At 38.7% G+C, this 57,671-nt stretch carries 57 protein-coding genes, 1 pseudogene and 1 riboswitch (2 of these 59 running past the window's edge); of the genes and pseudogenes, 25 read left to right on the top strand and 33 right to left on the bottom strand.

From position 1 onward, the window contains the following. From CEF18_RS19745 to CEF18_RS19720, 6 genes and pseudogenes are all read right to left on the bottom strand, one after another. On the bottom strand, window positions 1-265 hold the 5' end (the start) of the coding sequence (locus CEF18_RS19745) for a transglutaminase domain-containing protein (RefSeq protein WP_110938222.1). It extends 1,454 nt beyond the left edge of the window; 265 of the gene's 1,719 nt are visible here — the first part of the coding sequence; its start codon is at window positions 263-265; its stop codon lies beyond the left edge, outside the window. Window positions 266-396: 131 nt separating this feature from the next. Further along, window positions 397-915 carry a DoxX family protein gene (locus CEF18_RS19740; RefSeq protein ID WP_110938221.1) on the bottom strand — a complete coding sequence of 173 codons (519 nt, stop codon included), beginning with the start codon at window positions 913-915 and terminating at the stop codon, window positions 397-399. Window positions 916-1,228: 313 nt separating this feature from the next. After that, the gene (locus CEF18_RS19735) at window positions 1,229-2,605 is read right to left on the bottom strand and encodes a PAS domain-containing sensor histidine kinase (protein WP_110938220.1); all 1,377 of its coding nucleotides are present in this window, start codon (window positions 2,603-2,605) and stop codon (window positions 1,229-1,231) included. Between the two features lie 127 nt (window positions 2,606-2,732). Beyond that, window positions 2,733-3,158, bottom strand: a pseudogene (locus CEF18_RS19730) (peroxiredoxin-like family protein); the annotation flags it as partial. A 440-nt stretch (window positions 3,159-3,598) separates the two neighbouring features. Continuing rightward, window positions 3,599-3,970 (bottom strand): YisL family protein, encoded by a 372-nt coding sequence (locus CEF18_RS19725; protein WP_110938218.1) that lies wholly within the window; start codon window positions 3,968-3,970, stop codon window positions 3,599-3,601. 91 nt (window positions 3,971-4,061) lie between these two features. After that, window positions 4,062-4,952 carry a DMT family transporter gene (locus tag CEF18_RS19720; protein ID WP_110938217.1) on the bottom strand — a complete coding sequence of 297 codons (891 nt, stop codon included), beginning with the start codon at window positions 4,950-4,952 and terminating at the stop codon, window positions 4,062-4,064. A gap of 217 nt (window positions 4,953-5,169) precedes the next feature. Between CEF18_RS19720 and CEF18_RS19715 the strand changes: the two genes are divergently transcribed. Next, entirely contained in the window at window positions 5,170-5,652 is a 483-nt protein-coding gene (locus CEF18_RS19715; RefSeq protein WP_110938216.1) for a glutathione peroxidase, read from the top strand. On the opposite strand, the gene CEF18_RS19710 is transcribed toward CEF18_RS19715, so the two are convergent. The 3 genes from CEF18_RS19710 to CEF18_RS19700 form a co-directional block, all read right to left on the bottom strand. Next, window positions 5,647-5,928, bottom strand: coding sequence for a hypothetical protein (locus CEF18_RS19710; RefSeq protein ID WP_110938215.1), 282 nt, complete (start codon window positions 5,926-5,928; stop codon window positions 5,647-5,649). The two genes, CEF18_RS19715 and CEF18_RS19710, sit on opposite strands and share 6 nt — an antisense overlap. After that, the gene (locus CEF18_RS19705) at window positions 5,901-6,842 is read right to left on the bottom strand and encodes an NAD-dependent epimerase/dehydratase family protein (protein WP_110938214.1); all 942 of its coding nucleotides are present in this window, start codon (window positions 6,840-6,842) and stop codon (window positions 5,901-5,903) included. The genes CEF18_RS19710 and CEF18_RS19705 overlap by 28 nt, the downstream gene beginning before the upstream one ends. Window positions 6,843-7,111: 269 nt before the next feature. Next, a complete protein-coding gene (locus CEF18_RS19700) occupies window positions 7,112-7,690 on the bottom strand; it encodes a TetR/AcrR family transcriptional regulator (RefSeq protein WP_110938213.1) in 579 nt (192 codons plus the stop codon). Window positions 7,691-7,849: 159 nt separating this feature from the next. Between CEF18_RS19700 and CEF18_RS19695 the strand changes: the two genes are divergently transcribed. Continuing rightward, window positions 7,850-8,572, top strand: coding sequence for a DUF421 domain-containing protein (locus CEF18_RS19695; RefSeq protein ID WP_110938212.1), 723 nt, complete (start codon window positions 7,850-7,852; stop codon window positions 8,570-8,572). Window positions 8,573-8,714: 142 nt separating this feature from the next. On the opposite strand, the gene CEF18_RS19690 is transcribed toward CEF18_RS19695, so the two are convergent. Continuing rightward, a complete protein-coding gene (locus CEF18_RS19690) occupies window positions 8,715-9,632 on the bottom strand; it encodes an aldo/keto reductase (protein ID WP_110938211.1) in 918 nt (305 codons plus the stop codon). 177 nt (window positions 9,633-9,809) lie between these two features. On the opposite strand from CEF18_RS19690, the gene rnz reads away from it, so the two are divergent. Continuing rightward, window positions 9,810-10,733 (top strand): ribonuclease Z, encoded by a 924-nt coding sequence (gene rnz, locus CEF18_RS19685; protein WP_110938210.1) that lies wholly within the window; start codon window positions 9,810-9,812, stop codon window positions 10,731-10,733. A 42-nt stretch (window positions 10,734-10,775) separates the two neighbouring features. Here the strand turns inward: rnz and CEF18_RS26625 are convergent, their stop codons facing one another. The 3 genes from CEF18_RS26625 to CEF18_RS26105 form a co-directional block, all read right to left on the bottom strand. Then, the gene (locus CEF18_RS26625; RefSeq protein ID WP_223292408.1) at window positions 10,776-11,231 is read right to left on the bottom strand and encodes a hypothetical protein; all 456 of its coding nucleotides are present in this window, start codon (window positions 11,229-11,231) and stop codon (window positions 10,776-10,778) included. Between the two features lie 98 nt (window positions 11,232-11,329). Beyond that, entirely contained in the window at window positions 11,330-11,734 is a 405-nt protein-coding gene (locus CEF18_RS26620) for a PH domain-containing protein (protein WP_223292407.1), read from the bottom strand. Further along, a complete protein-coding gene (locus CEF18_RS26105) occupies window positions 11,700-13,949 on the bottom strand; it encodes a hypothetical protein (RefSeq protein ID WP_223292406.1) in 2,250 nt (749 codons plus the stop codon). Before CEF18_RS26105 ends, CEF18_RS26620 begins: the two co-directional genes overlap by 35 nt. Before the next feature lie 270 nt (window positions 13,950-14,219). Here CEF18_RS26105 and CEF18_RS19675 point away from each other — a divergent pair, with 270 nt between their 5' ends. Next, window positions 14,220-15,686, top strand: coding sequence for a methyl-accepting chemotaxis protein (locus CEF18_RS19675; protein WP_190238707.1), 1,467 nt, complete (start codon window positions 14,220-14,222; stop codon window positions 15,684-15,686). A 101-nt stretch (window positions 15,687-15,787) separates the two neighbouring features. Here the strand turns inward: CEF18_RS19675 and CEF18_RS19670 are convergent, their stop codons facing one another. Beyond that, window positions 15,788-16,213 (bottom strand): hypothetical protein, encoded by a 426-nt coding sequence (locus tag CEF18_RS19670; RefSeq protein WP_110938208.1) that lies wholly within the window; start codon window positions 16,211-16,213, stop codon window positions 15,788-15,790. 292 nt (window positions 16,214-16,505) lie between these two features. Between CEF18_RS19670 and CEF18_RS19665 the strand changes: the two genes are divergently transcribed. From CEF18_RS19665 to CEF18_RS19655, 3 genes are read left to right on the top strand one after another with little or no spacing between them, the layout of a single operon-like run. Next, window positions 16,506-18,134: a spore germination protein gene (locus tag CEF18_RS19665; RefSeq protein WP_183040943.1), complete on the top strand. Its 1,629-nt coding sequence runs from the start codon at window positions 16,506-16,508 to the stop codon at window positions 18,132-18,134. After that, a complete protein-coding gene (locus tag CEF18_RS19660; RefSeq protein ID WP_110938206.1) occupies window positions 18,134-19,336 on the top strand; it encodes a Ger(x)C family spore germination protein in 1,203 nt (400 codons plus the stop codon). Before CEF18_RS19665 ends, CEF18_RS19660 begins: the two co-directional genes overlap by 1 nt. Window positions 19,337-19,357: 21 nt before the next feature. Then, window positions 19,358-20,476 (top strand): GerAB/ArcD/ProY family transporter, encoded by a 1,119-nt coding sequence (locus CEF18_RS19655; RefSeq protein WP_110938205.1) that lies wholly within the window; start codon window positions 19,358-19,360, stop codon window positions 20,474-20,476. Between the two features lie 15 nt (window positions 20,477-20,491). On the opposite strand, the gene CEF18_RS19650 is transcribed toward CEF18_RS19655, so the two are convergent. The 3 genes from CEF18_RS19650 to CEF18_RS19640 all read right to left on the bottom strand — a co-directional run bounded on the left by CEF18_RS19650 (window position 20,492) and on the right by CEF18_RS19640 (window position 21,559). Continuing rightward, window positions 20,492-20,740: a hypothetical protein gene (locus CEF18_RS19650; protein ID WP_110938204.1), complete on the bottom strand. Its 249-nt coding sequence runs from the start codon at window positions 20,738-20,740 to the stop codon at window positions 20,492-20,494. A gap of 94 nt (window positions 20,741-20,834) precedes the next feature. Further along, window positions 20,835-21,380: a Crp/Fnr family transcriptional regulator gene (locus CEF18_RS19645; protein WP_110938203.1), complete on the bottom strand. Its 546-nt coding sequence runs from the start codon at window positions 21,378-21,380 to the stop codon at window positions 20,835-20,837. Further along, window positions 21,377-21,559: a hypothetical protein gene (locus tag CEF18_RS19640; RefSeq protein WP_110938202.1), complete on the bottom strand. Its 183-nt coding sequence runs from the start codon at window positions 21,557-21,559 to the stop codon at window positions 21,377-21,379. Before CEF18_RS19640 ends, CEF18_RS19645 begins: the two co-directional genes overlap by 4 nt. 196 nt (window positions 21,560-21,755) lie before the next feature. On the opposite strand from CEF18_RS19640, the gene CEF18_RS19635 reads away from it, so the two are divergent. The 9 genes from CEF18_RS19635 (at window position 21,756) to CEF18_RS19595 (ending at window position 31,189) form a co-directional block, all read left to right on the top strand. Then, complete coding sequence (locus CEF18_RS19635; RefSeq protein WP_110938201.1) at window positions 21,756-22,841, top strand: TIGR04053 family radical SAM/SPASM domain-containing protein; 1,086 nt, start codon at window positions 21,756-21,758, stop codon at window positions 22,839-22,841. Between the two features lie 174 nt (window positions 22,842-23,015). Continuing rightward, window positions 23,016-24,167 carry an MFS transporter gene (locus tag CEF18_RS19630; RefSeq protein WP_110938200.1) on the top strand — a complete coding sequence of 384 codons (1,152 nt, stop codon included), beginning with the start codon at window positions 23,016-23,018 and terminating at the stop codon, window positions 24,165-24,167. Next, a complete protein-coding gene (gene fdhF / locus CEF18_RS19625) occupies window positions 24,160-26,283 on the top strand; it encodes a formate dehydrogenase subunit alpha (RefSeq protein ID WP_110938199.1) in 2,124 nt (707 codons plus the stop codon). Before CEF18_RS19630 ends, fdhF begins: the two co-directional genes overlap by 8 nt. 180 nt (window positions 26,284-26,463) lie before the next feature. Further along, window positions 26,464-27,006 (top strand): 4Fe-4S dicluster domain-containing protein, encoded by a 543-nt coding sequence (locus tag CEF18_RS19620; RefSeq protein ID WP_110938198.1) that lies wholly within the window; start codon window positions 26,464-26,466, stop codon window positions 27,004-27,006. A gap of 17 nt (window positions 27,007-27,023) precedes the next feature. Further along, window positions 27,024-27,560, top strand: coding sequence for a Rieske 2Fe-2S domain-containing protein (locus CEF18_RS19615; RefSeq protein WP_110938197.1), 537 nt, complete (start codon window positions 27,024-27,026; stop codon window positions 27,558-27,560). Continuing rightward, a complete protein-coding gene (locus CEF18_RS19610) occupies window positions 27,553-27,747 on the top strand; it encodes a hypothetical protein (protein ID WP_110938196.1) in 195 nt (64 codons plus the stop codon). Before CEF18_RS19615 ends, CEF18_RS19610 begins: the two co-directional genes overlap by 8 nt. A gap of 28 nt (window positions 27,748-27,775) precedes the next feature. Beyond that, window positions 27,776-28,960 carry an MFS transporter gene (locus CEF18_RS19605; RefSeq protein WP_110938818.1) on the top strand — a complete coding sequence of 395 codons (1,185 nt, stop codon included), beginning with the start codon at window positions 27,776-27,778 and terminating at the stop codon, window positions 28,958-28,960. A gap of 235 nt (window positions 28,961-29,195) precedes the next feature. Further along, the gene (locus CEF18_RS19600) at window positions 29,196-30,329 is read left to right on the top strand and encodes an MFS transporter (protein ID WP_110938817.1); all 1,134 of its coding nucleotides are present in this window, start codon (window positions 29,196-29,198) and stop codon (window positions 30,327-30,329) included. 149 nt (window positions 30,330-30,478) lie between these two features. Continuing rightward, window positions 30,479-31,189: a Crp/Fnr family transcriptional regulator gene (locus CEF18_RS19595; RefSeq protein ID WP_110938195.1), complete on the top strand. Its 711-nt coding sequence runs from the start codon at window positions 30,479-30,481 to the stop codon at window positions 31,187-31,189. Window positions 31,190-31,322: 133 nt separating this feature from the next. Here the strand turns inward: CEF18_RS19595 and CEF18_RS19590 are convergent, their stop codons facing one another. Together CEF18_RS19590 and CEF18_RS19585 are read right to left on the bottom strand one after the other, a co-directional pair. After that, window positions 31,323-31,616 (bottom strand): putative quinol monooxygenase, encoded by a 294-nt coding sequence (locus CEF18_RS19590; RefSeq protein ID WP_223292405.1) that lies wholly within the window; start codon window positions 31,614-31,616, stop codon window positions 31,323-31,325. 78 nt (window positions 31,617-31,694) lie between these two features. After that, window positions 31,695-32,243, bottom strand: coding sequence for a hypothetical protein (locus CEF18_RS19585; RefSeq protein WP_110938193.1), 549 nt, complete (start codon window positions 32,241-32,243; stop codon window positions 31,695-31,697). Between the two features lie 185 nt (window positions 32,244-32,428). On the opposite strand from CEF18_RS19585, the gene CEF18_RS19580 reads away from it, so the two are divergent. Then, window positions 32,429-33,151: a YwiC-like family protein gene (locus CEF18_RS19580; protein ID WP_183040942.1), complete on the top strand. Its 723-nt coding sequence runs from the start codon at window positions 32,429-32,431 to the stop codon at window positions 33,149-33,151. Between the two features lie 121 nt (window positions 33,152-33,272). Here CEF18_RS19580 and CEF18_RS19575 read toward each other — a convergent pair whose 3' ends face one another. Both CEF18_RS19575 and CEF18_RS19570 read right to left on the bottom strand, forming a co-directional pair. Further along, window positions 33,273-34,397: an NAD(P)/FAD-dependent oxidoreductase gene (locus CEF18_RS19575; protein WP_110938816.1), complete on the bottom strand. Its 1,125-nt coding sequence runs from the start codon at window positions 34,395-34,397 to the stop codon at window positions 33,273-33,275. A 182-nt stretch (window positions 34,398-34,579) separates the two neighbouring features. Continuing rightward, window positions 34,580-35,449, bottom strand: a complete 870-nt coding sequence (locus tag CEF18_RS19570; RefSeq protein ID WP_110938191.1) for an amidase — start codon at window positions 35,447-35,449, stop codon at window positions 34,580-34,582. 48 nt (window positions 35,450-35,497) lie between these two features. After that, a riboswitch (cyclic di-GMP riboswitch) is annotated at window positions 35,498-35,587 on the bottom strand. Window positions 35,588-35,805: 218 nt separating this feature from the next. Here CEF18_RS19570 and CEF18_RS19565 point away from each other — a divergent pair. After that, a complete protein-coding gene (locus CEF18_RS19565) occupies window positions 35,806-35,991 on the top strand; it encodes an H-type small acid-soluble spore protein (protein WP_110938190.1) in 186 nt (61 codons plus the stop codon). On the opposite strand, the gene rhaD is transcribed toward CEF18_RS19565, so the two are convergent. Beyond that, window positions 35,943-36,818, bottom strand: a complete 876-nt coding sequence (gene rhaD, locus CEF18_RS19560) for a rhamnulose-1-phosphate aldolase (RefSeq protein ID WP_110938189.1) — start codon at window positions 36,816-36,818, stop codon at window positions 35,943-35,945. The two genes, CEF18_RS19565 and rhaD, sit on opposite strands and share 49 nt — an antisense overlap. Window positions 36,819-37,004: 186 nt before the next feature. Here rhaD and CEF18_RS19555 point away from each other — a divergent pair, with 186 nt between their 5' ends. The 6 genes from CEF18_RS19555 (at window position 37,005) to CEF18_RS19530 (ending at window position 43,986) form a co-directional block, all read left to right on the top strand. Then, window positions 37,005-37,754 (top strand): DeoR/GlpR family DNA-binding transcription regulator, encoded by a 750-nt coding sequence (locus tag CEF18_RS19555; protein ID WP_110938188.1) that lies wholly within the window; start codon window positions 37,005-37,007, stop codon window positions 37,752-37,754. Window positions 37,755-37,953: 199 nt separating this feature from the next. After that, complete coding sequence (locus CEF18_RS19550; protein WP_110938187.1) at window positions 37,954-38,973, top strand: ATP-binding protein; 1,020 nt, start codon at window positions 37,954-37,956, stop codon at window positions 38,971-38,973. A 171-nt stretch (window positions 38,974-39,144) separates the two neighbouring features. Continuing rightward, window positions 39,145-40,302 carry a serine hydrolase domain-containing protein gene (locus CEF18_RS19545; RefSeq protein ID WP_110938186.1) on the top strand — a complete coding sequence of 386 codons (1,158 nt, stop codon included), beginning with the start codon at window positions 39,145-39,147 and terminating at the stop codon, window positions 40,300-40,302. 180 nt (window positions 40,303-40,482) lie between these two features. Continuing rightward, window positions 40,483-41,370, top strand: a complete 888-nt coding sequence (locus CEF18_RS19540; RefSeq protein WP_110938185.1) for a vanadium-dependent haloperoxidase — start codon at window positions 40,483-40,485, stop codon at window positions 41,368-41,370. Between the two features lie 226 nt (window positions 41,371-41,596). Then, entirely contained in the window at window positions 41,597-42,565 is a 969-nt protein-coding gene (locus CEF18_RS19535) for an NAD(P)H-dependent flavin oxidoreductase (protein ID WP_110938184.1), read from the top strand. A gap of 194 nt (window positions 42,566-42,759) precedes the next feature. Continuing rightward, window positions 42,760-43,986 carry a dicarboxylate/amino acid:cation symporter gene (locus CEF18_RS19530; RefSeq protein ID WP_110938183.1) on the top strand — a complete coding sequence of 409 codons (1,227 nt, stop codon included), beginning with the start codon at window positions 42,760-42,762 and terminating at the stop codon, window positions 43,984-43,986. 96 nt (window positions 43,987-44,082) lie between these two features. Here CEF18_RS19530 and ltrA read toward each other — a convergent pair whose 3' ends face one another. The 8 genes from ltrA to gdhA form a co-directional block, all read right to left on the bottom strand. Beyond that, window positions 44,083-45,471: a group II intron reverse transcriptase/maturase gene (gene ltrA / locus CEF18_RS19525; RefSeq protein WP_190238706.1), complete on the bottom strand. Its 1,389-nt coding sequence runs from the start codon at window positions 45,469-45,471 to the stop codon at window positions 44,083-44,085. 498 nt (window positions 45,472-45,969) lie between these two features. After that, window positions 45,970-46,890, bottom strand: coding sequence for a protease HtpX (htpX, locus tag CEF18_RS19520; RefSeq protein ID WP_110938182.1), 921 nt, complete (start codon window positions 46,888-46,890; stop codon window positions 45,970-45,972). A 288-nt stretch (window positions 46,891-47,178) separates the two neighbouring features. Beyond that, the gene (locus tag CEF18_RS19515) at window positions 47,179-48,831 is read right to left on the bottom strand and encodes a sodium:solute symporter family protein (protein ID WP_110938181.1); all 1,653 of its coding nucleotides are present in this window, start codon (window positions 48,829-48,831) and stop codon (window positions 47,179-47,181) included. Window positions 48,832-48,934: 103 nt separating this feature from the next. Continuing rightward, on the bottom strand, window positions 48,935-49,240 hold the full coding sequence (locus tag CEF18_RS19510; protein WP_110938180.1) for a DUF4212 domain-containing protein: 306 nt from the start codon (window positions 49,238-49,240) through the stop codon (window positions 48,935-48,937). A 76-nt stretch (window positions 49,241-49,316) separates the two neighbouring features. Then, window positions 49,317-49,505: a hypothetical protein gene (locus CEF18_RS26615; RefSeq protein ID WP_110938179.1), complete on the bottom strand. Its 189-nt coding sequence runs from the start codon at window positions 49,503-49,505 to the stop codon at window positions 49,317-49,319. Window positions 49,506-49,929: 424 nt separating this feature from the next. Beyond that, a complete protein-coding gene (gene ald / locus CEF18_RS19500; protein WP_110938178.1) occupies window positions 49,930-51,060 on the bottom strand; it encodes an alanine dehydrogenase in 1,131 nt (376 codons plus the stop codon). A gap of 109 nt (window positions 51,061-51,169) precedes the next feature. Then, window positions 51,170-52,414 carry a PucR family transcriptional regulator gene (locus CEF18_RS19495; RefSeq protein ID WP_110938177.1) on the bottom strand — a complete coding sequence of 415 codons (1,245 nt, stop codon included), beginning with the start codon at window positions 52,412-52,414 and terminating at the stop codon, window positions 51,170-51,172. A 198-nt stretch (window positions 52,415-52,612) separates the two neighbouring features. Continuing rightward, window positions 52,613-53,968: an NADP-specific glutamate dehydrogenase gene (gene gdhA / locus CEF18_RS19490; RefSeq protein ID WP_407690435.1), complete on the bottom strand. Its 1,356-nt coding sequence runs from the start codon at window positions 53,966-53,968 to the stop codon at window positions 52,613-52,615. 189 nt (window positions 53,969-54,157) lie between these two features. Between gdhA and CEF18_RS19485 the strand changes: the two genes are divergently transcribed. Continuing rightward, window positions 54,158-55,063 carry a LysR family transcriptional regulator gene (locus CEF18_RS19485; protein ID WP_110938175.1) on the top strand — a complete coding sequence of 302 codons (906 nt, stop codon included), beginning with the start codon at window positions 54,158-54,160 and terminating at the stop codon, window positions 55,061-55,063. Between the two features lie 105 nt (window positions 55,064-55,168). On the opposite strand, the gene CEF18_RS19480 is transcribed toward CEF18_RS19485, so the two are convergent. The 3 genes from CEF18_RS19480 to CEF18_RS19470 form a co-directional block, all read right to left on the bottom strand. Continuing rightward, the gene (locus CEF18_RS19480) at window positions 55,169-56,119 is read right to left on the bottom strand and encodes a TRM11 family SAM-dependent methyltransferase (protein ID WP_110938174.1); all 951 of its coding nucleotides are present in this window, start codon (window positions 56,117-56,119) and stop codon (window positions 55,169-55,171) included. A 36-nt stretch (window positions 56,120-56,155) separates the two neighbouring features. Then, complete coding sequence (gene gmk, locus CEF18_RS19475) at window positions 56,156-56,722, bottom strand: guanylate kinase (protein WP_110938173.1); 567 nt, start codon at window positions 56,720-56,722, stop codon at window positions 56,156-56,158. A gap of 123 nt (window positions 56,723-56,845) precedes the next feature. Beyond that, window positions 56,846-57,671, bottom strand: the 3' portion of a protein-coding gene (locus CEF18_RS19470; RefSeq protein WP_110938172.1) for a DEAD/DEAH box helicase. 611 nt of this gene lie beyond the right edge of the window; the window shows 826 of its 1,437 coding nt (coding positions 612-1,437); its start codon lies beyond the right edge, outside the window; the stop codon is at window positions 56,846-56,848.

Below are 57,671 nucleotides of genomic sequence, written 5' to 3'. Positions count from 1 at the left end.
CAAACGTAGTATTGACTTCAAACTTTTCTTTTTTAGGTGAATCCAGCATAAAACCAATTTCATCTGCATAGTCACTAAGCTCCATACTTTCAGGAACTGGCTCTTCTATCACATCGTCCTCGAATTTTTTTGTTTCTTCTTGATTCTCGGTTTCTTCCCCGGTGTCCACAGTAACGGATGTTTCTTCTTCTGGTTCTGAACACCCTGCCATTAGAAGAAAAGTGAATGTACAAATAAAAACGACTAATTTCCGAGTCTGAGTCATCTAATCCCTCTCCCATCCATCGGTCCAATCTAGGTATCTATAATTTTAGCATAGATATCCATTTATGATGATGACAAAAAACACCCGGTTCCTCGTTTAAAGGATCCAGGTGTGGATGAGTAACTATCAGGTTAAGATGCTGTTACAGTATCATTTACAACTTTCCTTTTTTTGTTTCGCTTGTTTAAGAATTGTTGGCGAATGAAAGGAATAACCCAGTGGTCGCCTCCGAAACGTCCTGCGTTATAACCAGCCGCTAGAATAAAGATCGTGAAAAGAACCATCCAAGGGTTAGTAGAGAGCGTGCCAGCAAACATAAACGCAAAGTTCATCATAATTCCGAAAAACGCAGCTGTCGTAGTTAATACACCGAAAATCAATCCAAGTCCAACAAGAAGTTCGCCCCATGCTACCATGACGCTGAACATTTCAGCATTTGGAATAGCAAAGTTTTCTAAAAACGCATGAAACGTTGGATAATATTCTATCACGGTTTCATTATTTATAGCACCCATCAAAAATCCTGCTGCATTAAATTCTCCAGTTACTTTCCCCCACCCTGCAGTGAGCCAAGACCAGCCAATATACACTCTAATTAGTGTTAAAATCCCTACTGCATAACGGTTTTCTCTCAAAAAGTTCATAAACATTTTATATTCCTCCCTAGTATAATAATATATTGTGAATAAATTCACATGAAACGATAATTTTTTTTGTTGAACCCTTGTTCAATGATTCACATATGAAGATAAAATAAGAGCTAACTATTTAATTGTTAAGGAAGTGATCACTATTTCCTTTCACCAATAGTATCCCGCAGAATGGATTGTAATAAATGCCCTAAAAGTGAACAGTTTATGAACTTGTGAACAAAGTTTCAAACCGACCCCAACGCCTTACGAAGATACTGGAAACCCCCTTATAGATTACCTTTGCAGGTGAGCTATAAGGGGGGTATCATATTCACTGTTTTAGGAAAGACAATGTCAGAATCGTTCCTTTGCCCTCTTCACTCTCGATCTTATAGGATCCATCGTGGTTTTCTATAATCTTAAAGGTCATCATTAATCCTAAACCAGTTCCATTTTTTTTTAGAGAATAGAAAGGCTCTCCTAATCTCTTTATTTCCTCAGAGGACAAACCGACTCCTTGATCCGCGATAGTTATATAAACTCTTTCCTCTTTTATCGAAACAGATATACGAATAACTCCACCTTCAGGCATAGCTTCAATACCATTTTTAAAAATGTTCAAGAAAACTTGCTTCATTTGATTTTCTTCGCAATTAATAAAGATTTGTTTCTCTTCATTGGACATTTGAAAGTGCACATTTTTTAAATTTGATTCTGAATGTAAAAGATTTACTACGTATTGAAGTATAGCAATAACGTCATTCGATTGATATTTTACCTGATCAGGCTTTGCTAACATCATAAACTCATTTACGATTAAGTTTATCCGTTCAATTTCATCCAACATGATCTGTTTGTTAGACTCCGGAAGGGTACTTATCTGAGTAAAACCTTTAATACTAGTTAATGGGTTTCTAATCTCATGGGCAACCCCTGCCGCTAACTCCCCTAACACCGACAGTTTTTCAGATCGACGAAGCATCACTTCCGCCTCTTTCTTATAGGTGATGTCCTGCTGAATTGCAACGAATTGATAAGGTTTTCTTCCGCTCATAAATGGAACAATCGTTTTATCCACCCAATATACCGATCCATCTTTGGCCTTTTGGCAAAGTTCACCCCGCCAGCTCTCGCCCTTTTCAATTGTCTCATTAATCTCTTGATAAAAACTGTCCGAATAACCTTCCACATGTAAATACTTGAAATGTTTGCCGATTAAATCTTCTTTTTTATACTTAGAAAGCTCACAGAATTTATCGTTCACATAGGTAATTTCACCTTTATCATTTACATACGTCAAAATAGTCGATTGATCCAAGGCATCATTAATATCTGTTAGTCCCTTTTCGTAAACGGTGACATCTTTCCAGGTAAGTACGTATCCTTCTATTTGATCTCTAATAATAAATGGATTGATGACGATACTTGCGGTGTAACGATCAAACAAGATTATTTTTGATTCGTAAGGGAAAGAACCTTCTGTAAGAATTCTCCTTTGAGATTCTCCATTATTCTTATGAAACACACTCATATTTTTGCCAATGAGATCTTCTTTCGACTCTACTAGTATATACTCACTTAACTTTTCAATTAACTCATTCGCATAATCATTGATCCATACAATATCAAAATCGGTATTAGTAATAAAAATATTTTCACCAATCGAGTTTAATAGCGATACCGTCTCTTCATGCTTAAAATGCTTCATTAAATCTACCCTCCGGTTGGAAGTGACGTACTTCACTTTCACTCTTTAAATTTTACCATATAAACTAATAAATCCCTTATCTATTCTTTTGAATGATAAGGGATTTATGAATATTTCTAGACTAAAACTAGTTTAATTGCCTGAGTATATCATCAATCTTTGCGTGGTCATCAGGGGACTTATCAATATGTTTCCAAAGGAGATCTCCTTTTTCATTAAATATCCAAGTTCCACCTTGAATGTATACGTCCGCGTTTTTCATCGACTTCATAACCACATTTTTCTTTGATTTTTCTTTAGGAATAAAGTTTTTAACTTTTCCTGTGATAACACCTAGTCCCGCAGCTAACAATAATTTCGCTTTAGGCATTGTTTGATGACCTAATCCACTATAGGCTTTGCGCTTTGGATCACCTACTATTTCAAAAGGAAATGAACCGTAAGCATCTAAGAACTGCTTAATAAATCTTGCATTGGAAGGTGCAACTACAATAATTCTAAAACCGTATTCTTCCACTTTTTCATTGGACTCCCGCAACTGCGTGAGATATTCTCGACAATATGGTCAACCAAGGTGTCTTGCAAATACGAGCACACAATTTAGGGATTCTACGATTGACGAAAGAGTTCTCTCACCATCATTTTGGGTTTCCACAGGATAATTTAAGTGCATACAAACTTCCCCCTTTTCATGTCTCCTACCCCTTTTATAATGCACTTTAACATCTATATTTTATAGTCACATGACTTAAGTTATAAAACCTTCAAATACATTAAATCACATAACTTTCCGTCATTTGGTTTTCCTTTGCATTTAAAATGCCGGCTTGATAGAAAAAACTCATAGCCGGCATACAAGATTTGTGTCTATTCTAGTTACTTACTCCATTACTCCTCTAGTAATACTCTATCAATAAAGAATGACGATTAATTAAAGCTTGTCATCAATGCAAGAAGAGCTGTCAAATGAAGACAGCTCTTCCGTGGTACCGATTATCCAAAGAAATTAAAACCGATCGGCAATCTGAACCCTAAGTAAAGGGTAATTAATAAGGTAACTATTAAACCTATGACCACTCCAGTAATACTTTTGCTTTTTTTCATACGAACTAGTACCATCTCTGAAAATCCTATAACTAATAAACCAACTATGAATTTCACCCCATAGAGTGCTGCATTGTTTGCAGAGAATTCGATAAATAATATCGCACCTGTAATAATAATAAATACATAGAACAATCGTAATGACATATGAACTATTTTTGACGCTTTCGCGTTGCCCGCTTTAAAAAGATATACGGCGACGAGAAATAAAATTAACGCTACTACCCAAGTGAAAATGTGGGTGTGTGTTGTGTAAAACATTCATTTTCCTCCTCTAAGTTTTCTATTTTCATTCATTTTACTACCATACTCTATTGTAAAACGAAATTATCTCATTAGAAAGTATATTCCCTTAGTAATTTTCTTTTAGAGTCTTTCGAGTATGTTGTTTCCCCATTTGCGTCGTTATCGTAACACCCGCAATAACAATAATAGCACCAAGTATTTGCATCATACTAATATTTTCACCTAACCAGAAATAAGCCCCTATAATGGTCACAACTGGAAGGAAATTTAAAAACATAGACGCTTGAGATGCCCCCAACATAGCTACCGCCCTATTAAAAAGGACTAAAGCTATTAAAGACGGGAAAATCCCCAAATACAAGAGACCAAGTATCAGGTTCGGCTGGTCGAAGGACGGAATTCCAGTTATCAACCATTCCACCAAAACAATTGGTAACAAAACGATGACAGAAATCCCCGTCATCACAAGAAGAGCCGCAAATGCTGGGAAAAGATGCATATATTTTTTTACCATAATAGAATAAACGGACCAAGATATGATGGCACCGATCATAATTGCATCCCCAGGGTTCCAATCCATGGAGAGCAAAGAAAAGATTCTACCATCCATCACTACCCAAATGGCACCCAGAAGTGATAAACAGACTCCAAACCACTGGATTCGCATAAGTTTTTCTTTGAGGATAAGTGCACTCAATACCACTGTCAGAGCAGGAATCACTGTTTCCAGAATAGCTACATTAGATGAGGTAGTAAACTGCAATGCCCCATAGATAAACGTATTAAAAAAGGTTACACCTGCCAGTGTCATCAATAGGAAGGGCTTTTTATACTCAAGAAAGATAGCCCTGTTTTCCCACGCCCGGCGCCATCCCAATGGGAAGACGATTAAAAAAGCAATAAGTAACCGAAAAAAAGCAATGGTAAACGGTGGTAGGTCATTTATCGCCTTGCCTATAAGAATATTTCCGGCGAAAATAATAACGACAATAATCATTAGAATGTAAGAATAAAAAATATATCTCTCTCCTTTGCTGGTTCGATGTAATATGTCATGAGAAATCTCTTAGAAGATTCATGGAGTATGCCTCTTAAACCCTAATTCATCTTAGCACAAATTCTACTTAGATTTTGTTAGGAACTTGGAGTCATATTCTTTGCGGTAACCTTCTGTTTTTCCTAAACTTAACTTACTACTAAGAGGAGGAATGAATATGACCAAGATCCATGATCTATCTGTTCAAAAACCAAATGGAGATGAAATCTCTTTAGAGCCTTATAAAGGAAACGTTCTAGTCATCGTTAATACGGCAACAAAATGCGGGTTGGCTCCTCAGTTTAAAGAATTGGAGGCACTGCATCAAAAGTATAAAGATCAGGGGGTTTCTGTACTAGGATTTCCATCGAACCAATTTATGAATCAAGAGCCTGTGGAAGATGATAAGATGGAAGAAGCATGCGAGATAAATTTCGGGGTAACTTTTCCTTTGTTTAAGAAAATAAATGTAAACGGTAAAGATGCTCATCCTTTATACAAACATTTAAAGGCGGAGCAAAAAGGCATGTTAAGTTCAGAAATTAAGTGGAATTTCACTAAATTTCTTGTTGACCAGCAAGGGAATGTTGTTAAACGTTATTCTCCTCAAACTTCACCTATTAAAATTGAAACGGAGATCGATGAATTGCTAGGCTTATAAAAATTGGATAAGACTATTTTTAAGAGATGGTTTCTTTATTTGGGTCAGAGGTATTCGAATCCGCTCTCGGCTATTGTTTCCCGCGGTCAACATTAGCCGAGCCAACTCGAAGATTACTCGTGAAGTAATGCTCGTACCTGCTGGGTCTTCAGCCATTGATTTGGGCACTGAAAAAGTCAAATTCTCCTGTTTCAGGTGCCCTTTTGATTCTCCTACTGAGGTCTCCAATTTCGCTTTTTCGGCTACTTCTAGAGAATGTTCCTGTTTCTTTTCCATTCCAAAGTCTCTTTAAGTCCTTGTTCGTAAGAGGTTCGTGGAATATTACCGATATTATTTCTATATTTTTCGCCCGACAAAATTACTGGTTCTTGGTTCAAGTACATCATTTCAACCATTTCCTTCATTAATGGTTGAAATAGTCCTAGAAATTGAATCATTGGTTTTCCAACTGTTGAAACAGACTTTTTATAACCCGTTATTTCACGTAGTATTTGTATTAGTTTCTGTCCAGTGACAGGATGTGTGGCGGGAATATTCCACTGCTGATTATAACTGGATTCACGTAATGTCAATTCCACCATCGCTTTTGCACCATCTGGCGTATAAATAAATTCTCTCGGAAGCTTTTGATGCCCTATATATATTCCCGATTTATTATCTGCTACTTTGGAAATCGTTTGATCGAGTAATGTCCCCTCAGCGTGTGGACCATAAAAATCTGGAAAATGAACAATCATTGTTGGCACACTACTATTCATATATTCTGTTTCCATATCCAGGCGCAGTTTTCCTTTTTTTGTATGCGGCTTTTTATTCGTCTCTTCTGTCACTTTTATATTAGGTTGTCTCCCATATGCGTAAATGTTATCGACAACTGCTAGCTTCGCCGAACAGTTTTCCGCTGTTAAAATAACGTTTTTTGTAATCAGAGGCAATTTCTCTTTCCATTCCTGATACGGAATATTTACTGACTGAAAAATCACGTCAACACCCTTTGCGGCTTCAGCAAGTTCTTCCTGTTTCAAAACATCTCCTTTACATATTGTTACTAGTGGTTCGTCTCTAAACAGAACCTCGAGTTTTTCTCTCCCTCTGGCAAAAGCAATCACTTCAATCCTTCGAGATGCTAGCTCTTTGACTAATACTGTTCCCATGCTTCCCGACGCACCTAATACCAATGCCTTTTTCATTTTTCATCCTCCTCTATCATTAACTAACCAATGGTCAATTTATTTCAAATAAGAAATACGCGTAGCGCCTTTTATTAAAAGAATTTATAAAATTAGCAGCTACCTTCTCGCCGCAAGTATCAAGGGAAACCCATCCTCCTTTCGAGTAGCACCTACACGCACTACGTAGGTGCTACTCGGGGCGGCGGAAGCTGACGCTGTATTTAATAAAAGACACTTTGTGTTTTTCTTAAATAAGTACCGTTATTGGTATACAATACTTATCTACTTTATGATTCATATATTTTTAATAAGAATTCAACATGAGCTTCTGCTACTTCCTTCACATCAGCGAAACTATCGACTCTTGGATAGCCACAATAATGTGATACAAAGCCGTGCAATGATAAAAATGTCGACCAAATATCTTTTATTCGGATGTGACCCTCACACAATGAACCAACTGTGTCGGCAAAGTTCTTATAACTTAGATACGCGACTTCCTTTGCTAAACTGTTGACTTCCTCACTTCGGTACATAAACATGATTTCATAGCTACTTTGATTGTCTAGGCCGAACTGAATAAATCGAAGAAAAATCAATGAAAGCTTCTTTTTCTTCGTTCCATCCTCTAAAAGTGTTTGATTTGTTAACAAATCAAGCTTTCTAAAGTCTTGCTCCACAATAGCATAAAATAATTCTGCTTTATTTTTGAAATGGTGGTATAACGCTCCGTGACTACATCCCAATTCTTTAGCAATACTTCTCATGGAGACATGACTATAATCGTTTTCAAGAAATTGATTTTGTGCGGCTTGCAAGATCATCTCGAGAGTAAGATCTTGTGATGCAGGTCTTCGTGGTGACATAGATTTTCCCCTTTAATTGACCGTTGGTTAATAACTAAAGTATACATCCATCATTCCCATTAAACAAGCGACATTTTTAATATTTTTTTGTATGCAATCCATTTATTTGGTGAAAATGATAATAACTATTCTGTGATTCTATGAAATGAGGCCTTATTAATAGTGGACATTCTAAAGGAAATTATTATCGTTTTGGCAAGAATTATAACTATATTACCGTTATTACTGATCGTCATTATGTTTGTAGGAAAACGCGCCATTGGAGAAATCCCAGTATTTGATTTTCTTATCATTGTTACACTTGGCTCCGTGGTCGGAGCTGACATTGCAGATCCAAGCGTCAATCACTTGCCAACAGCAGTTGCTATCGTAGCAATTGGAGGTATGCAAAAATTAGTTGGTAAGTGGAAAATTTCACATCGGAAATTCGGGAAATTAATTACGTTTCAACCGACTGTCGTTGTACAAGATGGGAAGCTCATACCAGACAATTTAAAAAGGGTAAGCTATTCCATCGATAATATCCTGCAAATGCTTCGGGAAAAAGATATTTTTGATATAAGTGAAGTGGAAACAGCGTTAATAGAGGCCTCGGGATCGATGAGTGTGTTGAAAAAAGCAGAAAAGAACACCGTCACATTAGAAGATATGGGAATAACTAAGATTTCTTCCTTTACTATTCCTGTAATTATCGAAGGTTCCGTCTACGCAGATGTGCTAAAGTTTTTGAATTTAAATGAAATATGGTTGCACAAACAGTTAACTTCCCGGGGTATTGACTTAAGGGATGTGTTCTTTGGTTCGATTAATCAGCAGAAAGAACTCCAGCTTTCTATGAAAGTTGAACACGAAGAAGTGATCGTCCCACCCATTAAAAATTAGGCTACTATCGTAAAGGGAAAAATAACAGAGTTTTCGCGGAAAGCATCTGCCCTAGAGCGAATTCGAGTAACTCTGTTCTATAAAAAAGTAATCTCTAAAAAACCGCTAGAGCAAACTCATAGCGGCCTGGTATGATAGAGTTTTATGGCAGCTTATTTCCTGCCGCAAGATAGAGTTCATACCATTCTCTCTTCGTTAATTCCACATCAGAAGCTTTGGATATATCCTTTAATCGATCAGGATTCATTGTGCCAACAACTGGCTGAATTTTTGCTGGATGCCGAAGAATCCAAGCAATTGCAATCGCAGAATCAGTAACTCCCTTTTTCTCAGCAAGTTCCTGAAGCTTTGCATTCACTTCCGGGAAATCATTATTGCCAACAAATACGCCTTTTATCATTCCATACTGAAATGGAGACCAGGCTTGGACTGTCATATCATTTATGCGACTGTACTCAAGTATGGCACTGTCTCTATTTATAGAAGCATCATTTTGCATATTCACATTTAATCCAGCGTCAATCATCGGAGTATGCATAAGACTAAGCTGTAACTGGTTTGCTATTAAATCTTCATTCACATACTTTTTCAATAGTTCGATTTGCATCGGGTTTTGGTTACTCACCCCGAAATTTCGTACTTTACCACTTTTCTTCAAGACTGTAAAAGCTTCGGCAACTTCTTCCGGCTCCATTAATGCATCAGGACGATGAAGAAGTAAAACATCGATATAGTCTGTCTTCAAACGTTTTAAACTACCGTCTACGGATTCCAAAATATGTTCCTTGGAAAAATCAAATAATCCATCACGAATCCCGGCTTTTGTCTGTAAAATCATTTTTTCTCGAACCGATGAATTCATTCCGATTGCATCAGCAAAAACTTCTTCGGATTTCCCGCCACCATAAATATCCGCATGATCAAAAAGATTCACACCAAGCTCCATCGCATTTTGAATTACTTCCTCCGCATCAGTCTTTGAAAGCTGGTCCATCCTCATACAACCTAAAGAAATTTCTCCTACTTCTAAGCTACTATTACCTAATCTAATATTTTTCATAAGGACACCTCTTTTCTTAGTTTCCATTCTATTATTTCTATTTATCCAAAACATATTGAAAACTCATTTTATGTAACCACTTCCACGAGCTCCCTTCTTTGTTTACCCCTATATTGATAATTAACACGTTAATGTTTAAAATAATCTTATATGCTTTCACTAAATCGGGGGATCATCATGAAAATGACTTTTTTAGGAACCGGCGCTGGAGTTCCAGCGAAGCATCGAAATGTTTCGTCATTAGCTTTGCACCTTATGAATAAACAGGGCTCGATTTGGTTGTTTGATTGTGGGGAAGCAACCCAACATCAAATTTTACACACGCCAATAAAAACAAGAAAAATAGAGAAAATTTTTATCACTCATTGCCATGGAGACCATATTTACGGCTTGCCTGGATTATTAGCGAGCAGATCCTTTCAAGGAGCAGAAAGTCCTCTTAAGATATATGGACCAACGGGTATCAAAGAATTCATAGAGATATCGTTGACTAGTAGTCAAACATATTTACTTTATGAACTTGAAGTGATTGAAATCTCCGGAGATGGGAAATTGTTCAAGGACGAAAACTGGGAGGTTACAACTGCAAAGTTGGATCACGGTGTTCCTTCTTTCGGATACAGGATCCAACAAAAGGATTTGCCAGGGCCATTACTCATGTCTAAAGTAATAAAGGCGGATATTCCTAAAGGGCCAATTTTACAGCAATTAAAAGACGGTCAGGATATTGAACTTTCCGATGGTCGTAAATTCGATGGGAGAGACTTTACGGGACCAGCTAAAAAAGGAAAAATCGTCACGATTTTAGGAGATACGCGGTTATCAGAAAATGCTGCGATGTTAGCCGAGGATGCAAATACATTAGTTCACGAAGCAACATTTGCAGCCGATAAGGAATTACTGGCCAAAGAATACTTTCACTCAACGACCATCCAAGCAGCTAACGTAGCAAAAGAGGCTAGGGTAACACAATTAATTCTTAACCACTTGAGTTCTCGATATCAAGCGGACGATGTCCAAGGTTTACTTGCAGAAGCACAGACTGTTTTCACTAACACAGTGATTGCAGAAGACTTTGCCACATTCGATGTTCCAGATTAAACTTATAAAGCAGCACCTACGTGCATGCAGGTGCTGCTCTTCTTATTCGAATGCTGCTTGAAGGATGTAATAAGATTGCTTCAATCGTTCTTCATATTTCGGTAGGTCCCAGTTTTCCCAAGTATAACGGGCAATTGATTCTGATTCGAATCCGTCTGCGAGCTTTTCTTCCTCGTCTAACACGTTTACGACTATATCTATCCCTTCAATCGTCATAGATGCTTCGTTGCCATTTTCCCGTAAGTCTCCAATAAACTCTTTTTTACTAGGTTCTCTTGCATTCAATAGCATCCAAGGTATCCGTATCTCTAATATCCCTGTTTCTTCTGAGTAGAAGTAATCAGCGAGAGAATCATAATCTTCATGATCGGGATCAGCAATTCCAAAACGAAGTTCTCCTGTTTCATAGGAATCAAACGGTATAACTTCCTCGGTATCCGGTCGAAACAGCTCTTCTTTATTTAATGCTAAGCGAATTGGATGAAATGTACTATCCATTTCTTCGATGGTATCATCAGTAAAATCCTTATACTCATAGAAGAAACTGTCGTAATCCCCGGCAACCTCTATACGAGCTGCTTCTTTGTTTTCAATAGTTAAACGAAAATCGGATAGAATTTCCGCGAATCATCCATCTTTACCGTAACAGGAATTCCTTCGTTTTCCCGGACACTAAAATGGTATTGAAGACTATTTCTTTCCCAAAATGTTTCATCCATGTCTTCTATTTTCGTTTTCAAATAAACATAGCGTTCATCATGGTCCATCGTTACAGAATTCATCGGTCCCGATTCTTTTTCATATATTACTTGACCATCTTCCCAATCATCAGTCCCATTGACGCTTACCTTATAACGGTCAAAACTTAGAAGCCCAAAGTGTTGCTCGTTCGTCTGTGCATTTGACCAAAAGGCACGAGTATCTTCGTTATCATACTCCATTGTATTCCACGTGCGTTTGAACCACTCATCCTGCCAAGTAAATACTAAACCACCGGGCAACGATTTCTCCCTGTTCTTGTTCAGAAATAAAACCCTGATTCCAGCCGAATGGATTTTCGTGGGTTTTACCTCTTGAAGCTGGAATACCAAACTCAGCAATGAGAATTGGCAGTTCGTGAGAGGCGTTCAAATCATTAAGATATCCAGCGTAATTATTCGCCTCACCACGGTGATCAATATATTCAACATACTTTTCTTCCAAATTCAAAAAGTCCGGATAATATGGATACACATGGTACGAAGCAAAAATCCCTGCCTCCTCTACATTGCCTTTTGGTTTTAGATGGTTTGGATCGACACTAACCAAGTCCTCATCCTCACTCGGTTCAGCCGGTTGCTCGATATTATCGGTTGTGACCCAGTTCGTAAAACTTAAAGGCCGCATTTGCTGATAAGTACTGATTTCATACTTCGTCAACACGTCTAGCTGCTCCGCAAGCCAGTGCTCCATTGAATTTGCATCTTCCGTGTATACATAAGTTCCGTCATACTCACCTAAGTTCGCATATTCCTCGTTCATATTTTCTACCATTTTCGGGAACCATTCAATCCCGATAATCCACCCAATAACATATTGGGAAACATCCGTATGATAAATCCCTGAAGCATGTCCTCGCTCGGGTTCTATCGTTGCATTTCCATGGATTACATCGACAACCCTTGTCATTTCTTCTTGAAAACTCTCCACTATTTCCGGTCTATAAGCATCTCGATGCTCTTCCAAAGGTTCTTCGTCAATCCAAACTCCATGAAATAAATAAAGCGGTTCATCCGCACTCTCATTGTAGCTATGGAGCGCCTCATAAAATGCTGGTGGATGAAGAGTGTATACCCTTAAAGCATTTGCATTCATATCCCCGATATAGTCAAACCAACGCTCATACTCTTCTTTCGTTATTGCAGCTTGTCCAGGTGATGTCCCCGGCTTTGCCATCCCCATATTAACCCCTTTAACGGTAAATGACTGCCATTCTCCGTCCTGGTAAACTTCAAACTCATCACCATTGATTTTTGAGGGATACAATACATCCTTTGTTTCTGCCATCACCAACTGGTTTGAGGCATAATTATCCGTTTGAACATTACCCTTACTTGCCATTTCAAATATACGTGTCATCATTGGTCGATAGGTCTTCCAAAAAAAGCTTGTTTCCGGAGAGAAAGATTCAAACGAAAGCAACGAGCGAAAGGCTGCATATCCTTCGTACTGGTGAAAACGTGGTACTTCAGCGATATCCACAAAATCCCCTGCAAAATAAAAGACATTAGAAGCCTTTGTCTTATTATGAAAAACGGCAGGAAATTCTTCCGGAATTCCGTGTTCTCTAAGTTTCTCCGAGCCTATTTCTCCTAAATCCCATCTATAATTTGCTAGAATAGTATCATCCGACTTCGCTTCTGAAATATCGAACCAATAATTATACGAAGGACTATCCTTGAGTGAAAACATCTCACTTCCTTGCTCCGTAAACTCAACACTGATCCCATCAGTTTCTACTTCTCCTAGTTCTTCGGATAAAACGACAATCTCACCGGTTACATCATTGACGAGAACAAATCCACCGCCTTCATAGTCCCAAATCCGACTCGAATCTTCATAACGTGAAGTAATCCATGAAGGTATTTCATCTCCTGATTTACTTAGTTCCAAGAAGTGTCTTCCTGTCCACCCACTCCAGTTTAGTCCAAGAAAATCAGTCACATCCTCTTGCACTCTTTCTGTCGTCGGTGAAGCAAATGAATTAAATTCAACCACTAAGTCTGAACCTCCGTTGATCACTTGTTCCTTCACTGTTTGCCATTCTTCCATTTCAAGTCCCCCGTCAATTAACGACGGTGCTTCTTCATCTTCTCCATTATCTTCAACCGTCCATGGTAAATCTTCTTCATATACACCGTATGTATCAGCAACGTATATCAAATCAACCCCGTCTAAAGAATCTGGAATTGATTTTATGTCATATGTTTTAGTCGTTTCATCAGGTGAAAATCCGTAGTAGTCATTGTTAGCATTGTATTTCTCTCCAGATGATTGCTCATATTGGTAATGGTTTAAAAGCCATATTAGACCATGATGCTCCCGGTATTCCTCTGAAGGAGCCGTTTTATTAATAATTGCTACCTGTAAGTTCTCATTCGATTTTGCAAACCACACGATTGCAGGCAACGCCAGCAGCAACCCCAGGAGCAACAAAAATACAATCATTTTTTTCATAAGCATACCTAGCTTTATAATTAGTGAATCCACTTAATAGTTTGTTTACGAAAACCTGTTCTTCTAGACAAAAACAACCATTACTTATTATAGCTTAACTTTCTCTTTAGAGAACAAAAAAACAGTCAATTCAATAAAATAAGTAGGACTTTTTCACACAGTAATACTTTTTACCCACTACCCTGTTCTCACAATAAGAAAAAAAGTCTATAATAGTAGACAGGGTTTACTTACCTTAGAAAAATGAAAAATCATAATGGAGGTATTACATTGAATGCATTCGACCAATTGAAATTACAGGATATAAAAAAGAAAAATATGCTCACTCTGGTTACCTTTTCAATCTCGTTATTTATGGGACTTCTATTAAGTCTTGTCACTTCCGAAACAGAAAAAAGCATATATTATGGATTTCAAATCACTACTTTAATAGGAATCTATGTTGTGATTAAATATTTATTTAAAAAAGAAACTATCTTCGCTTACGTGTTTCTGCCTGTTGTATATCTATTCACAATCGTATCCATATTGATATTTGACGGCGGTTTGGCGATTACACTCATTTTCTTCTTCCTGTTACTCCTGTCAACTGTTTATATGTCCAGAAATATTTTTATTATTGGATTTGTTCTAGGTATATTCGGAATATACCGTAACACGTATCATTCTCTTGCAGATGCTACTTTACTTCAGGATAATTTCGCTGTAACGGCGATATTATATGTATTATCAGGGCTTCTTTCAATCGTATTAATTTATATCAGTACTCAACAAATGAGTCGAATTGAAGCCATGTTAATTGCAGCGGAGAAAGAATCCGCACAGAAGGAAGAAGTGCAAAAAAGATTGGAAGCAAATGTGAACGATATGACCCTTCAGTTCACTGCCGTCAATAAAAATGTCCAAGAAAATATTCACTCCCAAACAGAAATTGCTAGTGCTGTTTCAGAGGTTGCAACAGGAAGTACCGTTCAAAGCGAACAAATAGCTGGTATTTCTCAGCATTCACACAATAGCCTTAATCAAGTGGTAGAAATGTTAGAGCAAACGAGGTTATTAAAAAATGATTTTGAAGAAGCTTCAGCTATATCTGCTTCTGGTAATGAGCTTTCACAAAACCTTTCAGAAACTATGAATGATACTCAAAAACAAGTGGATGAGTTAAGTGAAGAATTCCGTTCCCTTTCGAGTAAAATTAACGAAACAAATACATTTTCTCAAGACATCATCAATGTCAGTGAACAAACAAATTTACTTGCCTTAAATGCATCCATTGAAGCTGCCCGTGCAGGAGAAGCCGGAAAAGGGTTTGCTGTAGTCGCTAATGAAATTAGAAAGCTCGCTGAAATGACCAATAAAACAGCGGAAAAGATCACCAATAACCTTCAAGATGTGAATCAAACTAATCATTCTGCCTTAGATAAAATGAATGTTAACAGTAAGATGGTCACAGATAACTTAGGTAAAACTGATCAAGTTAATGATTCTTTTACTAGGCTAACAACTTATTTACGCTCGTTACAAGATCGTTTTTCCAGTTTCGAGAGCTTAGCGGATTCAGTCAAAGATAATTCTTCTCAAGTTGAGGAATCAACAAATGAGCTAGCTGCGATTATTCAAGAGGCATCGGCAAGCTTAGAGGAAGTCAGTGCTGCAATCGAAAATTTAAATGTTCAAAATCAAAAGATTGGCGTTACGATGAAAGAGACAGAATCACTCGCTAAAAGCCTTGTTTAGATTTAACAAAATACAGGCATAGTGATTTTAAAAACACACTTCCTTAGGATCTCAAATCTAAGTGAGGTGTTTTTTTTCAAATTATGACCCGAAGATATACATTATTCAATAGATTCAAAACCAATCCGTTCTCGTTTTTCATCATCATCTTCCATCCATTCGATATCAATCATTGTTTCAAAGCCTTGGTCGTTAACATACCAAAACCCATAGTTACCGTAAATATTAGTAATATCACCCTCCGAAGATAATCCATCAATCCTTCTTTCCAAGGCTCCTCTTTCCTGCCAGTTCGTGTACGTCGTCAGCTTTATAGTATGAACGTCATCAGCGTGATCCCCTAGATAAGTTAGTGTTGCTTCGGCTCTTTCATTTAGATGTTCTTCCGAAGACAGCTGCTCTACATACAACTCTCCTTGCCAATTATTAGAATCTCCTTGAAGAGTTACAGTGTTGTCTTGTTCCTCCTCGGAACACCCTATTAAAGTTAGTACAACTAAAGTAATAAACAGCAGATAGTATTTCATGAAAGCCTCCTCCTGACCACTTCATCTTGGGATGTTATATCTTTTTGCTTTACTTAAAATTGTTCACTCTATTAGTCTAATGTCGCGCTGTATTGTTTTTTTATAGCGAAATATATTCTATTATGTAAGACGAGTTAGCTACATAAAAGGTTTCAATTTAACCTAGCTCATATACCCTATATTTTCACTTCCCTGTATAATATGGTGCGAAACAGAGAAAAATATTTTTTGTAACTCTGAATATATTTGACTTTGGCACTTGTTAAAAATGGCACAAGATATAGGTGATTTCATGCGACTGAAAAATAGCAAAAAGACACAACAAATATCTAGTCCTTCTGAACAAAATGGCAAAAAAAAACCCTCTCAATTACTCTTAAACGAAGGACTAGAAGCCGGAAATAATTATTTCAAAAAAAGTCTGGACCAAAACAAGAAAATAATTAAAGACATCGTGGGAGAAACGAGTGACTTAATTGAACATGAATTAGTACTGAGTAGTGACCCATTGATAAAAGGTGTCGTTTTTTCTATCAATGGATTAGTCGACAAACAGCAGGTTGGTCAATTCATCCTAAAGACATTACTTGATGATAAATTGAAAGAAAAGCTAGTATCCTCTAAATCGTCATTATTGCAGAAAATTGAAAAACAAATTCTGACAGTGAATGAAGTCACCTTAGAAACGGAATCAGATAAAACGATTCATGCCCTTTTATCCGGCAAGTCTATTTTATTTATCGATGGTATTGATCAAGCATTTATATGTGCCACAATCGGTGGAGAATGGCGTTCCGTGGAAGAACCAACTGCTGAAATAGCTATTCGAGGTCCGAAAGATGGCTTCATCGAGTCTATGTCCATAAATATATCGTTAATTCGACGAAGAATTAAAAGTCCTAAAATGAAGTTTGAAGTCATTCAATTAGGAAAAGTCAGTCAAACGAACGTTGCCATTACTTACATGAAGGGAATCGCCAATGCAAAGGTAGTCCAGGAAGTTAGAGATAGACTGAATAAAATAGATGTTGATGAAATATTAAGTTCAGCTAGTGTAGAAGAATTAATACAGGACAAAGCATTCACTCTTTTTCCAACGATGCTCTCTACAGAACGCCCGGATGTCGTGGCAAACTCTCTCGCAGAAGGAAGGATAGCAGTTATTGTCGATGGAACTCCATTTGTACTTATTGCACCAGTCACATTTTCACAGTTCTTCAAATCAGCAGAGGATTATTATCAAAGACCAGAGATATCTTCACTTATACGTATTTTAAGATATATAGCCTTTACCTTAGCTTTACTAGGTCCATCGTTATTTATTGCTCTGCTTATGTTTCACCAAGATCTAATCCCAACGACATTAGTTATTACCTTAGCAGCTCAAAGAGAAGGGATTCCTTTCCCTGCATTCATTGAAGCTTTTATTATGGAAGTTACGTTTGAAATATTAAGAGAAGCAGGGCTTCGCATGCCGCGTGCGATTGGACAGGCCGTATCCATCGTTGGGGCACTGGTAATCGGTCAAGCTGCTGTTGAAGCAGGTATTGTGTCTGCAGCAATGGTTATCGTTGTCGCAGGCACGGCCATTGCTAGTTTTACAACCCCTGCTTATAATCTCGCAGTATCTGCAAGGATTCTTAGATTTGGAATGATGATTTTAGCTGCAACAATGGGATTATACGGTGTTACGTTAGGTCTAATCGTTCTAATTGCTCATTTAGCAAGTTTACGATCATTTGGCACTCCTTATTTAGCTCCCTTTGCACCATTTATCCCAGAGGATCAAAAAGACGGGTTATTTCGTTTCCCTTTATGGAGTAGGAAAAAGAAATCTATCCTGTCTAATGAAAACAATCCCCTTGACACAGAAAAAGGTTTGAATGCAACCCAACCGAGTGAAACGGGGGATACAAAATAATGCCTAAATGGATAGCTTTCGTTTTATCATTATCTACATTTCTTATCTTATCCGGCTGTTGGAGTGCCGTAGAACTTAAAGATCTATCCATTGTATCGGCAATTGGAATAGACAAGTTGGATAACGGTGATATAAATGTATCCTTTCAAGTGATTAATGCTAGCGAAGTAACTGGCCAGCAAGGCGCTTCGAGAGGTGCATCGCCTACATCCGTCTTTTCATCGAGCGGCAAAACAATATTTGAAGCAGCTAGAAAGGCGACCAAAAACGTGCCTAAGCCCATCTTCCCCCCTCATTTGAATTTAGTTGTCATAAATGAACAATTTGCTAAAGAGGGCGGGCTTTTAAAGACGCTTGATTTGTTTGGTCGAGATAATGAACTACGAACGAATGCACAAGTGATGATTTCAAAGGGTACTGATGCTAAAAGTATTTTAATGGTTCAATCTCCAGTTGAAAGAGTAACCGCAGAAAAAATCACAACCAAAATGGAAAACTTAGAGAAAATTTCGGGAGAAAACATTGTGATGGACATTGATGATGTGACAAGTGCCTTAACCAGTAAAGGAAAAGAATTAATCGTGAGTGGTATTCAAATAAGTGGTGATAAAGAGGCCGGTCAAAAAAAAGAAAATATCCAACAATCAAAACCTAATGGAATTTTGGAAATAAATGGAACGGCCGTGTTTAAAGATGAAAAGTTAATAGATTGGCTAAATGAGGAGGAATCAAAAGGAGTGACTTGGGTGTTGGGGCGGATCAGAAGTACGATAGATAACGTGGAATGTAACGGGGATCCTGATGCTATAGCAATTGAAACCTTGAAATCAAATGCGAACATTCAATCAATGATAAAAAACGACAAGCCTTCCATTCAGATTACGATTCAACAAGAAGGAAGTCTAGGAGAAGTGAACTGTGGCAAGGATTTCTCAGATCCCCAAGCAATCCTTGACACAGAGAAGCTTCTTGCAGATGAAATAAAAAAAACGATAGAAAGTGCAATAAGTACTGCTCAGGAAAAACAAGTCGATATTTTTGGATTTGGGGATGTCGTCTACCGTCAACATCCAGACTCTTGGAAAAAATACGAGAGTAACTGGTCTGAAATGTTTGCTGATCTCGATATCACTATTCACGTTCAAGCTCACATTCGCTTAACCGGTATGAAGATAAATTCATTTCAACATCAAAAAAAGTAATTACAAGAAGGAGCTGTCTAAGTGGAAAAAATAAAAATAACTCCTTTTCAGTTTTTTACTTTGATTGTTCTTCTTCAATTAGGAAGTGCGATTGTTATTAGTCCTGGAGTTGCAGCAAAGCAAGATGCATGGCTTGCGATCTTGCTTGGTTTAAGTGGAGGCGTAGTCTTGTTCCTTATCTACAGCTATCTATATCACCAATTTCCTGAATTGTCATTAACGGAATACCTTCCAAAAATATTAGGCAAGCATTTAGGGTGGTTTATTGGGTTTCTGTATAGTCTCTATTTCCTGTACATCGGCACAAGAGTATTGAGGGATTTTGGTGATCTCTTAGTAACAGCGATTTTTCCTGAAACACCTTTGTTTATTATCAGTTTGTTAATGGTTCTGACAATTGTCTATGTTATCTCCCTAGGTTTTGAAGTATTATCACGGACCGGGGAATTTTACCTTCTTTTATTAATGTTTATTGGTTTTGTTGTAAACTTCTTGTTTCTGATGTCAGGCGAAGTTGAACTAGAAAACTTCCTCCCTATACTAGGAGAAGGCTGGATGCCCGTAGTCAGTGCAGCTTTCCCAAGAGTACTCACCTTTCCTTTTGGGGAAATGATTGTATTTACAATGATACTACCCTACTTAAATAATAGAAAAGCTGTTTTAAAAGTAGGCCTTATCGGCTTAGTTTTCAGTGGGGCATTAATTATATTTGCGACGATGATGAATATTGCTGTCTTAGGAATCGATATTGTCGATCGTGCGACTTTTCCACTACTTTCTGCAATTAGCAAGATTCGAATCGGTGAATTTTTGGAAAGACTAGATGCTTTAGCGGTAATTTCGTTAATAGTGGGAATGTTTTTTAAAATCGCGATTTTTATTTATGCCGGAGTACTTGGTACTTCGATTTTATTTAAAGTCGATAAATACCAAAAGTTACTTATGCCAATTTGTATTATTGTCTTAATTAGTTCCGTATCAATTGCGGAAAATATTTCTGAGCATTTACGGGAAGGTCTGGAAATCGTTCCAAAATATATTCATATGCCCTTTCAAGTCTATATTCCATTGCTATTATTAGTAATCACGGTTATCAAAAATAAAGTCTCCGGTAACCAAAAAGATAAAAGCAAGAACTAGCGGTTAACTTTGTTTTTAATTCTTATTTGTCTCATCTCTGTCTTTTTTCATAAAAGCTGCAAAGTAATGTTTGATAGGTACTGCTACTGCTATGAGTGCCAATACGATAAGGATAGCTAATTCCCCTGGGGCCGTCACTTCAAAAGGGGTCAACACTGTATCAACACTTACACTTAGTGGCATTCCTACGATTAAATCCAAGCAAACGAGTAAAGCAGACATCGCGGCAAAATAGAGAAGAAAAATAAGAAGTAATTTCGACATATGGGGTTCTCTCTCCTTAGCTGACTGAATTGAGGTTCCCTTTATTTTGCCTCATAACGTGTGAAATATTAATGTTCCGGTTATTCTTGTTTGCTCACATACGACAGACCCCTATCGGACACTCTTCACAATCGCATGCAAGTTTAAGGTAATCTAGGTCATGGATTTCCAAATAACCTCCTTCCTGCGAAATCACTCTATCCTTTTTTAGATCAGCCAACATACGATTAACACTTTCTCGAGAAGAGCCAATGTAATGACCTAATTCCCCATTCTTTATTTTTTTCGTAATCAAGATAGAGGAATCTTTTTTTTCTCCATAGGAATTGGCTAACCGTATTAAAGTGGAACATATTGCCCCCTTTTTCCCATGATGAGTAAGGTCTCGTAGTTTAGCATTCGTTGTCCGTTCCATGAGTGAACTCCATCTCAAAAACTCCATGGCTAGAACAGCATCTTGGTGTAAAAGAGGCCTTAACTTTTTATGATTTATAATACCGATTTCACAATCAGTAAGAGCCTTCGCGTCAGCTGCATAATAATTTGATGTAAAGCTGATAGCTTCTCCAAACATATCTCCGGAACTCAAGATAGTTAGTACGAATTCTTTCCCCTCTTTCGTCACTTTATATAGTTTCACTTCTCCACTTTTAATAAAAACAGATTCTCTACTAGATCCTCTTTTGTAAATATCATTTGAGTAGCCTTTGCAGATACCTGACGCATCGCCGCTTCAATCGTCCTTAAACTGCTTTCCGTGAAAAAGTGAGTATGGTGAAAAAGTTTTCTGTTTTTAGTTAATTCCACTCGTTTTTTCATAACTTATCCCTCCGCGCATTTAAGTTATCTTTATTATACATAGAGGAAATTTAATCACTGTGATAAAAATCACCGTAAGTGTGATAAAACTAACAGCTAGTCACTATTGTAAGGAGTATGGTTATAGAAAAGGTAGGTACGGAGTCTTTTCAATACCCTCCCTCCCCACCTTGTATTTTCAAGAGGAGGACTAATCATGAAAAATATCAACCAACCCGCTCCTAATTACGATGAAAATCCATTTATTGTTATTTGGGAGGTTACAAGAGCCTGTGCACTGAAATGCCTGCATTGCCGTGCCGAAGCTCAATACCGTGCAGACCCAAATCAACTAACTTTTGACGAAGGAAAAAAACTTATCGATCAAATCGCTGAAATGGATAATCCACTATTTGTTTTCACTGGCGGGGATCCGTTAATGAGACCTGATCTCTTTCAGCTTGCTGATTACGCAGTAAATGAAAAAAACTTGTCTGTTTCCATGACGCCAAGTGCTACTCCTAAAGTCACTAGGCTAGCAATAGAAAAGGCAAAAGACGTCGGTTTATCAAGATGGGCGTTTAGCTTGGATGGATCTAATTCCGAAATACATGATTTCTTTAGAGGAACAAAAGGATCTTTTGATTTAACGATGAAAGGTATCAAACACTTACAACAATTAGAGATCCCCATCCAAATAAACACAACCGTCTCGACTAGCAACTTAGAAGATTTAAAAGCAATCGCAAAAAAAGTGGAGGAGATCGGCGCTGTTCTTTGGAGTTTGTTCTTCTTAATCCCAACAGGACGAGCAAACAGCGATCAGATGATCACACCAAAAGAGCATGAAGAAGTGATGGAATGGGCCGCGGACCTTCAATCCCATGTACCATTTGGAATTAAATCTACCGAGGCACCTCATTACAGAAGAGTTGTTGCACAAAAAAAGAACAAAGGAAATGAAAGAGCAGCGTTACACGTTGATAAAATCGGACGTGCGCCTAAAGGAGTAAATGACGGGGACGGTTTTTTATTCATTAGTCACACAGGCGACGTCTTTCCTAGTGGATTCCTTCCTGTAAAATGTGGGAACGTCCGCGAAGAGCCATTAGCTGATGTCTACCGTCATTCCAAAGTAATGAAAGAATTACGTAATAAAAGTTTGTTAAAAGGAAAGTGCGGGCGTTGTGAATTCAAAGAAATATGTGGTGGCTCAAGAGCAAGAGCATTCGCAGTCACAGGAGATTATCTGGAAAGTGATCCCTCATGTATATATGAACCTGGTTCCTTACAAGTAAAATAATTTTGAAGCCGGAATGGATGTGTCCATTTCGGTTTTTTCCGCTCCAGTTAGCTGATTACCGCGGCACTTTTTCTGTTTGTTCACTAATTGTTCACGAGTGGTGTGATAAATCTCACAGTTATTCTTTTGTATCCGTTTTACAATGCTTATAGATGAAGAGAGAGGAGTGAGAGGATGCAGAAGCTTGAAAGATCCTTTTATTCAAAAGCAAGTATGTATTCGTTTTTCGTAGTAATGATATTAATTCTTTCTATGTGGCTAGGGACAGGGCAATTTGTCCATGTAGATATGATGTTATTTGGATACTTGATTGGTTCCTTGGTATTTGCAATTGGAATCACACTAAGAATGGTTTCCTGGTCATTGAGACCAGCTACACATCAGATGTTAAAAAGAAGTTTTTCCAATCTCAGAAATAGAGAACGTAAAAAACGAAACATAAGTTCCATCATTAAAACAGCTATTGATAATATCATTCTTCAAAAATTTATTTTTAAACGAGGCATTTATCGAGGTGTCACGCATTGGTTAATCGCTTGGGGCTGTATTGGATCGTTTGCAATTACCTTTGGTTTAACGTTTGGATGGATGCACTTCAGCCTTATTGACCCGGAAACATATCAAATTATCGTAATGGGCGTTCCAACTATTACGATGGCTGCACACGGATTGTTTGCAGAAATGGTTTATAACGGTTTAAACATTACTGCCATGATGGTATTAATCGGCGTTCTCATGGCCCTCATCCGCAGAACAACCAGTCCGGATGTGAAAGTGACGCAACGAACCGAGTTTGATTTAGTTCCACTTTATATCTTACTTACAGTAACGGTGACTGGCCTAGTACTCACGTTGTCCTATGCTGTTTTAGACGGTTGGATGCATAATTACTTGAGTCTCATCCACCAAATTACCGTTGTACTGTTTTTAGTTTACTTTCCATTCGGCAAACTGTTTCACTTACCAATTCGACCAATGACAACAGCGGTGCCGATGAACTATCAAGAGCATTTGCAAGTCGATACGAGAGCATGTAAAAGATGCGAAACTCTATATAGTAACGATGACCAGATTGCAGATGTGAAAGAAATTCTAGGAGCACAAAGCTTTGATTTACAGTTAAGTGACGGCACGTATCTTTCTGATTATTGTCCAGCCTGCAGACGACGTATGCGCGTGATGAAACAAATGAATCTAGAGTCCCAGCATAAGAATCCATACGCCCCCATCCAAACGATGACCGATGTTCAGGTCCCTGGTTTTGGCAAGCATAGAGCAGATTCCTATTACGAGAAGAAAGACAAAGGAGACAAAAATCATGAGTGAATTTATTTCAAAACCCGGAGTCAAAAATCTTCAACGTGACGGCGAAAAGCTAATCACTACTCATTGCAGCTACTGCGGCATGCAATGCGGCATGCACATAAGAGTTTCTGAAAGAACCGGAGAAATTAAAGGGGTTGAACCAAGATATGATTGGCCTGTTACATTAGGAAAACTTTGCCCAAAAGGAGTTACCGCGTATCAGCAAATTGATCACCCTGACAGAATCAAACGCCCTCTTATTAAAAAGAATGGTGAGTTTATCGAAAGCAGTTGGGATGAAGCTCTTTCCCTTATTGAAAGAAAGTTTACTGAACTGCAAGAAAAACACGGCAAAGACTCTCTATCTGTTTTCGGTGGTGTATCGATGACCAATGAAAAATGTTATTTAGTCGGAAAGTATGCTCGAGTCGCTCTAGGTACACGTTTCATCGATTATAACGGTCGTTTTTGTATGAGTTCCGCTGCAGGTGGATTTAACCAAACGTTTGGTTTAGATCGTGGTTCAACGCTTCCATGGACAGAGCTTGAGCATAGTGATTGCTTTTTAATTGCCGGCTCCAACACTGCCGAGTGTCATCCTACCAGCATCCAAATGTTTTGGAAAGCAAGAGATAAAGGGGCAAAGATGATTGTCGTTGATCCGCGCGAAACACCAACTGCACGAATTGCCGATGTTCACCTTGACCTCAAACCAGGAACGGACTCGGCTTTAGCAAACGGACTGCTTCATCTTATTATCAAAGAAGGATATGTTGATCAAGAATATGTTGACGAAAGATGTAATAACTACGAGGAATTAAAAGCTTCTGTTGAAGCCTTTACACCAGATCACACCGCTTCTTTAACAGGCGTAGATAAAGAAAAAATTATTAAAGCAGCTCACATATTTGGGCAATCACCTCGATCAGTCGTCATGTTTGCTCGCGGTGTCGAGCAGCAATCCAAAGGAGTAGACAATGTCACTCTTTATTCCGCTTTGGCACTTCTAAGAGGACAAATTGGCAAGTTTGCTTCTGGAGTTGCAACATTTACCGGTCAAGGGAATGGTCAAGGCGGCCGGGAACATGGTCAGAAATCAGACCTCCTTCCAGGATATCGAAAATTAACCGATCCTGAAGCTGTAAAATATATATCAAAAGTTTGGGGGATCGAACCTGAAGAAATGCCTAAACCAGGTGTATCTGCCTATGAAATGTTTGACGAGATTCATAACGGTACAATCAAAGCGATGCATGTTATTTGCAGTAACCCAGCTGTCTCTTCGCCCAATGTGGAGTATGCGTGGGAAGCATTTAAGAAACTTGATTTTCTAGTTGTTAATGACTTTTTCCTTTCCGAAACAGCGGAATTTGCTGACGTGGTGTTACCAACAACCACTTGGGCAGAAGATGAAGGAACTACTACGAATTTAGAAGGTCGCGTTATCAGAATCCGTAAGGCTATCGAGCCTCTTCATGAGTCAAAACCAGACTGGGAAATCTTCGGTGAGATTGCCAAACGTTTAGGAAAAGGAAAGCATTTTAATTATAAAAATCCTCGAGAAATCTTTGAGGAATTCAGAATTGCTACTAAAGGTGGAAAAGCTGACTACTCCGGCATCACGTATGAAAGAATCGATAAAGAAGATGGCGTATTCTGGCCTTGTCCATCAGAGGACCATCCTGGAACACCGACGATTTTCAAAGACAAGTTTAGTACCCCTGACGGAAAAGCAAACCTGCCGGCTGTTGCCTGGAAAGAACCCGGAGAAATTCCGACGAAGGAATTTCCACTGAGACTTACTACAGGTCGAGTTGTCTATCACTACTTATCTGGTAATCAAACGAGAAGAATTGATTTTCTAATGGAACAGTGTCCAGTTCCTTATGCAGAAATGCATCCGGAACTTGCAAGTCAATACAACATGAGAGATGGAGAAATGATTAAACTTTCAACGCCTCGAAGTTCGATGGAACTTGAAGTGAAGCTAACGAAAGCAACCCGAAACGATATCGTCTTTGTTCCTTATCACTGGGGTAAAGAACTTTCTGTTAATAAATTAACAAACCCAAGCTTAGATCCGATTTCAAGAATGCCGGAATTCAAAGTTTGTTCCGCTAAAATCGAGAAACTTTAGAAAAACGCGTAGCGTCTTTTATTAAATACAGTGTGATCTTTAAAGCCACCCCGAGTAGCACCTACGAAGTGCGTGTAGGTGCTACCCGAAAGGAGGGCGAACTTCCCTTGATGCGTGTGGCGTAAAGATAGCTGCTAATTTTATAAATTCTTATCTCTAAAAAAATAAGGAGGTCGTCCTATGAATAAGATTATGTACCTAGAATTTGAAAGATGTATCGGCTGCAGAGCCTGTCAAGCCGCCTGTCGTGAATGCGGTGACCACGATGCAAAAGAACGAAACTTTGTGGAGCATGTTGACTTTATGGAAAGCAGACAAACGTTTCCGATGATGTGTATGCAATGCAAAGACCCTGCATGTGCCAGAGTTTGCCCTGCTAATGCGATTCAAATTACCGAAGAAGGGGTTGTACTATCGGCATCGGATGAAAAATGTATTGGTTGTCGTAACTGTACATTTGGATGTCCATTCGGTATTCCTAAATTCGATTTCGAAGAAAACAAAATGTATAAATGCGACATGTGTTATGACAGATCAAAACACGATATAGCACCGATGTGTGCTTCTGTTTGCCCAAGTGACGCCATTCGTTTCATTGATTTTGACGAGATGCAGTCTTTGCGAAGAAGACGTACACAAATGAACTTAGTCGAAGGGAAAAAACCTACAGAACAGGATAAGTGGAAATATGTTCCTGAATTCTTCGGGGTGTATTCTGACTAAAGATTGGAGTGAGCCTGATGAAAGATAATAACCGAAAATCTAAAAGGAATCAGACAGGTAGTAATGATGAATTGGTTAATCTTGTAAATAACGTTAACAGAAAAGAAGATTTAGATTTAAACCGACGTGCCTTTTTAAAAGCTACTGCGGGGGCGTCGGTCGCACTTGGCTTAGCAACCATTCCTTTTTCCGTGCATGCGATGATTGGTGACTTTGAAGATAAAGAAAACAGAGTGGGAATTGTGAAACTTTCAGAGCTTCCTAAAGGTTCATCTATAACTTTTAACTATCCAACTGACCATGACCCGGCCCTTCTAGTTCATACAAAATCCGGAGAACTAAAAGCATATAACAGCGCCTGTACACACTTGATGTGTCCCGTGTTTTATGAAAAAGAAGAGGAGGTTCTTCTCTGCCCTTGTCATAAAGGGTATTTCGAACTTAATAATGGTCAACCGCTTGCTGGCCCGCCGCAGCGCGAATTGCCCCTAATTGAAACGGAAGTTACCAATGGTATTGTGTATGCAGTCGACAGGAGGTACCGCCATGGGTAAAAAAATTTGCTGGGCAATTATCTTTTTGACCGTCGCGTTAAATGTCGTCATGTTGCAATGGGCGATTGAATCCTATTTAGGACATGAGTTTGAAAAACTTTATCAGTTTTCGATCGTTGCACTCTTGTCCTCATTCATTGCACTCATCGCTTTTTTAAAATGGCGAAGGCTTGAGTACAGTCAATAAAATTACCTAGATGAGGTGGTAAAAAATGATGCACGACGAAAAAGCTAGCAGACGTATTTTAATATTATCAACCTTTGGGATGGCTTTGGCATTTACAGTGTGGGCTTCCCTCTCACCTTTAGCCAATCAATTTCAGACATTGTATGATCTTACAGCTACACAGAAAAGTGTTCTCGTCGCTGTTCCTGTTCTTCTTGGATCCATTATGAGAGTCCCGATAGGAATTCTAGCCGATCGCTTTGGCAGACGTAAAGTCTTTACCCTTTTATTACTTTTCACCATTATCCCTCTAATTGGTGTAGGTCTATCCAGCTCTTATGGTTCCTTGTTATTCTGGGCATTTTTCCTTGGAGTAGCAGGGGCGTCGTTTGCGGTATCGATTACATTTGTCTCAAAATGGACTCCGAGCGACAAGCAAGGTACGGCTCTCGGCATTAATGGTTTAGGTAACTTTGGAACAGCATTGGCAGGATTCACACTACCTTCCATCGCGATCTACTTTGGCCTACAGTGGGCATTCTTTGGACTTATTATACCAGTTATCGTGATGGCTGCCTTAATTTGGTTCTGGACACCTGAAACACCAAAGTCAGGAGAAAAGAAAACCATGCTTGGGGCGTTATCGGTGTTGAGGTTTAAAAACAGTTGGGTATTATCTTTATTTTACTTTGTTACATTTGGCGCTTTTGTAGCGTTCGGTATTTATCTACCTATCTTGCTAATGGACCTCTACGCTTTATCTGCCGTAGACGCAGGGATGAGAGCCGCTGGATTTGTCGTTATTGCAACCATCGCCCGTCCCTTGGGAGGCTATTTAGGTGATAAAGTCGGCGCCGGAAAAGTTCTCACGTTCGTTTTCAGCGGGATTGTCCTGGGTGCTTTGGTCATAAGCTTTGGTATGGCTAGTATCATTGTAATGACGATCGCATGTTTAGTAGTTGCTGCTGTGACTGGTATTGGTAATGGTGCTGTTTTCAAACTGGTACCCGATTTATTCCCTAAAGCAACCGGTGCTGTCACGGGGATTGTTGGTGCTGCAGGTGGTCTTGGCGGATTCTTCCCGCCTATCCTTCTCGGTTCGATCAAGGATGTTACAGGTACTTACATGATTGGGTTCCTAGGTCTAGCTCTCTTATCTGTTGTTTGTTTTATTATTAATAAAAGGCAATTTGATCATTCAAAGAGAACAACATTTGTAGAAGCAAGATTATAGTTTGTTAGATATCCTCACGTATTACACGTGGGGTTTTTTTATTGATGATATACTACATTGATTGAAAGAACTATTTGGACTTTTCAGTATACTCTCGTTGTTTCTTTACCTCGTTTATTACTTTTCGTAGTTGCTTTCTTTAGAACAATGAGAATCAGTTTAAAAGGATGGGATAAACTTGTTACAGCAAGATAAAAAAACTAGCAGACGTATTTTAATTTTAACGACAGTTGCTATGGCTTTAACGTTTACTGTTTGGGCTTCTTTATCGCCATTAGCCAATCACTTTGAAACGCTATATGGACTTTCAGCTACACAAACAAGTGTTTTAGTAGCAATTCCAGTATTGCTCGGCTCAATTATGCGTGTTCCAGTAGGCATATTAACTGATCGTCACGGCGGTCGTAAAGTTTTTACGATACTTTTATTGCTTATAGTCATACCGCTGATAGGAGTAGGCTTCGCTAATACATACACGTCATTATTATTTTGGGCGTTTTTTCTTGGTATAGCTGGTTCTTCTTTCGCGGCCTCCATTACATTCGTTTCAAAATGGACCCCTAAAGAAAAACAAGGAACAGCATTGGGTTTAAACGGCATGGGAAATATCGGGACGGCCTTGGCTGGTTTTTTACTTCCAACCATTGCTATCTATTTCGGACTTCAATGGTCATTTTGGAGCCTAGTCATACCAGTAATAGCGATGGCGGCGATGATTTGGTTTTGGACTCCTGAAACACCAAAGCCTGAAGAAAGGAAAACCATGCTTGGTGCATTATCTGTTTTAAAGTTTAAAGACAGTTGGACACTATCCTTATTTTATTTTGTTACGTTTGGCGCATTTGTAGCATTTAGTATTTATTTGCCGATCTTATTAGTGGACCTTTATAATTTATCCTCGGTGGATGCAGGAATGAGGGCGGCAGGGTTTGTTGTCATTGCAACACTGATAAGACCTTTAGGAGGTTATCTAGGTGATAAAGTCGGTGCAGAAAAAGTTTTAACATTCGTTTTCACAGGGATTGTAATAGGTTCTTTAGCGATTAGCTTCGGAATGGAAAATCTGATCGTAATGACCTTTGCTTGTTTATTTATCGCTGCAGTATGCGGCATTGGTAACGGTGCAGTATTTAAACTTGTACCACAATTATTTCCTAAAGCAACCGGTACTGTTACTGGGATTGTTGGTGCTGCAGGCGGACTCGGCGGCTTTTTCCCGCCTATATTTCTTGGGTCTATTAAAGACATGACCGGTGATTATGTGCTCGGATTTCTCGCTCTCGCCTTTTTATCTCTCGTATGTTTATTCATAAATAAAAAACAATTTGACCAAAGTAAAGTTTCATCTTTTGAGACCGTTAAATCATAAAATACTATATAAAAAACCCATGTTATAATTTTCTACATGGGTTTTTTTGATTCCGGCTTTACTTGGCTCCTTTAACAAACTATGCTTATGTTAGGTATCCTCTCATCTCTCTGTAAATTGTACTGCGATATCGAGAAAGAGGTGATTCCATGCTCAAAAAAGAACTTAAGTTAAAGCGTTTCTTTGATCAATTATCTGAAGAGAACAAAGAACTTCTATTGCAAAAGGGTACTAAGAAGAAGATAAGCGCAAACACGATTCTTTTCAGTGAAGGTGATCAGCCTGATTACATTTATCTCGTGCAATCCGGTATGGTACGTCTCAGTAAAATGACGATTGACGGAAAGGAATTCTCTCTTCATCTGAAGCAAAGTGGAGAGTTAGTAGGAGAAGTTGGGCTGTTTAATATGATGGCCATTAGTGTCACAGCCACCGTCGAAAAGGATGCTGAACTTGTTCGGTTTGATCGAGTAACACTTGAAAAACTTTTTGAAGAAAATGGTCAGATTGCTGTGGCTTTTATGAAGTGGTTTGCTACGCATACCCAATCCACCCAGTCCAAATTTCGTGACTTGATTCTTTGTGGAAAAAAAGGCGGACTATACTCTACATTAATTCGATTTACTAATTCCTATGGCGAAGAGCATTCTCAAGGAATTCTAATAAAAGTACAATTAACTAACCAGGACATTGCCCAATATATCGGTACAACACGGGAAGGTGTTAATCGGCTGATGAATGAGCTCAAAAAAGAAAATATTATCTGTTATGATGGTACTTACATTATAATCCGGGATATTAAATTTCTAAAAGACTTTTTACAATGTGGGGATTGTCCGGTTGAGGTATGTACGATTTAAAAGGGATTTAATCTTAACTTTCTCTGTGATTATTTTAACCTAATACACGTCGCGTGAAGTCAATTGCAGAATGGGGTTCCTCAAAGTGACCATGAGACATCCCCTCCCCTGAATTTAATACTAGTTTCTTAAATTATTGCCTTGAAGCAGTATACTTCACTACTTCAGGAGCTTCTTCTAATTTCCCCTGAGATGCTTCACCAAAGGCTTTGAAATGAGCTGTCTCAAAATGAAATTCGACAGCATCTTCATCTTTCCACTCTTCTACCATCACAAAAACATTTGATTTCTCGGTGTCCTCGTATAACTTATAGCTAATGTTTCCTTCTTCTGCTTGAGAATTCTTAACTAGATCCTCAGTGAGCCTTAAAAAGTCCGATCGCGCTTCCTTTTTAACATGAATATGTGCATGAATGATTATCATCATTACTACCTCCTCGATCTTCCAGTCTATCTCTAATAATCTTTTCATATCCTTTAGCCTCTGTCCAATTTAAAGCACCTTTTAGAGAAAATCTCCAGTCGGAGTGAGATGCAGATCTTCTCCTTGAACTCGGATCTCTCCAGAAGTGCCAAGAATGGTACATTCCGTTACGAAGAACTCATCATTCACTGTTTTATCGGTATAACTCAACAAGATCCCCTGCCACTTATCTGTTCCTTTCGTCACTTCGATCTTCTGCCCTTCCATAGACCGATGTTTTGCTTTCAACAAATAAGCTTTCCATTTTTTCCAATGATAATAAAGACAAGCTTTTTCTCCATTCTCCAAGTATCCCATAAATGCTTGATTATCATCTATTTCTGCCTCAAGCTCTGTAGCCAGTATTTTCACAGCATCTTGAATGTGTTGATAATCTTCAAACGTCAAATCACCAGAAAATATTAACTGATAAAAAGACGAATCTTCTTTATGTTCCGCTAGTACCGACTCCCTCTTTTTACTTAATGCTTTGTCTAGAAAATAACCTTCTCTCGCTTTGGAAAACCCAGCTTTCTGAAAGGCGGCCTCACTATTTCCATTCTCTTTATAGTAGAGTTTCACTTTAAGCATAAATTATCTCTCCTCAATCTCATACTTCTTTAGATTAAAGATACCAAATCCGCGAGAATGAAACTGTGCTTTTTATCACACTTTTTAACCTAGAATGTTCTTACTGTGATTTATGTCATAGCAAAACTATTGAAAAACCTAGTATATTTAATGTGACATCAATGTTATTAAAAGGAGAATGCATCATGAATTGGTATCTTCCAAAAGAACATGGCGCCTGGGCCATGCTTATTGTTCCATATCTATTGGGGGTATTAGGGACATCGTTTTCCATGTGGCAAATCTTATTCTTTCTAGGAATTTTTACTGTATATTGCTCTAGCGGGCCTTTTCTGGCTTATATTCGTCAGCCTAAACTGGGGGCAGAAGTGTTGCCTCCGATTTTGATTTGTGGTTTTATTGGTGCCGTTTGTGTACTACCGGTTTTAATTAAGTATCCGTTTCTTTTATTAATCATAGTGCTTGCGACTCCTTTTTTCACTTTAAATATTTACTTCGCTAAAAAAAAGAAAGAGCGTCTCTTTATTAATGACCTCAGTGCTATTATCGGACTTTCTACACTTACTCTCATGGCTTATTATATCGGTGAGCAATCGGTTAACCTTACAGCATGGGTGCTTTTCATACTTTCCGTTCTATTTTTTACGGCAAGTGTTCTCCATGTGAAATCACTAATTAGAGAACGTAAAAATAGGTATTTTCAAATGTTTAATTATAGTTATCATAGTTTATTACTTATCATGCCTCTTCTATTTGGTTTTGCTGGTCTCTCTCTATTATTTGTCGGTTCATTACTTAGAACTGTTTTTTTTCCGCGCAAAACGATGCTAAAGCCAATGAAGATTGGAATGGTAGAAATCATTACTAGTATATTATTTGTTGTTCTAACCGGAGTCGTATTTTATTGATTTAAAACTAAGTACATTTATCAAGTAATCGCAAAAAAATCAGATAAGTGGTAACTATTAAGTCACCTCCTATCTGAATATGTTAGGTAACCCCAACATAATGGATCATAGAGCACAAGGTCTATTCCATCACTTGAATTGCTTTTGACAAGGCGTAATCACCTAAATTCACTTCCAGTTCCTTTTCTAGTGCTAAATTGGCAAGCTGGCTTCCAAGATAGGGGCCTGCTGTCAGACCCGATGCTCCAAGTCCGTTTGCAATGAGCAAGCCTTCATAAGGTGGCCACTCGCCCATTACAGGTACAGAATCCGGTGTGATCGGGCGAAAACCTACTCGTGTTTCTACGAACGTGCTTTCACTTAAACCCGGTGCCGTCTCAAGCAGTTTTTCCAAAATATCGTTCACTCCTCCTACTGTCACCCGGGGATCAAAACCAGCGTGGTCTTCGTGGGTTGCACCTGCGACTAGGCGCCCCCCCTCAAATGAGAGTAAATAATGATTTCCTGGAGGGATAACTACCGGCCAATCTCCAGTCTCCGCTCCTGGAAGATCCAGGTGGATAATTTGCGCCTTTTGCGGTCTTAAGCTAAAATCGAGGCGAAGTGGCTTTAGCAACTCTTTAGCCCAGGCACCACCTGTCACAATAACTTTGTCCCCGTACCACTTTTCTCCCTGAATAGTCACACCTTTAATCCTCTGACCTTCTTCAATTAAGTTTACATTTCCATGGATGATTTTTGCCCCATGCGCTTTCGCAGCTTGAATTAAAGAGCTGCATAATACACTTCCGTTAACATGTGCACCACCACTGATATGAATCGATCCGTATTCAGGATGAAGTGGAGGAAATAATGCTTTTGTTTCTGCTGGAGAAAGCTTTCTGACTTCTCCCATTTCTGGAGCATCTACTTTTCTTTTTAATGCGATTTCAAGCACTTGATCTAGTTTCTTTTCGTCTTTATGCAGTCGGATAGCACCTACATTTGCATAGCCTGTTTCGGTCTCGCCTAGTGCTTTTAGCTCCTCGATTAGTTTCGGATAAAATGCAGCACCTTTTTTCACGAGCTGGTACCATGCTTTATTGCGACGCCTTGTCATCCAAGGACAAATAATTCCTGCAGCCGCCCCTGTTGCTTGTCCCGGTTCCCCGCGGTCAACAATCGTTACATGAGCCCCAGTCTTTGCCAAATGATACGCCGTTGAAGCTCCTAGAATACCTGCACCGACCACTATATATGATTTCAATTGCAACACCTTTTTCATTTTCGTTAGTTTAGTTTACACCTTATTTTAACAGTAATGACTTATCGATGCAGAATAGCTGCCATTTCAAGTTTTTTCGTTTCATGGGGTTCTGCGCATTTCGTTACCTTACCTCCTAAAACCAAAAAAAGTAGCACCTAAATAACAGGCACTACTTAGTAATATTAAGGTTTTATGTTCTTCCAGCTGTCGACATGATGAATTCCTATACCATTAAAACCGGGATAATTTGCATAATGATTATTAACCATTTCAAGTTGCTGGTTCATATATGTTTCTCCTTCTTCATAAAACGTAATCCTGTCCCCTTCCCTGGTTTGACCAGTTTCCACGCCAATAACAAGTGCTGTTCCGTGCTGGCCAGCATAAGCTACTTCATTTTTGACAATATCTATGATCATCGGAGCAGAATCACGATAGGCCATAATGGTAACGCTATCCATGTTAGCAATGACCCACTCCGCAAGAATTCCTTTTCCGAAAGAGTTTTTATAAGTAATTTCATCAAACCAGAATGGCAGATCTACTTCCAACGGTAGACCCAATGATTCCGTTCTTGTCTTTGCATCTGTTAACAAGGATTGAAATGCTGTTACTGTCTTTGCTTGGTTTTTACTCCACCCGCTGTATAAATAAGGCTCGACATCCAAATGAACACCTGCAAATGCTTGGGCAGTAGAGGATTCTTGTTGGTAATTCTCAAGCCATGATAACATCTTAGACTGATTACGTGCTCCTTTTGGTGCAACCCAATCAGGTGCCCCATCTAAAGCATATATACTTATTCCTTTTGCTGATGCTTTTTCAATAAAGCTTTGATAGTCAGGGATCGACATTTCCTGATCGATTTGAACATAAACCTTGTTCACGTTTTTACTTTCAAGGAAAGTGACAGTTCCATCTTCATCATTCGCAAACATCCATGGATTCCATAACCATGTGGCTCTGTCTTGTTTATCTAATGCATGGACATTAAAAGATATACTTCCGGCAATTATAAAAATCAAAACTACCACCATCACAATTTTCTTCATAACAAAAATTCCCCCTATTCTGTAAGCCGAGGCTCATAAAAAAGAGGGCCCGGGAACCTGACAACCATCTGCTTTGATAAGCATTTAGGCTCATGGCTTTGCGTCCTTCCCTTTCGGTGAAGTTTGCCTTTTTCAGATTATATATTTAGTCATATTATATATTTATAACTTGATTTCGTCTATGCATTTCACACCAATAAATCCGCCGATGGAATCATTAAGCGATAGGAAATATTATCAATACTGTCTGTTACTTAAAAAGGTGTAATTCAATCCTCACTGTCATCCAAAATCCTCCTCTCATACTTTCTCGTATCTCGTGAAAAATACAAGGAAGATATGACAAGGAGGATGTTATGGATAATCATCGTATAAAGGAAATTATTGAATCACCAGTTATGATCAACGTATCTTATCACGGAATTCCCGTATATATAGAAGAAGTAAATGAAGCTAATAATACGGCAACCATTTTTCCATTGGATGAAATGGATCATTCACAAGAAGTAGACCTCTCGGGTCTCGTGGAGGAAGGCCCATAACCGTACTCAACATTTAAATAACCTGCTTTAGGAACTACTTCAAAACGAGTCGCCAATTCTAAAAGTTGCAAGTCAGTAATCGTTTGCTTAATGTCACCTTGAGCTCTAACAGCTGTGTAAACTTGTGCCGCTTTTTCTGCTGTTTCAATCAAACCGAATGTTTCATCGATCGTTGCTCCCGTTCCATAAATGCCGTGGTGAGGCCAAATAACGAGACGATTATTTTCCGTGATTTTCTTAGCCGTCGCTTCTCCAATTTGGTCCGTCCCCGGTACCATCCAAGGAATAATTCCTACACCTTCCGGGAAAACAACCACACACTCCGTACACATTTGCCATAGTGTTCTTGAGAAGGCGCGATCATCTAGTTCATGAGTGAAGGTCATCGCAATAATATTTGTTGTATGCGTATGTATGACAATTCGATGACTAGGATCTCTTTTTAATCTTGCCGCATGAATCATTAAATGTGTCGGTAATTCACTTGTAGGTGTTCCCCCATCCTCAAAGCCCCATAGAACTTCATAAAACTTCCCGTCGTTTGAGACTCGGATAATTCCTAAACAGACAGAGGGGTCCTTTTCAACATTACGAAAATACTTTCCAGATCCAGTGACGATGAAATACTTTCCGGCAAGGTCTGAAGCATCGAAATTCATCTCTGCTTTTCTTTTCACTTCGGTAACATCGATATATTTTTCTAGACTATCTTCCGTGAGTAAGTAGCTGACATTCCCTCCGTTTCGCTCATCCCAACCAAAACGATATAAGTTTCCAGTAACTTCTCGCATTTCCTTTACAAAAGGTGCTTCTAATATATTTAACATGTCAATCACTCCTTGGCTTTATGTCATAGTATTTTTAAAATCTTTAACTATCATAAGTATAACTCCGAAAACCACAACAAACAATATTAATATTTGTTTGTTGTGGTTTTAATTGACAGAGTGTCACAAAGTTGTTTCATTTAACAAAAAAATAGATTAAAATTGAGAAGCAAAGGAGTTGGTCAAATGAAGGGTTTTGAACGTAAAAACGTCATTTTAAATAAATTGTATGTTGATAGAAAAGTTAACGTTAAGGAACTAGCTAATGAATTTGAGGTTTCAGAGGAAACAGTTCGTCGAGATCTCGAAAAATTGGAAAAAGAAGGCGTTGCCCAAAGAAGTTACGGGGGAGCAATGCTTAATAGTGCAGATGACCTTCCCTATACTACAAGGCACACCAGGAATTTAGATAAAAAGAAAGTCATCGCAACCCGCTTAGAGCGTTATATTGTTTCCGGAATGTCGGTCATGGCTGATTCAAGTTCGACAGTACATGAAGCATTAAAGTACTTAACGAACACAACCAAAGATTTAAATGTAATCACTAATTCTGTAAGTGCCTTGAATGAACTTTCCTCCTCTAACTTGAATATCATCTCTACCGGAGGCATATTACGCGAACGCTCCAGTGCCCTTGTCGGTCCTCTTACTATCAATTCTGTACAGCAATTCAATGCCGACATAACTTTGATTAGCTGCAAGTCTTTATCGATGCAAAAAGGACTTTCTGACGCAGATGATATTGAAGCTGCAATAAAATTAGAAATGGTCAAGCAATCAAATAAAGTTATTCTGCTTGTAGACTCTACTAAGTTTGATCAGGATTCTCTCGTTAAACTGCTCGATTTCAAAAAAGTGAACGTGCTGATTACAGATGAAATACCCTTAAGAAAATGGACAGAATTTTTGAAAGCAAAAAATGTGTTATTACAGTAAAGAAATCTCTAAGTAAAAAGATATACTATTTTAAGATATTTTTCATTTTTTAAAGGGTTTTTACCCCTTTTTATGGAATAAATATAATCATATCTTATGTCTAAATCTTTTTTTGAAAGTTTTAATATAAAACCATTCTAAATTATGATACGTTTATTGCATTGTATAGAAAATCTAGAAAACGAGGTGGCGATACTAAATGGGCCCTGCTTCATTTAAATATAAAATAGATATGGTTCAGGTATTGGAAAGTATCTCTGAGGCATCTTTTTTTCTAAACTCTGATTGGGAAATAGAGTTTATTAATAAGGCCGCTAAGCCCTTTCTTGTTGAAAACAACGAAGATCTGATAGGAATGAGTATTTGGGAAGCTTTGCCTAAGTATAAAGATACCCATATACATGAAAAATTTCTTCAAGTATATGAACACCAGAAACCAGCCACCTTCGAAATGATAGGCTTGTATAGTAAAGACTGGCTTGAAGTTAAAGTATTCCCTAATTCAACTGGGCTATTTGTCATGTTCAGTGATATTACAGATCGGAAAAAGAGTGAAAAACAGAAACAGCACTACGAAAAATTAAAGGTCATTGGAGAAATGGCTGCAGGTGTTGCGCATGAAGTTAGAAACCCAATGACAAGTGTCAAAGGTTTTTTACAACTGATGGCAGAAAACGAAACCCTAAATGACCACAAAAGCATTTTCAACTTAATGATTGACGAGGTAAACCGTGTGAATGATATTATTACCGAATTTCTTGATATTGCCAAAGATAAGCCTGAAAAACTGGAATGCACCCATTTAAACACCTTAATAGAAACCATCTTCCCTTTGCTTGAATCGAGGGCACTAAAAGAAGGAAAATCAGTTATTTTAAAATTAAGCAATATCTCGAGTATTAACGTCGATAAAAATGAAATCCGCCAGCTATTACTGAACCTGGTCAACAATTCACTGGATGCTATGGATTACGGAAAATCTGTTTTTATTATAACCACTGAAGAGAATGGAAAAGTTCTCTTGTCTATTCAAGATGAAGGGTGTGGTATCCCCCCTGAATTGATGGATGATATTGCAACTCCTTTCATAACAACAAAAAATGAAGGAACTGGTTTAGGAGTCCCTATTTGTTTTTCTATCGCTAACAGAAACAATGCAAAGATTGATTATAACTCTAGTCCAGCAGGAACTACTTTTAATATTCGATTTTCTCGATAAATAATTATTTAAAATTGTATATCCTCTCCCTAGCTCTCACGCCCCTTTCTTTAAAAACAAAATTTATAACCCATATTTAATTCCTCATACCATTCAAAAATACCCTGATTTCCCCAATTAAATGGTACAATAAAATGTAAACTAAACCAATGTATAGGAGGGTATATCATAATGAAGGAGTTAAATAATTTACAACCATTATTAAAAGACTTTGTGGCTAATGGACCCGCAGGATGTGCCATGACGGTAACGTATCAAGGAGAAAATGTATTTGAGGATTACATTGGTTTAGCTGACATGGAGTCAGAAAATGAAATATCACCTGATAACATTTACCGAATCTATTCGATGACCAAAGTCGTCACTTGCGTTGCTGCATTAATCCTTTATGAGCGTGGCTTGTACCTCTTAAATGAACCACTGGAGAAGTACTTACCAGAGTTTAAAAATCCACAAGTTTATCGTACCGACGAAAAAGGAGATGTATATACTTCTCCCTCATCTAGATCCATTCATATAAAAGACCTCTTTACAATGTCCTCTGGTTTAACTTATGAAGGAGATGGCGATGAAACGGAAAGACATGTTCAAAAAGAACTTGCTTCAATATCAGATCAACAAGAAAATCTACAGCTAAGAGACCTTTCTAAAATATTAGCTTCCATTCCATTAGCCTTCGATCCTGGAACACAATGGCGGTATGGCTTTAGTCACGATGTTTTGGCTGCCTTCATAGAAGTAGTCTCAGGTAAAAAACTTGGAGCGTTTTTAAAAGACGAAATATTTGATCCTTTACATATGAACGATACTTCTTTTAGGCTCACCGAAGAAAAAAAACATCGCCTCTGCACATTGTATACCCTTGATGAATCTGGGGACATGATGAAAGAAACAAACCTCGATAGACATTTCCATCCTAAATCACTGTTTGAAAGTGGCGGTGCCGGATTACTTTCTACGATCAGGGACTATAGTCGTTTCGCACAAGTACTGGCGAATGGCGGTGAGTTAGATGGAGTGAGATTATTAGGGAAGAAAACGATTCAATTAATGGCAACCAACCACTTAGAGCCTGAACAATTGACATACTTTAATTGGCCGTATTTAGTTGGATATGGCTATGGCTTAGGAGTTCGTGTACTTATAAATCCATCCTTAGCTGGCACAAATAGCTCTATTGGTGAATTCGGATGGTCAGGTTTAGCAGGGACTTGGGTTCTCATAGATCCGAAAGAAAAATTATCGGCCGTGTACATGCAGCAGATGCTGCCAAACTTCGAAGCTTATCATCAACCTCGGCTCCGAAATATTATTTACGGTGCTCTTTAAATAACTAACTATATTATCTTCTCTATGAGTAGTAGTTGTTGTCATACAAGGATGACAGCAACTACTCATCTTGGGTCCTTTGTACTTTATTGATGAGAAAACAAGATATATGTGTATTCGTCTATGCATATCCTCCGCGCCTTTCATAAGATAAAGGAAGAAATGTTGGAGGTGTAGCAATTGAAAGAAACGTATTTACGCTGGTCGGAAACTCCATACGCAGGAGAAAATAAGTCCCCTGACAATCCTATTACCCCTTTAGCTGGCTCATGGCCTCTCACTTTTTTAAATCGAGACAAGAATGGAAAATTTCTTGATCCAACTAATAATCGAATGATTCTACCAATCAAGCATCCTAATCAGATAAATTTTGATATGGAATTATTGATCGTGCAAAAAACATTAGATTCCCTTTCTGATAGTAATAGAAGAATTGGTATCTACTATGGAACTGGTGTACCAACTAAACAATGGACACCTGTGATAGACCGTTTAAATGACACCTATGATGTTAGTCCTACTCATGCTGCAAGAATTTTGTCTGCAGTGCAAGGTGCTATTACTGACGCTATGATTGTAACATGGTACTTGAAATATAAATGGGACAGTGCAAGACCTAATCAATATGACCAAACAATGAAAACGTTATTATGCACCCCACGTTTTCCATCCTATCCATCTGGTCATTCTACAATGTCAGGATGCGCGGAAATTGTGTTAAGTTATTTCTTTCCAAAGGAATCTAACAAGCTCCAAAAAGTAGCTTATGATAATGCATTTAGTAGGCTATATGCAGGCGTACACTTCCCATCTGATAATACGGAAGGTTTAAAACTCGGAAGGTATATCGGAGAGTTAATTGTTAAACATCTAAAAAGTCAGCATAATAGAGAATTTCTCCCCGTTGATAATCCGTATAGAGATTTTAAAGATGCCGATATATTTCCAACAGATTATCAGCAATTTATCACGTATGATTTCCCTGAAACTTGTACTTCCCTTTTAAAAGGTGAAAAAGTCAGTCATCAAGAGAAGAATCTCCATTTACCTAAACCATTGCTTTACTAAGCAAAGAAACTACTATTTATTAATATGAGTGTTTTCTATTATTAATCCATACTCTTTCACTCTTCTCTATTGTCACAAAATTGTAATGTTTAGGACCAAATACCAGTAACTGGTGACAATTGTCACTGTTATTGGTGTTGGCCATTGATACAATAAACACTAGAATATTTTAAGCATTTCGACGTCGCTTAAACATGTTCACTACGGACAATAGAGGGTGATTTAAATGAATTTTCCAAAACTAAAAATCGGTCAAATGGAGCCCGCAGTACCAATCATTCAAGGTGGTATGGGAGTAGGTATTTCATTAAGTAATTTAGCGGCGGCTGTTGCAAATGCAGGCGGAATAGGTATCATCTCTGGCACTGGAATATCTGTGGAAGAATTAAAAACCCACATTAGAAAAGCGAGGGAATTAACGCAAGGCGTTGGCTATATTGGCGTGAATGTCTTGTATGCGATGACAGATTTTGCTGAAACAATGAAGGCTGCATTAGAAGAAAAGGTAGATTTTATTATCTCAGGCGCGGGTATATCAAGAGATATGTATTCTTGGGGGAAAGACTATAATACGCCAGTTATATCCATTGTATCTTCAGCAAAGTTGGCAAAGATGTCTCAACGATTAGGCGCCTCAGCTGTTGTAGTTGAAGGGTTTGAAGCAGGCGGTCACCTAGGAACTGACCGAGCACTCTTTGAGATTCTACCAGAAGTTGTTGAGGCAGTGAATATACCAGTTATTGCTGCAGGTGGGATAATCAATGGAAAAGCCGTAAAAAAAGCACTAGCCATGGGTGCTTCCGGAGTGCAAATGGGTTCACGATTTGTGGCAAGTGAAGAGTGCGATGCCCCACTATCTTTCAAAGAAAAATTCCTTCACAGCAAAGAAGGCGATACCACTTTAATAGAATCTGTCGTGGGTTTAAAAGGCAGGGCTATTAAAAACGCTTTTACAGATAAAATAAGTGAAAATAAAAAAGTCAAAATTGACAAATGTGTTACTTGTTTAAAAAAATGCTCTCACAGATACTGTATCCTAGATTCCTTGTTGAAATCCAGAGCCGGAGATGCCGAAGATGGACTTATTTTTAGCGGATCAAGGGTTCATGAAATCAACGATATTTTGCCTGTGAAAAAAATCATTGATAACATTATGAGCGAGTTCACAGAATTTAATACGTTGTTATCTAACTAGCGAAGACAAAACAAAGGAAGGGCTAACATGTCCTTCCTTTGTTTTGTCTTCGGCAAGTATTATGCGGGTTTTCTAGGGTCTTAACCGGCCTCAAAACTTTGACAAGTGAGAGACAATCATATATTCTAACTCTTATTAGCTCTAAACCTGACTAATAACATCGGAATTATTTTATTATATAAGGAGGTCTTGTTATGAGAAAAATTTGGAAAGCATACCTAGAAGTATCACTGATTAAAAAAGTTACGATTGCACTCATCCTGGGAATTACTGTCGGACTTATATTTGGCGAGAGTGCATCACTCCTCTCTCCATTTGGAGATCTGTTAATGAACCTCCTTCAATTTATTATTGTCCCACTCATCTTTTTCACACTTATAGTTGGGATTAATCAAACTAGCTCAAGCAACCTAGGACGGATGGGAGGTAAGGTGTTTCTGTATTACCTTGCTACATCAGCTTTTGCTATCATTGTCGGAATTACTGTCGCTAGTCTTTTCAATCCGGGTGAAGGAATAACACTTTCAGGCACAGAGAATATTGATATACCCGAGAATCCGGGTATTGTTGAAGTCCTGCTGAGTATTGTCCCGGATAATATTATCGCCGGGTTTTACGAAATGAATCTACTCGGTATCATTTTTACCGCGCTTGTGTTCGGGATTGGATTATCTGTAATGAGAGCATCTAGCCATTTAAATGAAATGGGCGATCGTCTTTACCACACTTTTGATTCGCTAAATGAATTAACACTAATCATTATGAAAGCTATTTTACAGTATATCCCGATTGGTGTTTTTGCCATTCTTGCCAACATCATTGGGAATCAAGGGATCGATACACTTTTAGGATTAGGAAATTTCATTGTTGTCTTGTATATTGCAATTATTGTACATCTTGCTCTTTACGTTCTATTAATGATTGTTCTAAAAATCAAACCAATAAGCTTTTTCAAAGAAGCTCGGACACCGATGATTACTGCATTCGTCACTCAAAGTAGTACAGGTGTGCTCCCTGTGACTTTGAATGCTGCAAAAAACCTGGGTCTGAAGAAAAGTCTATACGGCTTCAGTTTGCCACTTGGTGCGACCATGAACATGGACGGTGCGGCGATCCGTATTGCCGTTTCTACAGTGTTCGCCGCCAATGTCATTGGCGAACCACTTTCGATAATTGCTATCTTCCAAGTCGTCTTAATCGGAACCTTGGTCTCTGTCGGAACAGCTGGAGTACCAGGAGCTGGGATCGTTATGATCGCTACTGTCTTCGCACAGCTTGGCCTACCTATGGAAGCCGTTGCATTGCTTGCGGCCATAGATATACTAATTGGCATGGGAGCAACAGCACTGAACGTTACTGGGGATCTTGTTGGTGCCGCGGTTATTAATAAAACGGAAAAGAATGCTACTGAAAAAGGATAAATGTATTGGCAATGTTCATTCATTGCAATCGAGTAGGAGGGGGTATTAACCCCCGACCTCTCACACCACCGTACGTACGGTTCCGTATACGGCGGTTCAATAGTTTGAGTGTGCTTTCTCGAAGATGTGGTTTAAGTTCTTTAAACCAATTCCTTCGAGAATTTTGTTTGTAATGGCTTGGTGTAAAATAAAACTACACGCAATGCGCCAATAACCCTTCCGTGTGTTTGCCCATTCCCAAGCCTTTTGTTTGGGTACTTTGAGAGTGATAAGACTTTTATACTTCGTCCTCACTTTTTTCCAACGTTTCCATATGATTTGTCTAATCCGTCGTCTGATCCATTGATCAGTACTTTTGATGTAGCCTTTCATATAACTAATCCCGTAGTAGTTGATCCATCCCGTTGTTACCTCATTAATTTCTTTGATAACCTGTCGTATATTACCCGGTCGGTTTCGTTCGGTTAGCTGTCTAAGCTTTATCTCAAAGTTCCTTTTCGACTTTTGATGAGGGCGAAATCCTACACCTTTTCTTGTGACGTGTAGACAAAACCCTAGAAACTTTCGTTTCGTGGGGCTTCCTATTTCACTCTTTTCACGATTAACGGTAAGTTTTAGTTTCTCCTCAAGGAATGTCGTGGCGCTTTTCATGACACGCTTTCCTGCTTTTCTACTTTTAACGTAGATATTACAGTCATCCGCATACCGGACGAATTGGTGTCCACGTTTCTCTAATTCTTTATCGAATTGATCAAGGAAGAGATTACTTAAAATCGGTGAAATATTTCCTCCTTGTGGTACACCAATTTCAGTAGGGACAATTGTTCCATTAATAGACACACCACTCCTTAGGAATTTCCGTATAAGTGTAAGGATTATTTTATCCTTAATGTGCTCTTCCAAATGAAACATGAGTTTGTCATGATTAACCGTATCGAAATATTGTTTCATATCGATATCTACTACTGTTCGATATCCTTGTTTGTAGTATTCTTTCGCGCAATTTATTGCGTCGTGAGCACTACGATTAGGTCTAAAACCAAAACTACTATCCGAAAACGTCGGATCTATTTTCTTCTCGATCACTTGAAGAATTGCCTGTTGAACAAGTCGATCACGTACAGTTGGTACGCCAAGTTTTCTTTTTGATCCATCCGGTTTTGGTATTTCCACACGTCTGACGGGTTGTGGTTCATATGAACCTGTTTTTATCTGTTCTATAAGTTCTTCTTTGTTGAGAACGAGATAAGCAAACAATTCATTCACAGTCATTCCATCAACTCCAGCAGCTCCCTTGTTAGCCTTCACCTTTTTATAAGCTTGGTTCAAGTTTGAGCGACTGGCTACTTTATTTATCAGATGACTCACACCATCTCTTCTTTCCGTTTCACCGTGAGAAATACTACACACTTCTACTGTACCTTCGGATTCCATCCTATTCTCTTGTAGATAGCCATCTTTCGATGTTGTCTGTGATCTTTGCATTTCTCTCACCTCCACGGCTTCCAAGATTACTATTGTTCAGCCCTTCATCCTCTTTTTGGACTACTATGGCTTCGGCTGACTTCTTACAATTCATCAAGCCATCACTGTCATGATTGTTCCTGTGGGAAATTCCTTCCCTCTTGTCGGGAACCCTTGTAAGACCTCCCCGGGTAAGTCTAACCACTTTCCTCCCATATAGGTGCTGGATTTACTGTAAGAGATTTGGGTAGTATAGGACTTCATTTTGTTATGCAAACTCATCCTTCTCTATTCAGCCTTGTATCCAATTTCTGTTCGTCACCTCAGGATTTTGCTTCCGGCTTCCTTCAGATTCCACCTCACGATGGACACCCTTGCCTTCCGCTAACAGTTCCTACTACCAAGTCTGTAGTGGACTTTCACCACCAAGTTGTTAGACATGCCGGGCACACATAAAAGGGCACTGAAAAATAACTTTTTCAGTGCCCTTACCTATCGCTATTCTATTATTTCCATTTACTATCTCTGTTCTAACCTTGCAATTCTCTCATCTAAATCCGGGTGAGAAGAGAAAAGCTTCATCATTCCGCCTTTACCATTAATCTTCATTGTTTGAATCGCGGAATCATCGGTGCGGTCCTTCACTGTAGCACGTGATACGTGAGCTTGCAGTGAGCGAAGCGCGTGAGCCATTTTATCGCGACCTGCTAAGTCCCCACCTCCACGGTCCGCATGAAACTCTCGGTGCCGTGAGTATGCCGATACGACTAAACTTCCAAGAATCGAGAACAAAATCTGGAAGACAATAATTGCTGCAAAACGAACGATGAACTCCATTTCAGACCGCACTAACCTTGATACGAGAATAGCGGCAATTCTTGCGAAAAAGATAACAAATGTGTTCACAACACCTTGGAGTAAAGTCATCGTGACCATGTCCCCGTTTGCCACGTGAGCGACTTCATGGGCAATAACACCTTCAACGGCAGCTTCATCCATATTGTTAAGCAAGCCTGCTGAAACACAAACTAGAGAACGTTTTTTCGATGGGCCTGTCGCAAAAGCATTTACTTCTGCAGACTGATAAATCCCTACTTCAGGCATGTGCATTAACCCTGCTGCACGTGAATAGCGATGAACCTTCTCCACCACTGCACGTTCTGCATTCGATAGTTGTCCATCCGGGTCAAGAACTTTTACCTTCATCATTTTTTTAGCCATCCATCGTGACATAGCTAAGGAAATAAATGATCCTGCAAAACCTACGAGTAAACTAAATACCATTAACGATGTATAATTAATTCCTAATCCAGAAGCGTCTGCACCTAGATCAAACGAACCTCCCAAATTAGTAAACCTTGTAATTAATGACCAAACAATCACAATCGTTGTCATAACAAGAATATTTGTTAAAAGAAAAAATAAAACTCGTTTTCCCATTCAAACTCCTCCATTTTTTTCAATACTTCCTCATATATTTTAACACGATTTAGATAGAATAACAGAGAAATCAACTCGAAAGTTATCGTGATTTTTTGTTGTCACACGATAGGAGAATATTTCAAAAGGAAGCTACTGAAACGTATGAATTCGCAGGCAACAACATTGTTCGCTCTAGGAAAACTATAATAAAACCCCTCATATGCTTAAGACATCACCAAAAAAGCTCTTAACCTATATGGGAAGTTCACACTTCATGCATAACTTAATAGCAATTTTTCCCTATTTCTACTTCATCCATACGTCTCCATCTTGATATGTCATTTGTTCAGGATATCGTAAATCTTTGACTTCATCCTGGGTTTTTTGCGACGGTGCTTTTGTGTTTAACGAGACAACGATGTTCGTAATGATTGCTGCTGTTGCACCAAATATTCCGGCACCTGTATCAATAATTCCGGCAATCGTAAACCCACCATATTGGGCTGCAAATATATAAGTTAATGTGACGAATAGACCTACAACCATACCTGATATAACACCTGGCCCGTTAGCTCTCTTCCACCACACCCCGAGTAACAAGGCTGGGAAGAATGTTCCAGAGGCCAAAGCAAATGCCCAAGCTACAATTTGTGTAATCGCTCCTGGCGGATTCAATGCCACAAGACCTGCTAGGATTGTCGCTGATACAATCGTAATTCTTCCCACATATAATCTTCTAGCATCTGTTGCATTTGGACGAAGAACACGATAATAAATATCATGTGCAAAAGAAGAAGATATTGAGATCATTAATCCTCCCGCAGTTGAAAGCGCCGCAGCCATTGCCCCGGCAGCCATTAAACCAATTACGAAGACTCCTAAATTCGCAATTTCCGGTGTTGCCATTACTACGATATCATTGGCGATCATAATTTCTGTCCATTGTAATATCCCATCGCCATTCTCGTCTGCAATTTGCAATAAGTTCGTATTAATCCACGTTTCCGTCCACGCCGGAAGCGTATCAATTGGCTGGCCAGCAACGTTCGTCATAAGAATAAAGCGTGAAAATGCTGCATACGCCGGAGCTGAAAGGTAAAGAATCCCAATGAATAATAATGCCCAAGCACCCGACCAGCGAGCAGCTTTCATTGTAGAAACGGTATAAAAACGAACAATTACGTGGGGTAATCCCGCTGTACCTGCCATCAAGGTGAACATGAGAGCTATAAACTGCCACCTAGAGCCATTTTCAAATGGAGCGAAATACTCAGATAGACCTAACTGCCTGTCTAACTCCCCTAACTCGGAAACAACATGACCGTATGATAGCCATGGAAGAGGGCTATTTGTAATTTGCAAGGACATGAAAATAACCGGTATCAAATAAGCAATAATTAAAATAATATATTGAGCTACTTGAGTCCAAGTAATTCCTTTCATCCCGCCGAAAGCAGCGTAGAATGCGATTAGTACAACTCCTATCATTGTACCTATTCGTGCATCAACTTCCAATAATCGACCAATAACTACACCTGAGCCCGATAGTTGCCCAACTGAGTATGTAAAGCTGATAATTATTGTACATATGGCAGCTATTACTCTCGCTGTGTGGCTGTTGTAACGGTCACCAATAAACTCTGGAACAGTATACCTTCCGTATTTTCGAAGCTGAGGTGCTAATAAAAATGTGAGAAGTAAGTATCCCCCAGTCCACCCCATGATATACGCTAGCCCATCATATCCCAAAAGCATCACGGTTCCAGCCATACCAATAAAGGAAGCTGCACTCATCCAGTCTGCTCCAATAGCCATACCATTAAAGACGGGTGGTACACCTCGGCTTGCTACGTAAAAATCTGAGGTTTGACGAGCTTTATTATAAATAGCAATACCTATATAAATTCCAAATGTAATAAGGATTAACGTTAACGAAACAAAAAACTGTGAGTTCTCCAATCTTCATCCCCCTCATACCTTCTGTTTGTCTTAAACCACTTAAAAGCTATTTGTAGATTATGTAGAAGCTTCTCGTGATGGTTTGGAGTGTATTTTTTTCATTTTAATGGTCCAATGTTTTGCCTGAACTAATTTGTTCGTTTGCTCCTTCATCAATCCCATATTTCACATCTATATGATCACTGACCTTCGCATTAACGAACAACAAAATAATGAATGTGACAACCGCTCCTTGTGCTCCCATGAAATAGTGAAATGGAAAGCCAAGGATCGGCATTTCAAATTGGAGAGAATCTGCAAATAATACGACACCAAAAGAAACACTAAACCAAATGCACAAATAGATAATCGTATATTTGTTCTTTTCACGTGAATAGGCATCCGCTACAGCCTTATCAATTTTTTTCATCTAAAATCTCCTCTTTTAATGTAGTTTAAGCTTTTCCAGCCCATCATTTTACACTTATTTGAGACTTTACATCCAATCACTGTAAGCTAAAAATAAACTTTACCGTTTCAAGAAGTGGCGCCGGAACTAACGCGATCTTCACAAAAACGAAACTAACGATAACAAAGACCGGCAGAGATAAAAATACCGCTTTTTTTTTCTTTATCGTTAAGAAAATACTTATTGCTACAATGAGTAAAAATATCACTATAATCAGATCAACCATCCACCTTCCACGGTAATAATGTAAGCGCTTAAATTACAAAGTTCGCTTCACACTCCTCCCTTGTCACTATAGTCCTGTTTTAAAACTGAATTTTTAGACTATTCCACTAATAAGTATTATGCCGTATGTAAAACTATCCGTCAACTGTTATAATAACAATCTCTTTTATATTAATAATTTACTCCTATTGTATAACAGATCGAATGCTTTGGCACCAAGCATTCTTTCCATTTAGATATCACTTTACTACTGTATTATTTTTTCTGCAGAATTTCCCTTTCACGCTTAACTCAAGCTGACGGACAAAATACTGTGGAATAGAACCGCACACTCTAAATCTATCTTGTACCTAGATAAGCATCTTACTGCCTTATCCCTCATAAACAAACCCCCATGAACTCATTCATGGGGGCGTAAAATTTATTTATACAGTCTGCCTAGCTTTTTCAAGCGCCTGATCTACAGAAACATAATCATATCCAAGATCATCGGCTACTGCTTTATATGTTACATAACCAGCAACCGTGTTTACACCTAATTTAAGAGAAGCATTCTCGGATACTGCTTGGTGAACACCCTTATTAGCGATTTGCACTGCATAAGGTACGGTCACGTTTGTAAGGGCAATCGTTGATGTTCTTGGTACGGCACCAGGCATGTTTGCTACAGCATAGTGAACAATTTCGTGCTTATCATATGTCGGGTTATCATGAGTAGTAATACGGTCTACTGTTTCAAAAATCCCTCCTTGGTCGATTGCTACATCTACAATTACCGAGCCTGGAGTCATTGCTTTAATCATTTCTTCTGTGACAAGTTTTGGTGCTTTTGCTCCAGGAATCAAAACAGCGCCAATGACCAAGTCTGATTCTGCTACAGCTTGAGCAATATTTAATGGATTAGACATGAGCGTTTGAATTTCATTCCCAAAAATATCGTCAATTTCGCGAAGACGATCTGGGCTGAGGTCAATAATAGTTACTTTAGCGCCAAGTCCTATTGCTATTTTGGCAGCATTCGTACCGACCACTCCACCACCAATGATGGTCACCTTGCCGCGCTGAACACCAGGGACTCCTGCTAATAGAATTCCTTTGCCACCATTGAACTTTTGCAAAAACTGAGCTCCTAATTGTGTAGACATGCGCCCTGCAACTTCACTCATTGGCGTCAGAAGTGGTAGTGTACGGTTCATTTCAACAGTCTCATAGGCGATAGCTGTAACTCCCTTTTCTGTTAAAGCTTTTGCAAGACCCGGTTCAGCGGCTAAATGTAAATACGTAAATAAAATCAGCCCTTTGCGGAAATGCGTATATTCTTCCGGAAGAGGTTCTTTAACTTTCATAACCATCTCGGCATTCCAGACTTCCGATGCTGTATAAGCGATTTTTGCGCCAGCCTCACTAAATGACTCATCCGTAAAACCACTTCCGACTCCTGCCTCGGTTTCTACTTGAACCGAATGTCCTGCTTTCAGCAATGAAACAACTCCTGCCGGTGTAAGTGCTACACGATTTTCATTATTTTTAATTTCTTTCGGCACCCCAATAATCATGAATAACTTCCTCCTTTATGATTTAGTTCTCTTAATGTGAGTATAATCATTAAGAGTGTTTTTCGCTTTGGTGAGAAAAGAGAAAAAAAGAGAGACTGTTTGTGGAATTCTACAAACGGCCTCTCTTTTTCATTTTATTAAGCTTCATATCTACATACAACGTCATCTTTTCATTTGGACTTCTTAAATTAATTTTGCCTACAGCTGCGATCCGTTTTAGGCGGTACGCCAATGTATTCGTATGTATGTGCAATTCCTTAGCAGCCTCATTCACATGACTGTCTTTGTTTATGAACACCTCTAGCGTCCCTAACAGATTAGTGTTATTTATTTCATCATAGTCTGTTAGTTTTTGTAACGAATTATTTTCATAACCGTCTTTCTCGTTTTTTTTAATCAGAAGGTCTAAATAACGATATACCCCTAGATTTTGGTAACAGTCTGCCTGCTTCAATTCCTCTGAAAACTGCTTCTTTAAGCGTAAAACCGTTAAAGCCTCTTGGTAACTTGCTTCTACTTTTTCATAGGTTTCATAGATGTTACCACAACTACCTTGAATGTGACTGCTAGTAAAACGTTGGTTCATATGAGCAATAAACTCTTCGATAAACTTAGATGCCTCTAAATCCCCTTTTGCAGGGGAACATAGTAAAATCAACTCGTTGTGATTAATGACGTGGAATGTCACTCTTATTTTTTCCGTTGTTGTGATCATATATAAAATGTATCGTTCTATGTTGGTGCTAATTTCAGTGGAAAACTGAAAAACCATCACGGAAATGGGAAAGTGTGCATAGATATTTAACTCTTCAAAACCACTTTTTATTTCTTCTTGAGATTTCAGATGCCCCGTGAGAAGTTGCCAAAAAAACTCTTGATAATTTTTCTCTCTTCTTCGATTGTTACCTTGTAATTTTAATAAATGATTTTTGGCTACTTTGGCTGCTTCTTTCAGTAACCTTAACTCTTCCTCTGAAAGGTGATTATCAATTTCGAGTACCCAGATATAACCCAAGATCTCATTTTTTGTTCGAATGGTAATCGCAATTCGATCACCAAGACCTACTTCCGTTATTTCAGAGATCCGCACCGGGTCTTCGCTCTGCACAAGCTTAGGCATCACCCCGTCTCTCCATAAACTATTGATGACCTTTTCAGGAACTCTTCTCCCCATAATTGTGGCAATTCGAGCAGCATCCGTACGTTCATCATGAGAACTATAAGCAAGCAATCGGTGGTTAGTGTCCTCAATCGTTGCTGGGCATTGTAAGACGTCACTTATTTTATCCACGAGGCTTTCTAAACTTTCGAAAGAACCTGCGAAAGGACTTTTATTTAAGTTACTGTCTTTCATAGAAACCCCCTTTACAATTCTTCTGATGATTATTCTTATTATATTATAACGAAATAACAGGTAAATTTGATACTTTTATTCATTCCCCATGTGGATTGACATAAATTCATTGGAAAAAGCAAAAAAAACATCCAGAAAAATCTGAATGTTTTCAACGAATCTATTAGATATTTGCTTTTATTAAAACAGGGGTGTCACTCAGATAACGCCTTGTGAGATCATCGCATCAGCCACTTTAACGAAGCCAGCAATGTTGGCACCGATGACCAAGTTACCAGGTGAATCATATTCTTTTGCTGCTTCCATACTGTCGCGATATATCCTCTTCATGATTACTTGTAATTTCTCGTCAACTTCTTTGAAAGTCCAAGCTATCCTTGCACTATTTTGTGCCATCTCTAGCGCAGAGACAGAAACACCACCTGCATTGGCAGCTTTCCCCGGTGCAAAGAGAATATTATTATCCAAGAAGATTTCGTAAGCTTCTTGTGTGACCGGCATGTTTGCCCCTTCACCGACAGCAGCCACGCCATTAGCGACTAATATTTTTGCGCCCATCTCATCAAGTTCATTTTGTGTGGCACAAGGTAATGCTATATCACAAGGAACAGACCAAATTCCCGAGCTTCCTTCGAAAAAAAGTGCTTCAGGATGTTCCGTTACATACTCATCAATACGTTTATTGTCTTCTTCTTTCAATCGTTTAATCGTTGAGAGATCAATACCTCGTTTGTCATAAATATAACCACTTGAATCGCTACATGCAACAACTTTTCCGCCTAACTGCTGAGTTTTTTCCATCGCATAGACAGACACATTGCCCGAACCTGACACAGTGACTGTACTATTCTGAAAGCTTAGCGCGTTGTCTTTCAACATTTCCTCGACAAAATAGACGGTGCCATATCCTGTAGCCTCTTTACGTGCTAGACTTCCACCGTAATCCAAGCCCTTTCCTGTTAAAACCCCTGGTACAAACCCGCCTTGCATCTTTTTATACTGGCCAAACATATAACCGATCTCTCTCGCACCAACACCAATATCCCCTGCAGGAACATCGGTATCAGGACCGATATGTTTACATAATTCCGACATGAAACTTTGACAAAATCTCATTACTTCTCCATCGGATTTACCTTTAGGATCAAAATCAGCCCCACCTTTTCCTGCGCCAATCGGTTGACCCGTTAATGAATTCTTGAAAATTTGCTCAAACCCTAGAAACTTAACAATACTTGCATTAACAGAAGGATGAAAGCGTAAACCACCCTTGTAAGGACCAATAGCACTGTTAAATTGAACACGAAAACCACGGTTAACTTTTACCTCTCCTAGATCAGTGACCCACGGGACTCTAAAGGTAATCGTTCTTTCCGGTTCTGCGATTCTTTCGAGAATTGCTTGTTTTCTGTAATGAGGATTTTTCGCAAGCACAGGTACTAAAGAGTCAAATACTTCTTTGACTGCCTGGTGGAACTCTGTTTCGTAAAGGTTTCTCTCCTTTACAGTTTGATATACTTGTTTCATATAATTTAGGCTTTCTTGCGTATGCATATGTTCGATATTCTCTAACGTTTTCATACTTTTCAGCCTCCATGTATCTAATTTATATAAACTTATTTAAGCTATCTCTAGATTTCCTACTATTTTTTATTTTATAATTAAAAGAATCATCTAATCAATATCAATAATCGATAGGATTAATGCCTTTTTGAGATGAATGAAATTAAAGGGGGTGAAAACGTGGAAATAAGACAAATTAGATACTTTATGGAAGTTGCTACTCGAGAGCACGTGACGGAGGCCGCAAACGCCCTGCACGTCGCACAATCAGCAGTTAGCCGTCAAATATTTAGTTTAGAAAATGAATTGGGAGTCGATCTTTTTATACGTGAGGGTCGTCGGGTGAGGTTAACACCAATAGGTAAAATATTTTTGGACCGTATCTCCCATGGGATGAATGTAATGGATGACGCAAAACGAGAGGTCTCGGAATACTTGGATCCTGAAAAAGGGACAATTCGGATTGCATTTCCTATTAGCCTAGCAGCCTACACGTTACCTACTGCCATCTCCTCCTTTCGAATGCAATATCCCGAAGCCAAATTTCAACTAAAGCAAGCTCTCTACGATGACTTGATTGGCGGGGTTGCCAAAGGAGATTTTAATATGGCGTTAATTGGTCCGGTGCCACCGGATACAAAGAGAATCCAGCGAAAAATACTATTTACAGAAAATGTGGTGGCACTGTTGCCGATTCATCACTCGCTTGCGGATCGATCAACCATACGATTACGAGAGCTAAAAGACGAACCGTTTGTCCTACTACCAGAAGGTTTTGTTTTCCGTGATATAGTTATAAAAGCTTGTACAGATTTGGGATTCCATCCAAATGTTGCTTTTGAGGGGGACGATATTGACGCTTTAAAGGGGCTTGTTTCTGCCGGTCTTGGTGTCACACTCATGCCAGAAGTTACTTTGGTTGATAGTCTATCCCGTTCCACCGTAAAAATACCGTTAGTCGAACCGAACGTTACACGGACAGTAGGAGTCATTACTTCAAAAGAACGAGTGCTACTTCCAACGGAACAACTCTTCTATGAATTCCTGCAGGACTTCTTTTCTAGGTTAAGTCATTTCAAAGAGTAATTTTTAATAATTTATAAGATCACTATATATGAAAAAGCAGTTGTTTCAACGTGAAATAAGGTATCAAAGGAGTCGCACCGACTTTTTGATACCTCTAATCCCATATTACTCACAAACTAGCACTTCACGGAAAAATGTTTTATTCTTAGTAGCGATACATCTGTCAACAATAGTAAATCCTGCTTGACTAATAAATTTATCGACGGGATCAATCGTTACCACCAATACCTTTTTTGCGAAACTGCGAGCACTTTCGAACATTTCCAATTGCTCTTCCTCTGTAATGACTGAGCATAAATTATAGGGCATATCGATGATCGCAACATCATAATCACCTGAAATTTTTCTCATATCCGCTAAATTTACTGGGGTCGTCTCATAGCCAAAGTGAGCCAAATTTTTTTGTGATCCGTACATTACCTTTGGATTCATGTCACTTCCCACAATATCTATTCCCATCGAACTCGCTTCTATAAGAACCGTACCAATACCGCAACACGGATCAATAACTTTTAAACCAACAGGATCAGGAACAGCAATATTAACTACGCTTCTCGCCATCCTCGTACTCAATGCTGTAGAGTATTCATACGGTTTTTGCTGGTGTTTAAACCAAACGGATTCACTTAGAAATAACGCTCCGAAAAGCCATTTTCCGTTAAGATTCATGATACCCAGTAATTGTTCCGGTTCTTTCAAGTCAACGTCCCCTTGAAGGTAGAAGCCAACTTCTCGTTCAATGTCCCGTCTGTCTGAAAAAGAGCGGGATTCGCCGGAAGGATTCTTTATAAAAACTACCTTTATCGTCTTTTCTTTAAAGATTATATGTTCCGTTTTTTTAATGATTTCCTCAATTGATGAGCCTTCCGCGAGAACGTCCAAGCGTTCCTTCATAAAAGGGCTTCGGCTTGGATCCACCTGTACGGAAGTTTCCAAAATATTCGACTCCGAATCAAAACCAAAAAAAGCGCGCATTTCTAACTTACATATGAATCGTTCTTCTTTTGTGTAAGAATAGGTATAAATTGATTGTTTTACTTCATTCACTGTCGTCATCCTTTAATGGGTTCGCTTTTCTGCATGGAGCTGATTCTATTCGTTTCTCTCTTTCACTTCTTTCACAACATTTTCAACGTCCCTTACTGCTTCAGCGATCACATCATTCACAACAACGTAATCAAACTGACTTTTCAACGATTTTTCGTACTCCACTCGTTTTAAACGAAGCAAGATATCTTTTTCATCGTCTCCGCGTTTTAAGAGTCTCTCCTTTAACGCATCTTCATCGGATGGTTGAACAAAAACTAACGTTACCGCATCACCAAACACTTCTTTAAAGTGAATGGCTCCATTCACATCAATATCCTTGATAATCGTTTTCCCTGCTTTTAGTTCCTGTCTGTATGTATCCTTTGGTGTTCCGTAAAAATTACCATGTACTTCTTCATATTCGATAAATTCTTCTTCCTTGACCTTCTGCAAGAATTCTTCCTCGGTTACAAATGTATAAGGATTCCCTTGTGATTCGCCTTTTCTTACCTTTCTGGTTGTGACCGACGGAAGATAGACAAGATCAAAATGCTTTTTATCCATCGCATTTATAATCGTATTTTTCCCAGAAGCCGAGTACCCAGATAAAATAATGATATTTCCACTCATTTTAAAGAACCTCCCGTTTAAACTCTTATATAGATAGTATTTAGCTTATCAGAAAACTTTTAGTCGTCAACTAAAAAACAGGAAAATTATGATGTAAACCATAATCCTCCCGTTACGATTTCATTACTTCTTCGCTGTACTGACTTTCAGCTTCTTTCCTTTAATCGTGCTCGTTTCCATGGCTTCTAAAACCAATGAACCTTTTCCGTTGAGAATATCCACATAGGAAAACGTGTCCTGGATGGTTATGATTCCGATGTCATCCGCAGAAACACCCGGTATTTTTGCAATAGTACCTACAAAGTCTACAGCTCGAATTTTTTTCTTTTTACCGCCACCGAAGTGGATCTTTGTAATATCATGATTAATCCGTTCTGTTTTATTATTTCTTACGACACGGCGGCCACTTATTTTTTCATCAAAAGCAGCTTGTCCTCTTGCGACGTCCTGGTATCTAGGGGCCTCCATTTTCGGAATCTCAAAGCCAATATACTTTTCAATAGCTTTCACATATTTCGCTTCGCGACTTGTTGCAAACATGATAGCTTTCCCCTTATTCCCGGCACGGCCTGTTCTTCCTGTTCGGTGGACATACCCTTCTTTTTCCATTGGAACATCATAATTAATAATCAACGTCACATTATCAATGTCGATTCCTCTAGCCGCTACATCTGTTGCAATGAGATAACGGAAGTTTCCTGTTTTAAAACCTTCCATTACCGCAAATCGGTCTTCTTGTTCTAATCCTCCGTGTAGTTTTTCGCAAGAATAATTGGCTTCATCCAATTCGGTAAATAACGTATCGACGTGTTCTTTCGTCCGACAAAAGATCATACAGCTATCCGGATTCTCAACGACAGTAAGGTCCTTGAGTGTAGCGATCTTTCCTTCTTCCCTCACCTCGAGTAAACGGTGTTCAATGGTGTCGGTTGTGATTCCGGTTGAGGCC

Origin of the sequence: Salipaludibacillus neizhouensis (assembly GCF_002886185.1) — a bacterium.
Lineage (GTDB): Bacteria > Bacillota > Bacilli > Bacillales > Salisediminibacteriaceae > Salipaludibacillus > Salipaludibacillus neizhouensis.
Note: the sequence above shows the minus strand (reverse complement) of the source record. Positions and strands in the feature narration are given on the sequence as shown.

Excerpts from the sequence above, each read along its gene's own strand:
- CEF18_RS19740 (WP_110938221.1), bottom strand. The coding sequence starts at position 915 with ATGTTTATGAACTTTTTGAGAGAAAACCGTTATGCAGTAGGGATTTTA.
- CEF18_RS19735 (WP_110938220.1), bottom strand. The coding sequence starts at position 2,605 with ATGAAGCATTTTAAGCATGAAGAGACGGTATCGCTATTAAACTCGATT.
- CEF18_RS19725 (WP_110938218.1), bottom strand. The coding sequence starts at position 3,970 with ATGTTTTACACAACACACACCCACATTTTCACTTGGGTAGTAGCGTTA.
- CEF18_RS19720 (WP_110938217.1), bottom strand. The coding sequence starts at position 4,952 with ATGATTATTGTCGTTATTATTTTCGCCGGAAATATTCTTATAGGCAAG.
- CEF18_RS19715 (WP_110938216.1), top strand. The coding sequence starts at position 5,170 with ATGACCAAGATCCATGATCTATCTGTTCAAAAACCAAATGGAGATGAA.
- CEF18_RS19710 (WP_110938215.1), bottom strand. The coding sequence starts at position 5,928 with ATGGAAAAGAAACAGGAACATTCTCTAGAAGTAGCCGAAAAAGCGAAA.
- CEF18_RS19705 (WP_110938214.1), bottom strand. The coding sequence starts at position 6,842 with ATGAAAAAGGCATTGGTATTAGGTGCGTCGGGAAGCATGGGAACAGTA.
- CEF18_RS19700 (WP_110938213.1), bottom strand. The coding sequence starts at position 7,690 with ATGTCACCACGAAGACCTGCATCACAAGATCTTACTCTCGAGATGATC.
- CEF18_RS19690 (WP_110938211.1), bottom strand. The coding sequence starts at position 9,632 with ATGAAAAATATTAGATTAGGTAATAGTAGCTTAGAAGTAGGAGAAATT.
- rnz (WP_110938210.1), top strand. The coding sequence starts at position 9,810 with ATGAAAATGACTTTTTTAGGAACCGGCGCTGGAGTTCCAGCGAAGCAT.
- CEF18_RS26625 (WP_223292408.1), bottom strand. The coding sequence starts at position 11,231 with ATGGATAGTACATTTCATCCAATTCGCTTAGCATTAAATAAAGAAGAG.
- CEF18_RS26105 (WP_223292406.1), bottom strand. The coding sequence starts at position 13,949 with ATGAAAAAAATGATTGTATTTTTGTTGCTCCTGGGGTTGCTGCTGGCG.
- CEF18_RS19670 (WP_110938208.1), bottom strand. The coding sequence starts at position 16,213 with ATGAAATACTATCTGCTGTTTATTACTTTAGTTGTACTAACTTTAATA.
- CEF18_RS19665 (WP_183040943.1), top strand. The coding sequence starts at position 16,506 with ATGCGACTGAAAAATAGCAAAAAGACACAACAAATATCTAGTCCTTCT.
- CEF18_RS19660 (WP_110938206.1), top strand. The coding sequence starts at position 18,134 with ATGCCTAAATGGATAGCTTTCGTTTTATCATTATCTACATTTCTTATC.
- CEF18_RS19650 (WP_110938204.1), bottom strand. The coding sequence starts at position 20,740 with ATGTCGAAATTACTTCTTATTTTTCTTCTCTATTTTGCCGCGATGTCT.
- CEF18_RS19640 (WP_110938202.1), bottom strand. The coding sequence starts at position 21,559 with ATGAAAAAACGAGTGGAATTAACTAAAAACAGAAAACTTTTTCACCAT.
- CEF18_RS19635 (WP_110938201.1), top strand. The coding sequence starts at position 21,756 with ATGAAAAATATCAACCAACCCGCTCCTAATTACGATGAAAATCCATTT.
- CEF18_RS19630 (WP_110938200.1), top strand. The coding sequence starts at position 23,016 with ATGCAGAAGCTTGAAAGATCCTTTTATTCAAAAGCAAGTATGTATTCG.
- fdhF (WP_110938199.1), top strand. The coding sequence starts at position 24,160 with ATGAGTGAATTTATTTCAAAACCCGGAGTCAAAAATCTTCAACGTGAC.
- CEF18_RS19620 (WP_110938198.1), top strand. The coding sequence starts at position 26,464 with ATGAATAAGATTATGTACCTAGAATTTGAAAGATGTATCGGCTGCAGA.
- CEF18_RS19615 (WP_110938197.1), top strand. The coding sequence starts at position 27,024 with ATGAAAGATAATAACCGAAAATCTAAAAGGAATCAGACAGGTAGTAAT.
- CEF18_RS19610 (WP_110938196.1), top strand. The coding sequence starts at position 27,553 with ATGGGTAAAAAAATTTGCTGGGCAATTATCTTTTTGACCGTCGCGTTA.
- CEF18_RS19605 (WP_110938818.1), top strand. The coding sequence starts at position 27,776 with ATGCACGACGAAAAAGCTAGCAGACGTATTTTAATATTATCAACCTTT.
- CEF18_RS19600 (WP_110938817.1), top strand. The coding sequence starts at position 29,196 with ATGGCTTTAACGTTTACTGTTTGGGCTTCTTTATCGCCATTAGCCAAT.
- CEF18_RS19595 (WP_110938195.1), top strand. The coding sequence starts at position 30,479 with ATGCTCAAAAAAGAACTTAAGTTAAAGCGTTTCTTTGATCAATTATCT.
- CEF18_RS19590 (WP_223292405.1), bottom strand. The coding sequence starts at position 31,616 with ATGATGATAATCATTCATGCACATATTCATGTTAAAAAGGAAGCGCGA.
- CEF18_RS19585 (WP_110938193.1), bottom strand. The coding sequence starts at position 32,243 with ATGCTTAAAGTGAAACTCTACTATAAAGAGAATGGAAATAGTGAGGCC.
- CEF18_RS19580 (WP_183040942.1), top strand. The coding sequence starts at position 32,429 with ATGAATTGGTATCTTCCAAAAGAACATGGCGCCTGGGCCATGCTTATT.
- CEF18_RS19570 (WP_110938191.1), bottom strand. The coding sequence starts at position 35,449 with ATGAAGAAAATTGTGATGGTGGTAGTTTTGATTTTTATAATTGCCGGA.
- CEF18_RS19565 (WP_110938190.1), top strand. The coding sequence starts at position 35,806 with ATGGATAATCATCGTATAAAGGAAATTATTGAATCACCAGTTATGATC.
- rhaD (WP_110938189.1), bottom strand. The coding sequence starts at position 36,818 with ATGTTAAATATATTAGAAGCACCTTTTGTAAAGGAAATGCGAGAAGTT.
- CEF18_RS19555 (WP_110938188.1), top strand. The coding sequence starts at position 37,005 with ATGAAGGGTTTTGAACGTAAAAACGTCATTTTAAATAAATTGTATGTT.
- CEF18_RS19550 (WP_110938187.1), top strand. The coding sequence starts at position 37,954 with ATGGGCCCTGCTTCATTTAAATATAAAATAGATATGGTTCAGGTATTG.
- CEF18_RS19545 (WP_110938186.1), top strand. The coding sequence starts at position 39,145 with ATGAAGGAGTTAAATAATTTACAACCATTATTAAAAGACTTTGTGGCT.
- CEF18_RS19535 (WP_110938184.1), top strand. The coding sequence starts at position 41,597 with ATGAATTTTCCAAAACTAAAAATCGGTCAAATGGAGCCCGCAGTACCA.
- CEF18_RS19530 (WP_110938183.1), top strand. The coding sequence starts at position 42,760 with ATGAGAAAAATTTGGAAAGCATACCTAGAAGTATCACTGATTAAAAAA.
- ltrA (WP_190238706.1), bottom strand. The coding sequence starts at position 45,471 with ATGCAAAGATCACAGACAACATCGAAAGATGGCTATCTACAAGAGAAT.
- htpX (WP_110938182.1), bottom strand. The coding sequence starts at position 46,890 with ATGGGAAAACGAGTTTTATTTTTTCTTTTAACAAATATTCTTGTTATG.
- CEF18_RS19510 (WP_110938180.1), bottom strand. The coding sequence starts at position 49,240 with ATGAAAAAAATTGATAAGGCTGTAGCGGATGCCTATTCACGTGAAAAG.
- CEF18_RS26615 (WP_110938179.1), bottom strand. The coding sequence starts at position 49,505 with ATGGTTGATCTGATTATAGTGATATTTTTACTCATTGTAGCAATAAGT.
- ald (WP_110938178.1), bottom strand. The coding sequence starts at position 51,060 with ATGATTATTGGGGTGCCGAAAGAAATTAAAAATAATGAAAATCGTGTA.
- CEF18_RS19495 (WP_110938177.1), bottom strand. The coding sequence starts at position 52,414 with ATGAAAGACAGTAACTTAAATAAAAGTCCTTTCGCAGGTTCTTTCGAA.
- gdhA (WP_407690435.1), bottom strand. The coding sequence starts at position 53,968 with ATGCATACGCAAGAAAGCCTAAATTATATGAAACAAGTATATCAAACT.
- CEF18_RS19480 (WP_110938174.1), bottom strand. The coding sequence starts at position 56,119 with ATGACGACAGTGAATGAAGTAAAACAATCAATTTATACCTATTCTTAC.
- gmk (WP_110938173.1), bottom strand. The coding sequence starts at position 56,722 with ATGAGTGGAAATATCATTATTTTATCTGGGTACTCGGCTTCTGGGAAA.